This window comes from Nocardiopsis sp. CNS-639 (assembly GCF_000381685.1).
Lineage (GTDB): Bacteria > Actinomycetota > Actinomycetes > Streptosporangiales > Streptosporangiaceae > Nocardiopsis > Nocardiopsis dassonvillei.
This window is the reverse complement of the sequence record NZ_KB906862.1, coordinates 173015-229082: the sequence shown is the minus strand read 5'-3', so window position 1 is coordinate 229082 and position 56068 is coordinate 173015. Positions and strand designations below refer to the sequence as shown.

The 56068-nt window shown below is 73.7% G+C and carries 52 protein-coding genes (2 of these 52 cut by a window edge); 29 read left to right on the top strand and 23 right to left on the bottom strand.

Translation table 11 applies throughout. The features are described from left to right. A protein-coding gene (locus G011_RS0116080) for a ferric reductase-like transmembrane domain-containing protein (protein ID WP_019609379.1) crosses the window boundary here: on the bottom strand, positions 1-262 show its 5' portion. Its footprint begins 782 nt before the window's first position; the window shows 262 of its 1044 coding nt (coding positions 1-262); its start codon is at positions 260-262; its stop codon lies beyond the left edge, outside the window. 228 nt (positions 263-490) lie between these two features. Here G011_RS0116080 and G011_RS0116075 point away from each other — a divergent pair, with 228 nt between their 5' ends. Further along, positions 491-673, top strand: a complete 183-nt coding sequence (locus tag G011_RS0116075) for a hypothetical protein (protein ID WP_019609378.1) — start codon at positions 491-493, stop codon at positions 671-673. Positions 674-852: 179 nt separating this feature from the next. On the opposite strand, the gene G011_RS0116070 is transcribed toward G011_RS0116075, so the two are convergent. The 5 genes from G011_RS0116070 to G011_RS0116050 all read right to left on the bottom strand — a co-directional run bounded on the left by G011_RS0116070 (position 853) and on the right by G011_RS0116050 (position 9246). Then, positions 853-3894, bottom strand: coding sequence for a glycoside hydrolase family 2 TIM barrel-domain containing protein (locus G011_RS0116070; protein ID WP_019609377.1), 3042 nt, complete (start codon positions 3892-3894; stop codon positions 853-855). A 1-nt stretch (position 3895) separates the two neighbouring features. Then, on the bottom strand, positions 3896-6043 hold the full coding sequence (locus tag G011_RS0116065; protein WP_019609376.1) for an alpha-galactosidase: 2148 nt from the start codon (positions 6041-6043) through the stop codon (positions 3896-3898). Beyond that, positions 6040-6939: a carbohydrate ABC transporter permease gene (locus tag G011_RS0116060; RefSeq protein WP_019609375.1), complete on the bottom strand. Its 900-nt coding sequence runs from the start codon at positions 6937-6939 to the stop codon at positions 6040-6042. Before G011_RS0116060 ends, G011_RS0116065 begins: the two co-directional genes overlap by 4 nt. Next, positions 6936-7820, bottom strand: coding sequence for a carbohydrate ABC transporter permease (locus G011_RS0116055; RefSeq protein ID WP_019609374.1), 885 nt, complete (start codon positions 7818-7820; stop codon positions 6936-6938). The genes G011_RS0116060 and G011_RS0116055 overlap by 4 nt, the downstream gene beginning before the upstream one ends. Before the next feature lie 109 nt (positions 7821-7929). After that, complete coding sequence (locus G011_RS0116050) at positions 7930-9246, bottom strand: ABC transporter substrate-binding protein (protein ID WP_019609373.1); 1317 nt, start codon at positions 9244-9246, stop codon at positions 7930-7932. Positions 9247-9454: 208 nt separating this feature from the next. Here G011_RS0116050 and G011_RS0116045 point away from each other — a divergent pair, with 208 nt between their 5' ends. The 5 genes from G011_RS0116045 to G011_RS0116025 all read left to right on the top strand — a co-directional run bounded on the left by G011_RS0116045 (position 9455) and on the right by G011_RS0116025 (position 14479). Next, positions 9455-10252, top strand: coding sequence for a DeoR/GlpR family DNA-binding transcription regulator (locus G011_RS0116045; RefSeq protein WP_019609372.1), 798 nt, complete (start codon positions 9455-9457; stop codon positions 10250-10252). Further along, complete coding sequence (gene galT / locus G011_RS0116040) at positions 10249-11331, top strand: galactose-1-phosphate uridylyltransferase (protein ID WP_019609371.1); 1083 nt, start codon at positions 10249-10251, stop codon at positions 11329-11331. Before G011_RS0116045 ends, galT begins: the two co-directional genes overlap by 4 nt. Continuing rightward, on the top strand, positions 11328-12290 hold the full coding sequence (gene galE, locus G011_RS0116035; RefSeq protein ID WP_019609370.1) for a UDP-glucose 4-epimerase GalE: 963 nt from the start codon (positions 11328-11330) through the stop codon (positions 12288-12290). The genes galT and galE overlap by 4 nt, the downstream gene beginning before the upstream one ends. 31 nt (positions 12291-12321) lie before the next feature. Then, positions 12322-13461, top strand: a complete 1140-nt coding sequence (gene galK, locus G011_RS0116030; RefSeq protein WP_019609369.1) for a galactokinase — start codon at positions 12322-12324, stop codon at positions 13459-13461. 103 nt (positions 13462-13564) lie between these two features. Further along, the gene (locus G011_RS0116025; protein WP_019609368.1) at positions 13565-14479 is read left to right on the top strand and encodes a Gfo/Idh/MocA family protein; all 915 of its coding nucleotides are present in this window, start codon (positions 13565-13567) and stop codon (positions 14477-14479) included. A 90-nt stretch (positions 14480-14569) separates the two neighbouring features. On the opposite strand, the gene G011_RS0116020 is transcribed toward G011_RS0116025, so the two are convergent. Both G011_RS0116020 and G011_RS0116015 read right to left on the bottom strand, forming a co-directional pair. Further along, complete coding sequence (locus tag G011_RS0116020) at positions 14570-14839, bottom strand: GlsB/YeaQ/YmgE family stress response membrane protein (RefSeq protein ID WP_019609367.1); 270 nt, start codon at positions 14837-14839, stop codon at positions 14570-14572. A 120-nt stretch (positions 14840-14959) separates the two neighbouring features. After that, positions 14960-15559, bottom strand: coding sequence for a hypothetical protein (locus G011_RS0116015; protein ID WP_026338354.1), 600 nt, complete (start codon positions 15557-15559; stop codon positions 14960-14962). A 188-nt stretch (positions 15560-15747) separates the two neighbouring features. Between G011_RS0116015 and G011_RS0116010 the strand changes: the two genes are divergently transcribed. Beyond that, positions 15748-16131 (top strand): helix-turn-helix domain-containing protein, encoded by a 384-nt coding sequence (locus G011_RS0116010; RefSeq protein WP_013155888.1) that lies wholly within the window; start codon positions 15748-15750, stop codon positions 16129-16131. A 65-nt stretch (positions 16132-16196) separates the two neighbouring features. Here G011_RS0116010 and G011_RS0116005 read toward each other — a convergent pair whose 3' ends face one another. The 3 genes from G011_RS0116005 to G011_RS0115995 form a co-directional block, all read right to left on the bottom strand. Continuing rightward, complete coding sequence (locus tag G011_RS0116005) at positions 16197-16820, bottom strand: ATP-dependent Clp protease proteolytic subunit (protein ID WP_017563239.1); 624 nt, start codon at positions 16818-16820, stop codon at positions 16197-16199. Then, on the bottom strand, positions 16817-17476 hold the full coding sequence (locus G011_RS0116000; protein WP_013155886.1) for a ClpP family protease: 660 nt from the start codon (positions 17474-17476) through the stop codon (positions 16817-16819). The genes G011_RS0116005 and G011_RS0116000 overlap by 4 nt, the downstream gene beginning before the upstream one ends. Positions 17477-17638: 162 nt before the next feature. Next, positions 17639-18115 carry a MarR family winged helix-turn-helix transcriptional regulator gene (locus G011_RS0115995; protein ID WP_013155885.1) on the bottom strand — a complete coding sequence of 159 codons (477 nt, stop codon included), beginning with the start codon at positions 18113-18115 and terminating at the stop codon, positions 17639-17641. A 239-nt stretch (positions 18116-18354) separates the two neighbouring features. Here G011_RS0115995 and G011_RS0115990 point away from each other — a divergent pair, with 239 nt between their 5' ends. From G011_RS0115990 to mnhG, 6 genes are read left to right on the top strand one after another with little or no spacing between them, the layout of a single operon-like run. Next, positions 18355-21306, top strand: a complete 2952-nt coding sequence (locus tag G011_RS0115990) for a Na+/H+ antiporter subunit A (protein WP_019609364.1) — start codon at positions 18355-18357, stop codon at positions 21304-21306. Further along, positions 21303-22133, top strand: a complete 831-nt coding sequence (locus G011_RS0115985; protein ID WP_013155883.1) for a Na(+)/H(+) antiporter subunit C — start codon at positions 21303-21305, stop codon at positions 22131-22133. Before G011_RS0115990 ends, G011_RS0115985 begins: the two co-directional genes overlap by 4 nt. A 2-nt stretch (positions 22134-22135) precedes the next feature. After that, positions 22136-23794 carry a Na+/H+ antiporter subunit D gene (locus G011_RS0115980; protein WP_196808521.1) on the top strand — a complete coding sequence of 553 codons (1659 nt, stop codon included), beginning with the start codon at positions 22136-22138 and terminating at the stop codon, positions 23792-23794. Further along, a complete protein-coding gene (locus G011_RS0115975; RefSeq protein ID WP_019609362.1) occupies positions 23791-24405 on the top strand; it encodes a Na+/H+ antiporter subunit E in 615 nt (204 codons plus the stop codon). The genes G011_RS0115980 and G011_RS0115975 overlap by 4 nt, the downstream gene beginning before the upstream one ends. Then, positions 24402-24767, top strand: a complete 366-nt coding sequence (locus G011_RS0115970) for a monovalent cation/H+ antiporter complex subunit F (RefSeq protein WP_019609361.1) — start codon at positions 24402-24404, stop codon at positions 24765-24767. Before G011_RS0115975 ends, G011_RS0115970 begins: the two co-directional genes overlap by 4 nt. Continuing rightward, positions 24764-25168 carry a monovalent cation/H(+) antiporter subunit G gene (gene mnhG, locus G011_RS0115965; RefSeq protein ID WP_019609360.1) on the top strand — a complete coding sequence of 135 codons (405 nt, stop codon included), beginning with the start codon at positions 24764-24766 and terminating at the stop codon, positions 25166-25168. Before G011_RS0115970 ends, mnhG begins: the two co-directional genes overlap by 4 nt. A 107-nt stretch (positions 25169-25275) precedes the next feature. On the opposite strand, the gene G011_RS0115960 is transcribed toward mnhG, so the two are convergent. Further along, positions 25276-25560 (bottom strand): MerR family transcriptional regulator, encoded by a 285-nt coding sequence (locus tag G011_RS0115960; RefSeq protein ID WP_019609359.1) that lies wholly within the window; start codon positions 25558-25560, stop codon positions 25276-25278. Positions 25561-25705: 145 nt separating this feature from the next. Here G011_RS0115960 and G011_RS0115955 point away from each other — a divergent pair, with 145 nt between their 5' ends. The 3 genes from G011_RS0115955 (at position 25706) to G011_RS0115945 (ending at position 27483) form a co-directional block, all read left to right on the top strand. Beyond that, on the top strand, positions 25706-26134 hold the full coding sequence (locus G011_RS0115955) for an Hsp20/alpha crystallin family protein (protein ID WP_019609358.1): 429 nt from the start codon (positions 25706-25708) through the stop codon (positions 26132-26134). 83 nt (positions 26135-26217) lie between these two features. Beyond that, on the top strand, positions 26218-26541 hold the full coding sequence (locus G011_RS0115950) for a hypothetical protein (protein ID WP_019609357.1): 324 nt from the start codon (positions 26218-26220) through the stop codon (positions 26539-26541). 588 nt (positions 26542-27129) lie between these two features. Then, complete coding sequence (locus G011_RS0115945; RefSeq protein WP_019609356.1) at positions 27130-27483, top strand: MerR family transcriptional regulator; 354 nt, start codon at positions 27130-27132, stop codon at positions 27481-27483. A 120-nt stretch (positions 27484-27603) separates the two neighbouring features. Here G011_RS0115945 and G011_RS0115940 read toward each other — a convergent pair whose 3' ends face one another. The 5 genes from G011_RS0115940 to G011_RS0115920 form a co-directional block, all read right to left on the bottom strand. Beyond that, positions 27604-27993 carry a DUF779 domain-containing protein gene (locus G011_RS0115940; protein WP_019609355.1) on the bottom strand — a complete coding sequence of 130 codons (390 nt, stop codon included), beginning with the start codon at positions 27991-27993 and terminating at the stop codon, positions 27604-27606. Continuing rightward, positions 27993-29516 (bottom strand): aldehyde dehydrogenase family protein, encoded by a 1524-nt coding sequence (locus G011_RS0115935; protein ID WP_019609354.1) that lies wholly within the window; start codon positions 29514-29516, stop codon positions 27993-27995. Before G011_RS0115935 ends, G011_RS0115940 begins: the two co-directional genes overlap by 1 nt. A 110-nt stretch (positions 29517-29626) precedes the next feature. After that, on the bottom strand, positions 29627-30964 hold the full coding sequence (locus G011_RS0115930) for a GAF domain-containing protein (RefSeq protein ID WP_019609353.1): 1338 nt from the start codon (positions 30962-30964) through the stop codon (positions 29627-29629). Between the two features lie 421 nt (positions 30965-31385). Beyond that, on the bottom strand, positions 31386-31715 hold the full coding sequence (locus G011_RS0115925) for a hypothetical protein (protein WP_019609352.1): 330 nt from the start codon (positions 31713-31715) through the stop codon (positions 31386-31388). A 147-nt stretch (positions 31716-31862) separates the two neighbouring features. Next, positions 31863-33431, bottom strand: coding sequence for a CdaR family transcriptional regulator (locus tag G011_RS0115920; protein WP_013155870.1), 1569 nt, complete (start codon positions 33429-33431; stop codon positions 31863-31865). A gap of 197 nt (positions 33432-33628) precedes the next feature. Here G011_RS0115920 and G011_RS0115915 point away from each other — a divergent pair, with 197 nt between their 5' ends. Then, positions 33629-34117, top strand: coding sequence for a GreA/GreB family elongation factor (locus G011_RS0115915; RefSeq protein ID WP_019609351.1), 489 nt, complete (start codon positions 33629-33631; stop codon positions 34115-34117). An 840-nt stretch (positions 34118-34957) separates the two neighbouring features. Further along, on the top strand, positions 34958-35350 hold the full coding sequence (locus G011_RS0115910) for a nuclear transport factor 2 family protein (protein ID WP_155979787.1): 393 nt from the start codon (positions 34958-34960) through the stop codon (positions 35348-35350). 170 nt (positions 35351-35520) lie between these two features. Here the strand turns inward: G011_RS0115910 and G011_RS0115905 are convergent, their stop codons facing one another. After that, positions 35521-36126: a TetR/AcrR family transcriptional regulator gene (locus G011_RS0115905; protein WP_019609349.1), complete on the bottom strand. Its 606-nt coding sequence runs from the start codon at positions 36124-36126 to the stop codon at positions 35521-35523. 446 nt (positions 36127-36572) lie between these two features. On the opposite strand from G011_RS0115905, the gene G011_RS0115900 reads away from it, so the two are divergent. Continuing rightward, positions 36573-37676 carry a sialidase family protein gene (locus G011_RS0115900; RefSeq protein WP_019609348.1) on the top strand — a complete coding sequence of 368 codons (1104 nt, stop codon included), beginning with the start codon at positions 36573-36575 and terminating at the stop codon, positions 37674-37676. A gap of 1 nt (position 37677) precedes the next feature. Further along, positions 37678-37962: a MoaD/ThiS family protein gene (locus tag G011_RS0115895; protein WP_017563261.1), complete on the top strand. Its 285-nt coding sequence runs from the start codon at positions 37678-37680 to the stop codon at positions 37960-37962. 306 nt (positions 37963-38268) lie between these two features. Here the strand turns inward: G011_RS0115895 and G011_RS0115890 are convergent, their stop codons facing one another. Then, a complete protein-coding gene (locus G011_RS0115890) occupies positions 38269-39621 on the bottom strand; it encodes a DUF418 domain-containing protein (protein ID WP_026338352.1) in 1353 nt (450 codons plus the stop codon). 151 nt (positions 39622-39772) lie between these two features. On the opposite strand from G011_RS0115890, the gene G011_RS0115885 reads away from it, so the two are divergent. Beyond that, positions 39773-41029 carry a sensor histidine kinase gene (locus G011_RS0115885; RefSeq protein WP_019609346.1) on the top strand — a complete coding sequence of 419 codons (1257 nt, stop codon included), beginning with the start codon at positions 39773-39775 and terminating at the stop codon, positions 41027-41029. A 5-nt stretch (positions 41030-41034) separates the two neighbouring features. Beyond that, complete coding sequence (locus tag G011_RS0115880) at positions 41035-41733, top strand: response regulator transcription factor (RefSeq protein ID WP_051104375.1); 699 nt, start codon at positions 41035-41037, stop codon at positions 41731-41733. 245 nt (positions 41734-41978) lie between these two features. Here G011_RS0115880 and G011_RS0115875 read toward each other — a convergent pair whose 3' ends face one another. Continuing rightward, positions 41979-43466, bottom strand: coding sequence for an SDR family oxidoreductase (locus G011_RS0115875; RefSeq protein ID WP_019609344.1), 1488 nt, complete (start codon positions 43464-43466; stop codon positions 41979-41981). Positions 43467-43748: 282 nt separating this feature from the next. Here G011_RS0115875 and idi point away from each other — a divergent pair, with 282 nt between their 5' ends. Both idi and G011_RS0115865 read left to right on the top strand, forming a co-directional pair. After that, positions 43749-44306: an isopentenyl-diphosphate Delta-isomerase gene (gene idi / locus G011_RS0115870; protein ID WP_019609343.1), complete on the top strand. Its 558-nt coding sequence runs from the start codon at positions 43749-43751 to the stop codon at positions 44304-44306. A 193-nt stretch (positions 44307-44499) separates the two neighbouring features. Then, entirely contained in the window at positions 44500-45210 is a 711-nt protein-coding gene (locus tag G011_RS0115865) for an HAD family hydrolase (RefSeq protein WP_019609342.1), read from the top strand. A 191-nt stretch (positions 45211-45401) separates the two neighbouring features. Here G011_RS0115865 and G011_RS0115860 read toward each other — a convergent pair whose 3' ends face one another. Then, positions 45402-45872: an NUDIX domain-containing protein gene (locus G011_RS0115860; RefSeq protein ID WP_019609341.1), complete on the bottom strand. Its 471-nt coding sequence runs from the start codon at positions 45870-45872 to the stop codon at positions 45402-45404. Positions 45873-45949: 77 nt separating this feature from the next. Then, positions 45950-46537, bottom strand: a complete 588-nt coding sequence (locus G011_RS0115855; RefSeq protein WP_019609340.1) for a GNAT family N-acetyltransferase — start codon at positions 46535-46537, stop codon at positions 45950-45952. 312 nt (positions 46538-46849) lie between these two features. Between G011_RS0115855 and G011_RS0115850 the strand changes: the two genes are divergently transcribed. The 3 genes from G011_RS0115850 to G011_RS0115840 all read left to right on the top strand — a co-directional run bounded on the left by G011_RS0115850 (position 46850) and on the right by G011_RS0115840 (position 50077). After that, positions 46850-48208: an ROK family protein gene (locus G011_RS0115850; protein WP_019609339.1), complete on the top strand. Its 1359-nt coding sequence runs from the start codon at positions 46850-46852 to the stop codon at positions 48206-48208. Between the two features lie 286 nt (positions 48209-48494). After that, a complete protein-coding gene (locus G011_RS0115845) occupies positions 48495-49025 on the top strand; it encodes a PadR family transcriptional regulator (protein ID WP_019609338.1) in 531 nt (176 codons plus the stop codon). Beyond that, positions 49022-50077 (top strand): serine hydrolase, encoded by a 1056-nt coding sequence (locus G011_RS0115840; protein WP_019609337.1) that lies wholly within the window; start codon positions 49022-49024, stop codon positions 50075-50077. Before G011_RS0115845 ends, G011_RS0115840 begins: the two co-directional genes overlap by 4 nt. Before the next feature lie 180 nt (positions 50078-50257). Here the strand turns inward: G011_RS0115840 and G011_RS0115835 are convergent, their stop codons facing one another. Next, complete coding sequence (locus G011_RS0115835) at positions 50258-53242, bottom strand: glycoside hydrolase family 3 protein (RefSeq protein ID WP_019609336.1); 2985 nt, start codon at positions 53240-53242, stop codon at positions 50258-50260. Positions 53243-53441: 199 nt separating this feature from the next. On the opposite strand from G011_RS0115835, the gene G011_RS0115830 reads away from it, so the two are divergent. Continuing rightward, positions 53442-55100: an extracellular solute-binding protein gene (locus tag G011_RS0115830; protein WP_019609335.1), complete on the top strand. Its 1659-nt coding sequence runs from the start codon at positions 53442-53444 to the stop codon at positions 55098-55100. Next, positions 55093-56068, top strand: partial view of a sugar ABC transporter permease gene (locus tag G011_RS0115825; protein WP_026338350.1) — the 5' portion only. The gene runs 68 nt beyond the window's last position; the window shows 976 of its 1044 coding nt (coding positions 1-976); its start codon is at positions 55093-55095; its stop codon lies beyond the right edge, outside the window. The genes G011_RS0115830 and G011_RS0115825 overlap by 8 nt, the downstream gene beginning before the upstream one ends.

Below are 56068 nucleotides of genomic sequence, written 5' to 3'. Positions count from 1 at the left end.
ACAGCAGGCCGGACCAGCCGAAGGCCTGGCAGAGCCAGTACAGCCAGTACTCTCCGGCGTCGGCGAGGAAGGGCATGACCACGAGGGTCTGCGAGGTGCCCGCCTCGATGCGGGAGTAGAGGAGGACGAAGAGGGCGAAGGTGACGGCGAGGGCTGCGGCGGTGTCGGGTACCAGACGGCGCAGGTCGGCGCGTAGGGACCTGCGGTCGAGGCGGGGGGCTCCCCGGGCGGGGGAGGCGGCGGGTCCGGTCGGCTCTGCCATGGGCGGAACCCCTTTCGTTGTGGGGGTTCCATCGCAGCAGGGCCCCGGGGCCGCGGCCACCCCTCCTCCGCGGTTTCCCGGCCCCGGACGCGGTTCTCCGGGCCCGGCCGGGGAACAACGCCACCGCCCTGTACGGAATGTCAGTTTTTTGCCCCGTATGGGGTTCTTTGTAGTGGTGGAGCGGTGAGGCCTGGAAGGAGAACGGGAGAACCCCTACAGGAGGTGGGCATGTCCGCGTTCGACGAGTACAAGGGCAAGGCCGAGGACCTGAAGGACCAGGCCGGCGAGCACAAGGAGAAGGCCGAGGACCTCAAGGGCAAGGCCGAGGGGTACAAGGGCCAGGCCGAGGAGAAGCTCGGCGGACTCACCGGCGGCGACCGGGGCCGGGACGAGGGCCGGGAAGGCGGCTAGAGGCCGTGCCCGGCCCGTGTCGCGACGCAGGCCGGCGGGGGCGGGGGAGGCACCGGTCGCGGCGCCTCCCCCGCCCGCGTGCGGGCCCCGCGCCGAGGCCGCCTCTGAGGGCGGCGCCCCGCGGGGTGCGCGGCCCGGAGCCGGTCACCGCGCCGCCGCGGACCGGAAGCCCTCCCTGGTCATCCGGCCAGCGGGACCAGGGCGAGCCGGAGGCGGTGGCTCCCGGCCGCGAGGCGGTGGGCGGGGAGCACCCCGGGGCCGCACGAGGCCGAGCCCACGCCCTGGTGCGCCTGGTCCAGGTGCAGGTGGATCCGGTCGCCGGGGACCAGTTCGTGCGGGTGGTCGGCCGCGTCGAGCGCCGCCGTGTCCCAGCGGCGCGCGGTGAAGTCGAACACCGGGTCGCCCTCCACCCGCAGGCCCGTCCCGTCCGCCGCCCGCAGGGCGAGCCACCTGGCGTCCACGCGGTTGCCGTTCTCCTGGGGCCGCAGGTAGGGCGTCTGGAGGCCGTCGACCGTGCTGGAGAAGCGGCCGACCCGCGCGGCCTGGGACACGTCCCGGTAGGCCTCCCCTGGTCCGCGGCCGAACCACTCCGCCTCGCCCAGGGAGGCGGGCAGGCCGACGTGCACGCCGAAGCGCGGCAGCGGGCAGGGCCACTCCCCCTCCGCCTCGGCCTCCACGGTCAGGAGCAGGCGCTCCCCGTCGGTGCCCCACCGGTAGGCGGCGCGCATGCCGAACTCCTGGGCCGCCGGAGCCAGCCGTGTCCGGACGACGAACGCGCCGCCCTCCCAGCCGGTGGACAGCAGGCGCTCGGTGAGCCGGTGCAGCCCCGCCGCGCGCCAGGGGACGGCCACGGAGTCCCCGTGCCGGGCCACGTCGTTGTCGGTCGGAGCACGCCACAGGTCCACGACCGGCGCGTCCACGGGCAGGCCGCCGACGGAGAGCAGAGCGCCGGTCCCCGCGTCCAGCAGGCCGGGGCCGATCCGCACGGTGCCGTCCTGCCCGGCGGACGCCGGAGGCGGAGCGGAACCGTCCCCCGCGGCGGACGCCGGAAGCACGGCAGCCCCCTCCGCCCCCGTCCACGCACCCGGCGCCCGCGACTCTCGCAGCGCGCCCGACCTCTCCGACGCATTCGTCCCTTCCTGCCCACCCGGAACCCCCGGCGCTGCCGCGCCCCGCTCCCCGGGAGCGCCCACCTCGGCCTGCCCCCAGGCCAGCTCGTGCCCGGCCGGGGCCCAGGGCTGGTCCTCGGCCAGCCGGACGGACACGGTCAGCCAGGTCTCCCCGGACGGCTCGGGCAGCGCGGGCAGCACCGCCTCGGCGCTCTCCCCGGCGGCGAGCACCGGCACGTCCAGAGGGCCCTCCCCCAGGAGGGTCCCCTCCCCCTCGACCCGCCAGACGAAGGCCAGGCCCGCGGTGTCCCGGAAGTCCCAGGTGTTGGTGACGCGGACGGTCCCGGCGGCCGGGTCGGGGACCACGCGGACCGGTTCGACGGTCTTGGCGTAGGCCTCCAGCCCGGGGCTGGGCGTGCGGTCGGGCAGCAGCAGGCCGTCCGCGACGAAGTTGCCGTCGTGCAGCGCCTCGCCGAAGTCGCCGCCGTAGGCGAACCACGCGGTGCCGTCCGGCTCGCGGCGGCGGACCCCGTGGTCGATCCACTCCCAGACGAACCCGCCCTGGCAGCGCTCGTGCTCCTCGAAGAGCCGCTGGTACTCCTCCAGCCCGCCGGGGCCGGTGCCCATGGCGTGCCCGTACTCGCACAGGACGAACGGCAGCCCGCGCCGGTGCCCGTCGGCGGCCGGGTCGGCGGTCGGCGCCTCCTCCCGGCGGCCGATGGCGTCCACCTCCTCGTGCGGCGCGTACATGCGCGAGTACACGTCCACGTAGGCGCTGTCGCGGTCCCCCTCGTAGTGGAGCGGCCGGGAGGGGTCGTGTGCGCGGGTCCACTCCGCCATGGCCCGCAGGTTCTCCCCGGTCCCGGACTCGTTGCCCAGGGACCACAGGACGACGCTGGGGTGGTTGCGGTCGCGCGCGACGGTGCGGCGCATCCGGTCCAGGTAGGCCTCGCGCCAGCGCGGGTCGTCGGAGGGGTTGCCGCGCCAGCCGACCTCCTCGAACCCGTGGGTCTCCAGGTCGCACTCGTCCACGACCCACAGGCCCAGCTCGTCGCACAGGTCCAGGAAGTCCGGGTGGGGCGGGTAGTGGCTGGTGCGCACGGCGTTGACGTTGTGCCGCTTCATCAGCAGCACGTCCTCGCGCATGGTCTCCCGGGGCACGGCGCGGCCGTGGTCGGGGTGCCACTCGTGGCGGTTCACGCCCCGCAGCAGCAGGGGGCGGCCGTTGACCCGCAGGAGCCCGCCGGAGACCTGCACAGTCCGGAAGCCCGTCCGCGTCCGGACCCGCTCCCCCGGTGTGCGCACCTCCAGGTCGTACAGGCGGGGCGTCTCGGCCGTCCACGGCTCCACCGCGCCGACCTCGTGGTCCACACCGGCGGCGGCGTCCACCAGCCCCAGTTCGGGGACGCTGACCAGGGCGTCGGCGGATCCGGCCACGTCCACGCGCAGGGTCCCCGTGCCCGTGGTGTGGTCGTAGGCGGCGCTCACCGCGAGGTCGCCGACCCCGTCGGCGGGCCGGGCGAGGAGGGTGACGTCGCGGAAGATCCCCGACAGCCACCACATGTCCTGGTCCTCCAGGTAGCTGGCCGCCGACCACTGGTGGACGCGCACCGCCAGGGTGTTGCGCCCCGGGCGCAGCAGGTGGCCGACCTCGAACTCGGCGGCCAGGCGGCTCCCGGTGGAGAAGCCCAGCTCGGTGCCGTTCAGCCACGCCCGGAAGCAGGAGTCGACCCCGTCGAAGCGCAGGACCGCCGACCCCTCGGGCCACTCCCCGGGCAGGTCGAAGACGCGCCGGTGGTCGCCGGTCGGGTTGTCGTCGGGCACGTACGGGGGGTCGATCGGGAAGGGGTAGGAGATGTTGGTGTAGGCGGGGGCGCCGTGGCCGTGCATCTGCCAGTGGGCGGGCACCGGCAGTTCGGACCAGTCGGAGTCGTCGTGGTCGGGCTCCTCGAACCCGTCGGTGTCGGCCCGCGCGCGGTCGAGCAGCCGGAACCGCCACGTGCCGTTGAGGTCCAGGGACGGGGCGTCGGAGGAGAAGCGGGCGCGGGGCGCGAGGGCCCCCTCGGAGGGCGCGAAGTCCTCCAGGTAGGCGGGCTTGCGGATGGCGGGCACGTCAGGCCTCCCTCAGGTGCAGGAGCAGGGCTTGGGACGGGTTGAGGTTGGGCAGCTGCACGCCCGAGCGGGTGAGCACCGCTCCCGACACGGCGGCCCCGCCGCTGGCGAACCACTCCGGGAGCACGCGCTGCGTGGTCGAGGGTGTACCCGCCTCCGGCCGCCACGTCAGGCGGTAGAGGCGGTCCTCGCGCAGGCCGGGCAGCCGGACCCGCCCCGGCAGGGCGCGGACGGAGGTGGCAAGCCGGGCGTAGCGGAACACCGCCTCGCTCCCGTCCGGGGCGACCACCCCGTCGAGCTGCTCGGCGGGGTCGGGCGCGTCGGCGTGCACGGCCTCGCCCGAGTGCAGCAGCGGGCGCAGTTCCTTGTACAGAGCGGTCCACGAGGTCAGCGCGGCCAGCTCGTCGTCGGTGCAGCGGGTGATGTCCCACTCGATCCCGGCGTGGGACAGGAGGCTGCTCAGGCAGCGGAAGGACAGGTCGGCGTCGCGGCCGGTGGTGTGCGCGGTGCGTCCGCCGACGTGGCTGCCGACCAGTTCGGGCGGCAGCAGCAGGGAGGTCCAGCGCTGGATGGCCAGCCGCTCCAGGGGGTCGTTGGTGTCGGAGGCCCACACGCGGTCGGTGCGCTCCAGGATCCCCAGGTCCACGCGGCCCCCGCCGGAGGAGCACGACTCGATCTCCAGGCCGGGGTGCCCGGCGCGCAGCCGGTCGAGCAGCGCGTAGACGGCCAGGGTCTGGCGGTGCGTCCCGGCGGCGCCGGTGGGGGCGTGCACGGGTTCGAGCAGGTCGCGGTTGTGGTCCCACTTGAGGTAGTCGGGCCGGTACTCGGTGACCAGCGCGTCCAGGTGCTCGAACACGTACCGGAAGGCCTCGGGGCGGGACAGGTCCAGGAGCTGCTGGTGGCGGCTGGGCGGGGCCGGGCGCCCGTCGGCGGCCAGGAACCACTCGGGGTGGGCGCGGGCCAGGTCGGAGTCGGGGTTGACCATCTCCGGCTCCACCCACAGCCCGACCTGCATGCCCAGGGAGCGCACGTGGTCGAAGAGCGGGTGCAGGCCCTCGGGCCACACGCCGGTGTCCACGGTCCAGTCGCCGAGTCCGGCGGTGTCGTCGCGGCGGCCCCGGAACCATCCGTCGTCCAGCACGAACCGCTCCACGCCGATCCGCGCGGCGGTGTCGGCGAGCCGCCTGAGGGTGGCGAGGTCGTGGTCGAAGTAGACGGCCTCCCAGGTGTTGAGCACCACCGGGCGCGGGGCGCGGGGGTGGCCGGGCCGGGCGCGCAGCCAGCGGTGGATCCGCGCGGACAGCCCGTCCAGCCCCCGGTCGGACCAGGAGAGGAACACCCACGGGGTGGAGTAGGAGGCGCCCCGGTCCAGGCGCACCTCGCCGGGGTGGAGCAGTTCGCCGCCCGCGAGCACGGCGTCGGCCTGCCCGGCGCCCTCGGGCAGGCGTTCGGCCAGGTGGACGTGGTCGCCGCTCCAGGCGGTGTGCACACCCCACACCTCTCCGTGGCGGAACCCGAACCCGGGTGTCCCGGCGGCCAGGACCAGCGCGGCGTCGTGCCCGGTCCGGCCCCGGCGCGAGGCGCGCAGGCGGGTGCCCGTCGCCAGTTCCTGGCGCTGGGGGGAGCGCTCACGGCACCAGCGGCCGGTCAGGTCCAGGACCTCGCCCGCCTCGCGGGGCAGGGGCAGGGTGACCCGCAGGGCGTCCAGGGTCCACGGCGCGGCGTCGGTGTTGGTGACCGTGTTGCGGGCGCGGACCAGCCCGGAGGCCTCCATGCGCAGCTCGCAGCGCAGCGCGATCCCCTCGGCCTCGGCCAGGACCGTGAGGGCCCCGCCCACGTCGGGGTCGGCGTCCTCCAACGGGTCCACCAGGACCTCGCGCACGGTCCAGTCGGGGAAGGTGACCCGGCCCTCGTGGTGGCCGGAGATCCCGGGGTGGCCGCGCCAGCCCTCCCCCTGGACCGGCACCAGGGACAGCCGCTGGGGCTCGTCGACGTCGTTGTGCGCGGCGGAGGGCGCCGCGGCGGCGGCCAGCCCCTCGGCGTCGGGCAGGTCGGCGCCCCAGTGCAGGACGTGCGGGAGTCCGGCCTCGGGCACGGCGAGGACCAGGGCGGTCCCCGCCGCGCGCAGGCTGATGGTGCGGTGGGTCATCCCTTGCTCGCTCCCAGGGTGAGTCCGGCGACGAAGTGGCGTTGCAGCGCGAAGAACACGACGAGTGTGGGCAGGGCGACGATGATCGACCCGGCCGAGAGCAGGTTGTAGTCGACGAAGAAGGCGCTCTGGAGGTTCTGGAGCGCGGTGGTGATGGGCAGCTTGTCCCCGCTGGACAGCAGCGCCAGCGCCCAGAAGAAGTCGTTGTAGATCCAGGTGACCAGGAGGGTGGCCAGGGCCGCCAGGCTCGGGCGGCACAGCGGGAGCACCACCCTCCAGTACTGCTGGAAGACCGATGCCCCGTCCACCCTGGCCGCCTCCAGCAGGGAGGCGGGCATGGCCTTCATGAAGTTGCTCAGCACGAACGTGCAGAACCCGATCTGGAAGGCGGTGTGGATGAGGACCACGCCGATGTGGCTGTCGTAGAGGGAGCCGGACTCGCTGATCCAGTACGGCAGGGGGATGGAGGTGTAGAGCCGGAACAGCGGGACGAGCAGCGCCTGGGCCGGGAGCAGGTTCGCGGCCAGGAACACGGCGAGCATCGTCAGGTTGAACCCGCGCGAGTAGCTGGAGAGCACGAAGGCCGCGCAGGAGGACAGGAACAGGGTCAGCAGCACGGCCGGGACCGTGATGACCAGCGAGTTCCAGAAGTAGCCGGGCAGCTCGCCCTCGTTCCACGCCCGCGCGTAGTTGTCCAGGGTGAACCCGCCCAGGGACAGGTAGCCGTGCAGGGCGGTGTACTCGTAGTCGCGCAGCGAGTTGACCAGCGCCCACAGGATGGGGAAGAACCAGGCCAGCGCGGTGGCGCCGAGGAAGGCGTGCAGCACCAGCCGGGCCGGGCGGACCCCGGGGCGGCGGTGCCGCCGGGAGGCGTCGGGGAGGGTCGTGGCGGTCACCGGTAGGCCCCTCTCAGCATGGTGGACACGTAGACGACGATGAACACCAGCGAGATCACCAGCATGATCACGGCCAGCGCCGAGCCGAAGCCCACCCGGCTGGCCTCGCCGATGACGTTGGAGGTCACCAGCGCCGAGATCAGCTCCAGGCCGTTGCGGCCGCGGTTGATGATCCACACGATGTCGAAGGCGCGCAGCGCGTCGATGACGGTCACGACGAGCACGACCAGGTTGATGGGCAGCAGGGCGGGGAAGACGACCCTGGTGAACGTGCGCACCGGCCCGGCGCCGTCGATGGCGGCGGCCTCGCGCAGGGAGGGATCGACCGCCTTCAGCCCGGCCAGGTAGAGCAGCATGATGTAGCCGGTGTGCCGCCATCCGGCCGCGACCAGGACCGCGTACAGGTTGATCTCGGGGTCGCCGAACCAGTCCACGGGCGGAACGTCGGCGACCACGGCGAGGAAGGCGTTGAGCAGCCCCTGGTCGCGGGAGTAGACGAGCTGCCAGATGAACCCGACCAGGGCCAGCGACAGCACGACCGGCATGTAGAAGACGCTCCGGTAGACCGAACCGCCGCGCAGCTCGCGGTCGAGCAGCACGGCCAGGAACATCCCCAGGAGGGTGGGGACCGCGAACAGCGCCACCAGCCAGACCAGGTTGTTGCGCAGGGCCGGTGCGAAGGGCGGGTAGATCGTGAACGCGTCGGTGTAGTTGCGCGTCCCGATCCACTCGATGGTCTCCAGGCCGCCGATGCCGTCCCAGCGGGTGAAGGACAGGACGACCGTGGCCATCGCGGGCAGCCAGACCAGGCCCACCACGAGCAGGGCGGGCACGCCCAGCATCAGGCCGAGGGCGATCCGGTCCCCTCGGCTGTGGCGCATGCTCCCGCGTGCGCGCGGGGACCGGCCGGGCGGGGCCTGTGCGGACCCCGGGGTCGGGTTTCGAGGCGGTGAGGGGGCGTTCGACACCACACCTGCTCTCCCTTCTGGTTCAGCCGCCGAAGATGGAGACCTTCTGGCGCTGGATGCTGGCGGTCAGGTCGGCGATGTCGTCCGGCTGTTCGAGGAAGCGCTGGAGCGCGGGGATCATGACGACGGACGCGAAGTCGGGACGGGTGTCCCGGTCCATGTACTGGGTGAGCGCTCCCGCGTTGGCGACCATGTCGTTGACCTTGGCGTCGAGTGCGCTGAACCCGCTGGTGTCGGCGTCCAGGTGGGTGGGGAGCGCCTGCGGGTCGATGGCGGTGTAGATCTCCTGGGCCCGGAGGGTGCCCAGGTGCCCCACGAGTTCGCGGGCCCCGTCGGGGTTGCGCGGGTCCCCGGAGAGCATGAACCCGTCGATGGGCGCCTCGACGGCGTCGGCGCCGATCTCGGGGTCGAACTCGGGGAAGGCGAAGCAGTCCAGGTCGTCCAGGTCCTCCCCCTCGGGGAAGACGTGGGTGATGAACATGCCGCAGAGCATCATCCCGGCCTCGCGCCGGACCAGGGCGGTCTGCGCCTCGTTGATCCCCCGGCCCAGGGGGTCGGGCTGGTGGTGGGGCAGCAGCTCGGCCCAGGTGCCGAAGACGCTCCTGACCTCGGCGGAGTCCCAGGAGTGGTCGCCGTTGAGCAGCTCCAGGTGGAACTCGGGGCCGTTCAGCCGCAGGTTGAGGTGGTCGAACATGCCCATCGCGGGCCAGCCCTCGCGGATGCCCGAGGCGAGGGGTTCGAGCCCGTCCGCGCGCATGCGCACGCACAGCTCCTCGAACTCCGCGCGGGTGGCGGGGACCTCGTAGCCGTGCTCCTCGAACACGCTCCTGCGGTGGAAGACCGCCCAGGGCGCGGTGGAGTCGGGGACGATGTACTGCCTGCCGTCGTCGGCCGTGCACAGCCTGCGTACCTGGTCGGTGAAGACGTCCCCGAAGTGGCGGTCCCAGACCTCGGAGACGTCGCTGATGAGGCCGCGTTCGGCGAAGAAGCGCGTCCGGTAGCCCGCGAACCAGCCGATGACGTCGTCCGGGGTGCCCTGGAGGTAGTTGTTGATGCTCTCCTGGAAGGCGGTGGACTGGAAGGTGTTGACCTCCACGGTCAGCCCGGAGTCCGCCTCGAAGAGCCCGACGCTCTCGGCGACGGCCTCGCGCTGGGCGGGGTTGGCGCGGTTGGAGGCGAGGGTGACCAGGTCGGGGTCCCCGCGCCGGCCCGCGCCGCAGCCCGCCAGGGCGGGCAGGGTCAGCAGCGTTCCGGCGCCGGCCAGGCCGCGCAGCAGGGTGCGGCGCCCCAGGCCCGGCGGGCCGGGCGGTCCCGACGATCCCGGTGGTCCGTGGTGCATGGGGGCCTCCTTCGAAGGGGGTGAACTGATGTGAAGGCGGTCACACGAACGTTTTAATATGTTCGACACGCACCCCCGGCCCTGTCAACAGGTCCCAACGTTTTCCAACAGTTTTCCGGCGAGAGGGTGGGTACCATTGACACCGGAGGGGAACCTGGAACACTAGATCCAACACATTCCCACATTTTCGATCATGCCTGGGGGGCGGATGCTGGCTGCGCAACGGCAGGAGCTGATCCTCGAACAGGTGCGGCGCAGCGGGGCGGTGCGGGTGGCCGACCTGGTCGAGAGCCTCTCGGTGTCGGACATGACCGTGCGCCGCGACCTCGACGCCCTGGAGAGCCGGGGCGAGGTGCGCAAGGTGCACGGCGGGGCCGTCGCACCGGAGGGCGCGCGCACCGAGGAGCCCGGCTTCGAGGCCAAGTCCACCCGCCAGGAGGACGAGAAGCACGCCATCGCGCGGGCCGTGGCCGAACTGGTCGAGCCGCACAGCGCCGTGGGCCTGTCCGCGGGCACCACGACCGCCACCGTCGCCGAGTACCTCACCGACACGCCGGGGCTGACGGTCGTCACCAACTCGCTGCGCGTGGCCGAGGTGTTCCACCGGGCCGCGCGGCCCGACCAGACCGTGGCGCTCACCGGCGGCTTCCGCACGCCCTCCGACGCGCTCGTGGGCCCGCTCGCGCTCGCCTCCGTGCGCGGCCTCAACCTGGACGTTCTCGTCCTGGGCGTGCACGGCATGCAGGAGCGCGCCGGGTTCACCACGCCCAACCTCATGGAGTCCGAGACCAACCGCGCCCTGGTGGAGGCCGCCGCCTCCCTCGTGGTCGCCGCCGACCACAGCAAGTGGGGCACGGTCGGGATCAGCACCATCGCGCCGCTGGACCGCTGCGACGTGCTGGTGACCGACTCCGGAACCGACCCGGCCGTCCGGGCCGCGCTGACCGAGCACGTGGGCCGCCTGGTGGTCGCCGACGTGCGACCGAGGAAGAGGGAGGACGGATGAGGAGGACCTCGGCCCGGCTGGCCGACGGCCGCGAGATCGTCTACTTCGACGAGGGCGACACCGCCCGCGAACCCGCGCCCGACCTGCGCGAGCTGCCCCCGTCCGCGACGGGCGCGGAGATGCGCTTCGACCCCCTGCTGCGCGAGTGGGTGGTGGTGGCCTCCCACCGGCAGGGCCGCACCCACCTGCCTTCCAGCCGCGACTGCCCGCTGTGCCCCTCGGCGGAGGGGCGCCTGACCGAGGTCCCGGCCGCCTCCTACGACGTGGTCGCCTTCGAGAACCGCTTCCCCTCGCTGGTGCGCGACGACGGTCGCGCCCTGGAGGGGGTCGGGGAGCTGGAGCCGTCCCGGCGCGTGGCCGCGGGCCGCTGCGAGGTCCTCGTCTTCGGCTCCGACCACGACGCGTCCTTCGCCGACCTGGGCCCCGAGCGGGCCCGCACGGTCATGGCCGCCTGGATCGACCGGACCGAGGCGCTGTCGGCGATGCCGGGCGTGGAGCAGGTGTACTGCTTCGAGAACCGGGGGCCCGAGATCGGGGTGACCCTGCACCACCCGCACGGACAGATCTACGCGTTCCCCTTCGTCACCCCCCGGACCCGGCGGATGCTCGACTCCGCCGAGGAGTACCGCGAGCGCACCGGCGGCTCGCTGTTCGCCGACGTGCTGCGCGCCGAACAGGAGGCCGGAATCCGGGTGGTGGCCAGGACCGAGCACTGGACGGCCTTCGTCCCGGCCGCGGCCCGCTGGCCCGTGGAGGTGCACCTGTACCCGCACCGGCAGGTGCCCGACCTGCCCGCGCTGTCGGAGGAGGAGCGCGAGGACTTCGGCCGCCTCTACCTGGACGTGCTGCGCCGCTTCGACACGCTCTACGACGCGCCCCTGCCCTACATCTCCGCCTGGCACCAGGCGCCCGTGCGCGACCGGCGCGACCTGGCCCACCTGCACCTGGAGCTGTTCTCGGTGCGGCGCGCGCCGGGCAAGCTCAAGTACCTGGCCGGAACCGAGTCCGGCATGGGCGCGTTCATCAGCGACGTCGCGCCCGAGACCGTCGCCGAGCGGCTGCGGGAGGTCGCACCGTGAGGCTGCTCGTCACCGGGGGCGCCGGATACGTCGGGAGCGTGGTGACCGCCCTGCTGCTGCGGGCGGGCCACGCCGTGACCGTCCTGGACGACCTGTCCACCGGGCACGCGGACGCCGTCCCCGAGGGGGCCCGGCTGGTGGTGGCCGACGTGCGCGAGGCCGCCGACGTGCTGGACCCGTCCGTGGACGCCGTGCTGCACTTCGCCGCCAAGTCCCTGGTGGGCGAGTCGGTGGCGGACCCGGGCAAGTACTGGCACACCAACGTGTCGGGGACGCTGGGCCTGCTGGAGGCCGTGCGGCGCCACGGCGTGGGGCGCGTGGTGTTCTCCTCCAGCGCCGCCGTCTACGGCGACCCCGCGGGCGACGCGCCGATCCGCGAGACCGACCCGGCGGCGCCCACCAGCCCCTACGGCGCGAGCAAGCTCGCCGTCGACCACATGCTGGAGTCGTGGGCCGCGGCGCACGGTGTCGGCGCGGTGAGTCTGCGCTACTTCAACGTGGCGGGGGCGCACCTGGGCTTCGGGGAGCGGCACGAGACCGAGACGCACCTGGTGCCGAACCTGCTGCGGGTGGCCGCCGAGGGGGACGGGCACGCCAGCGTGTTCGGCACCGACTACCCGACCCGGGACGGGACGGCGGTGCGCGACTACCTGCACGTCGCCGACCTGGCCGACGCGCACCTGCGCGCCCTGGAGAGCGTGCGCCCGGGCGTCTTCCGCGTCCACAACCTGGGCACCGGCGGCGGGCACAGCGTGCGCGAGGTGATCGAGGCGGTCCGGCGGGTGACCGGCCGCCCGGTGCCCGTGGTGGACGGTCCGCGCCGCGCGGGCGACCCGGCCGTCCTGGTCGCGGCCAACGACCGGGCCCGTCAGGAGCTGGGCTGGACGCCGGGTCGCACGCTGGAGGAGACCGTCGCCGACGCCTGGGAGTTCGTCCTGGCACGGCGCGGCACGGCCTGACCCCCATCGCACAGCAGGAAGGCAGGACCTCGTGGACGACGTGACGACCGCGTTCCACTCGGCGTTCGGGTACGGGCCCGAGGGCGTGTGGACCGCGCCGGGGCGGATCAACCTCATCGGCGAGCACACCGACTACAACGACGGGTTCGTGCTCCCCTTCGCCCTGCCCCACGCGCTGACGGCCTCGGCCGCCCGGCGGACGGACGGGCGGGTGCGGCTGGTCTCCCGGCAGTCGCCGCAGGAGTACGCGGCCCCGGTGGGCGACCTGGTCCCCGGCGCGGTGGAGGGGTGGGCCGCCTACCCCGCCGGGGCGCTGTGGGTCCTGCGGGACGAGGGCCACCCGGTGGACGGGTTGGACCTGCTGGTGGACAGCACGGTCCCGAGCGGGGCGGGCCTGTCCTCGTCGGCCGCGCTGTCGTGCGCGGCCGTCATGGCCGCGGCCTCCCTGTACGGGGCCGACCTCGCGCCGGGCGAGGTGGCCCGGCTGGCCCAGCGGGTGGAGAACGACTTCGTGGGCATGCCCTGCGGGATCCTGGACCAGTCCGCGTCCATGCTCTCCACCGAGGGGCACGCCCTGTTCATGGACACGCGCACCCTGGAGACCGAGCAGGTGCCCTTCGACCCCTCCGCGGAGGGGCTGACCGTGCTGGTGGTGGACACCCGCGCCCCGCACCGGCACGTGGACGGCGCCTACGCCGAGCGCCGCCGCTCGTGCGAGGAGGCCGCGCGCGTCCTGGGGGTGGCGGCCCTGCGCGACGTCACCGACCTGCCGGGCGCCCTGGCCGCGCTGCCCGACGACGTGTCCCGCCGCCGGGTGCGCCACGTGGTGACCGAGAACGAGCGGGTGCTGCGGGCCGTGGACCTGCTCCGGTCCGGGCGCACACGGGAGGTGGGGCCGCTGCTCACCGCCTCCCACGCCTCGCTGCGCGACGACTACGAGGTGAGCGTGCCCGAGGTGGACACCGCGGTGGACGCGCTCCTGGCCGCGGGCGCGCTGGGGGCCAGGATCACCGGCGGCGGCTTCGGCGGGTGCGTGGTCGCCCTGGTGGAGACCGGGCGCGTGGAGGCCTGCGGGAAGGCGGTGCTGGAGGCCTACCGGGAACGGGGCTTCGAGGAGCCGGCCGCGTTCGGGGCCCTGCCGTCCGCGGGGGCGCGCCGCCTGCACCCCTGAGGCGCCGGTCGGGGAACCGCGAGCGGTCGGCCCCGCCCGGGGTTGTGGGAGCGCTTCCATGGACAATGGTGAGACGGTGGACACAAGGGACGAGGGAGCACGCATGGGACTCAGGTTCGGTCTGCTGGGCACCGGTTACTGGGCCGCGGAGACGCACGCGGCGGCGCTGGACGCCCACCCCGGCGCCACCCTGGCGGGGGTGTGGGGGCGCGACGCGGCCAAGGCGGCGGCCCTCGCCGAGCGCTACGGGACCCGGGCGTACGAGGACTTCGAGGCGCTGCTGGACGACGTGGACGCCGTGGCGATCGCGCTGCCGCCCCACATCCAGGGCGACCTGGCCCTGCGCGCCGCCCGGGCGGGCAAGCACCTGCTGCTGGACAAGCCGCTGGCGCTGTCGACCCTGGCGGCGGACGCGGTGGTCGCCGAGGCCGAGGCGCGCGGGCTGGCTTCCGTGGTCTTCTTCACCAGCCGCTTCTCGGACAACGTGGTGGAGTTCGTGGACTCGGCCGCGTCGGAGGGCGGCTGGCACGGCGTGCGGGCGACGCTGTTCGCCTCGATCTTCGAGCCCGGCAACCCCTACGGCGGCTCGCGCTGGCGTCAGCAGAAGGGCGGCCTGTGGGACGTGGGCCCGCACGTGCTGTCGCTGGTGCTGCCCGTGCTCGGCCCGGTCACGCAGGTGACGGCGATGGCGGGGCCGCGCGACACCGTGCACATGCTCACGCGGCACGAGAACGGAGCGGTCGGCTCGTTCGCGGTGACCGTGGACGCCGCACCCGAGGCCAAGGCCTTCGAGGTCGTGCTGCACGGCGAGCGGGGCTGGGTGCCGGTGCCCGGCGGCGACCGGAGTCCGGTGCAGGCGTTCGGCACGGCGGTCGACCGGCTGCTGGCACAGGTGGAAGGAGAGGTCGGCGACCCCTGCGACGTGCGCTTCGGCCGGGATGTGGTGGCCGTGCTGGAGGCCGCCGAGGCCTCCGTGCGCCTGGGCCGGGCCGTGGGCGTGGACGAGGCGCTCGGTTAGCGGCACGGGACGGCGCCGCCCGGAGGCGGACCTCGCGGGTCGGCCTCCGGTGCGGCGGCGGTGCCTCTCCGGACCTCGTCGGCCGCGGGGTCAGGCGGTGCGGCCCCTCGCTCCCCTGGAGTAGAAGCCGTCGGCGAGGTAGACGATCGCTGCGGCCACCAGCACCTGGATGATCAGCGTGATGATCCATCCGGCGCCGAAGAGCGCCGCGGCGATCCAGCCGCCGATGAAGGCGGCCACGATGCCCAGGACCAGGGTGAGCCAGATCGGCAGGTGCTGTTTGCCTGGGACGATGAGGCGTCCCAGTGCGCCGACGATCAGGCCGACGATGATCGCACTGATGATTCCGGTGATCTCCATCTGTTCCTCCCGGATGTTGACGCCCTCACCCCCTGCCCGCTCGGTGACGGCGAAAACACGCGGGACACGCGCCCGGCACCAAGGCTTTGCGCGTTCCGTGCCCGGCCGTGGCCTGGTCGGCTACCAGCTCGCGACCCCCTGGAGGGCCAGGGCGAGGAGGCCGCGCGTGATGGACTCGGGCATCGGCCGGTCCACGCGCAGGGCGGCGTAGAGGACGGTCATCGGCAGCGCCACCAGGGCGGCGACGGACAGGAGCGCCACGCCCTCGGCCAGCGGCGTGACGAGATCCCCCGCGGCGACCACGCCGAGCGCGGGGTCGGCCGTGAGCGCGGTCAGGGCGGCGACCCCGAGGGCCAGGGCCGCCACGACCAGCAGCGTCGTCCAGAGCACCCGGTGGCCGCCGAGCCAGCGGGTCAGCGCGCGGCCGAGCACGTGCAGCGGTTTGACCACGAGCCACAGCAGCACCGGTGCGAGCAGGAGGCTCACCAGCAGCACGGAGGCCATGCCGTCCTGGGAGACGGCGAGCGCGCCCATGGAGTGCGCGGTCGCCAGCACAACGAACACCAGGGCCCAGGTCAGTGCGTAGACGCCGAGCGCGATGAGGCTGCGCGTGCGCAGCACGCGCCTGCGCGCGGTCGAGAACTCCTCCCGGGGCGGGCTCCCTGTTCCGGCTGTCCTGGCGGTCGTGTCCACAACCCTGGCCTCTCTCCTCGGGGGCACCGGCTCTCCTCGGCCGAGGCGCCGGCCCCGCGGCGCGGGGGCGGGGGTGCCCGACAGCGGATGCGACGCACGCGCGGCCCGAACGGTTCTGCCCTTCGCAGAACGCCTGTGGACGCACTCCCCCGCGAGACCGAGGCGGCGTAGGCTCGTCGGGTGAGACCGTCGCGCACGACAACCGTGGAGGCCCGATGACCGACGTCCTGAGTTCCCTGGACGAGGCCCGCGCGGGCAGGCGCGCCGAGGAGCCTCCGGAACCCCTCATGCGCGACCTCATCGGCGACCTGCTGCGGCGCACCCGCAACGAACAGGGCCGCACGCTGCGCGAGGTGGCCGAGGACGCCCAGGTCTCGCTGCCCTACCTGTCCGAGATCGAGCGCGGGCGCAAGGAGGCCTCCTCCGAGGTGCTCGCCGCCGTCTACCGCTCCCTGGGGCTGAGCCTGTCCGACGTGCTGGGCGGGCTGTACGAGCGCACCGTGACAGCCCGGCTGACCCGGACGGGCACCGGTCTGGGCGACTACCGGCCCGCCACCGCGCCCGCCCATCAGGCCCGGGTCCTGTCGCTGGCCGCCTGAGGGCGGCGGCCCTCCCGGGGCCGGGGGCCTTCGCGCGTCCGCGTCCCCCGGCTCCGGACGGTCCCCTAGGCGGCGGTCCTCCCCGCCGCCGGGTGCGCCTGGCGGGTGGTGATGATCCCGTCCACCAGGCCGTACTCCTTCGCCTGCTGCGCGGTGAAGATCTTGTCCCGGTCGGTGTCGGCCCGCAGCCGCTCCTGCGTCTGCCCGGTGTGCCGGGCCAGGATCTCCTCCACCTGCGAGCGGACCCGCAGGATCTCCTCGGCCTGGATCTCCAGGTCGGCGGCCACGCCCTGGCCCTCCCCGGAGGGCTGGTGCAGCAGCACCCGCGCGTGCTCCAGGGCCGTGCGCTTGCCCGCCGTGCCCGCCGCCAGCAGCACCGCCGCGGCGGAGGCCGCCTGGCCCATGCACACCGTGGCCACGTCCGCGCGCACGAACCGCATGGTGTCGTAGATGGCGGTCAGCGCGGTGTTCGAGCCGCCCGGCGAGTTGATGTAGAGCTGGATGTCGGTCTCGCTCGACTCGTAGTCGAGGTGGAGCATCTGCGCCATCACCACGTTGGCGACGTCGTCGTCGATCGGCGTGCCCAGGAAGATGATCCGCTCCGACAGCAGTCGGCTGAACACGTCGAAGGACCTCTCGCCGTGGGGCGTACGCTCCACCACCATCGGCACCGTGTAACGTCCGCTCACCGGTCCTCCCCCTTCACGTACGTGGCGAACCCGGGCGCCCCGGCGCCCAGCCGGATACCGCCGCCGTCCATCTCCGCGACCGACGCGACCACGTGGTCGACGAACCCGTACTCCCTGGCCTCCTGCGCGGTGAACCAGGCGTCGCGGTGCTGGTCCCGGGAGATGGTCTCCTCGGTCTGGCCGGTGTGCTTGGCGATGAGCCGCACCATGGTCTGCTTGGTGTGCGCGAGGTTCTCGGCCTGGATGGCGATGTCGGCGGCCGTCCCGCCCAGGCCCCCGGAGGGCTGGTGCATCATGATCCGCGCGTGCGGCAGGCTGTAGCGCTTGCCCGGCGTGCCGACGCAGGCCAGGAACTGGCCCATGCTGGCCGCGAACCCCATGACCAGGGTGGACACGTCGTTGGGCACGAAGTTCATCACGTCGTAGATGGCCAGTCCGGCCGACACGGAGCCCCCGGGGCTGTTGACGGCCAGCGTGATGTCCCTGCGCGGGTCCTCGTCGGCGAGCAGCAGGATCTGCGCGCACACGCGGTTGGCGCTGGCCTCGTCGACCTGCGTGCCCAGCAGCACGATGCGGCTGCGCAGCAGGCGCGTGGCCAGCTGGTCGTCGAAGGCACCGCCGGAGGTCTCGTCCGAGGCGGCGACATGGGTCGGCATGGCACTCTCCCTTCCCCGGCCCCCGTGGGCCGGTGATCCCAGCCTGCGGCGGCGGGGAGGGAGACTTCCACCGTTTCGGCCCGGGGCAGATCTGCCGACGGCAGAGGCCCCGCGGGCGGGGGCTCCGGGCCCGTACCGGGGACCCCACCGGCCCCGGGCGCCTCAGGTCTCGTCGAGGGCCTCGCGCAGGTCGCGCAGCAGGGTGAGCACCATCGGGCGCAGCGACGGCCTTATGGCGTCGAACACCTGGCGCTGCTTGCGCTCCATGTCCCTGCGGCGGATCGCGAGCACCCGCTCGCCCTCCTCGGTGAGGGTCACCACCGTGCTGCGCTCGTCGCGCTCGGAGCGGCGGCGCGCCATCATGCCCTTGCGCTCCAGCTGTTGGATCATGCGGGTGGCGGAGGGGGACGAGACACCGACGATGTGCGCGACGGCGCCGACGCTGGGGCTGTCCATGCCGCGCACCGCCTCCATCAGGAGCGCCTGCGTCAGAGTGAGATCTTCGGCACCCCGGTGGCCGTGACCGCTGCGCGAGCGGGCGTGGAGAGCCGCGTTGATGAGTTCGGTCCAGGCGCGCTGGAACTCCTCGAGCTCGGAACCGTGCTGTTCGGCACGGGGTTCGTGGGTCTCGTCGGGCACGAAACGGTCCTCGCATGCTGGGCGGGCACCGCGGGTCCACAATCCGCGCGGTGGTTTGACGTTTGTGTAGTCTAGCTATTAAATAGCTAAGGCACGCAAGTTCACATACATCCATGCCCCCACAAACCGTAGCGACACCTCCCGTCCACTGACCGGTTGTGGACACGGTGCGGGGCAGTGGACGTCCGTCCGATACCAGGGCGGGCCCGGACAGGTCCGGGAGGGGCGCATTGACAACAGTGCTGATCGCGCATTTCATCGCAGCTGCGATCGCGCCGTTACTGGTGCGCCAGTGGGGCCGTAACGCCTTCCTCGCGCTCGCCGTCGTCCCGGGTGTGTCCACCCTCTGGGCCCTCTTCCAGATCCCCGCGATCATGCGCGGCGAGACCCTCGCCGTCTCCATCCCCTGGGCACCGGAGTTCTCCCTCCGGCTCGGCCTGTACATGGACGCCCTGGGCCTGGTGATGACGCTCATCGCCGCGGGCGTGGGCGCGCTGATCCTGGTCTACTGCGCCCGCTACTTCGACGACTCCGAGCCCGGTCTGGCCCGCTTCGCCGGGGTGTTCGTCGCCTTCGCCGGGGCCATGCTGGGCCTGGTGCTGGCCGACGACCTCATCCAGCTCTTCGTCTACTGGGAGCTGACCACGGTCTTCTCCTACCTGCTCATCGGGCACAGCACGGAGCTGAAGGAGAGCCGCCGGGCGGCGATGACGGCCCTGACCGTCACCACCTTCGGCGGACTGGCGATGCTCGTGGGCATGATCATGCTCGGCGAGACCGCCGGGACCTACGTGATCTCCGAGATCGTCGCCTCGCCGCCGGCCGGCGCCCTGGTCAACGTCGCGCTCGTGCTCATCATGGTCGGCGCGATGTCCAAGTCGGCCCTGCTGCCGTTCAGCCTGTGGCTCCCCGCCGCCATGCGCGCCCCCACGCCGGTCTCCGGCTACCTGCACGCCGCGGCGATGGTCAAGGCGGGCGTCTACCTGGTGGCCCGGCTCACCCCCGCCTTCCACGACGTCGCCGTGTGGAAGTACACGGCCCTGTTCTTCGGCACGCTCACCATGGTCCTCGCGGGCTGGAAGGCGCTGCGCCAGTACGACCTCAAGCTGGTCCTGGCCTACGGCACCATCAGCCAGCTGGGCTTCCTCATCACCCTGCTGGGCGCCGGAACCCAGGCCGGCGCCCTGGCCGGGATCTCGATGCTCATCGCGCACTCGCTGTTCAAGGCGCCGCTGTTCCTCGTGGTCGGCGTCATCGACCACAGCACCGGGACCCGCGACCTGCGCGAACTGTCCGGCCTGCGCTCCTCCATGCCCGTGACCTTCTGGACCTCGGTCGTGGCGCTGGCCTCCATGGCGGGTCTGCCGCCCACCCTCGGGTTCGCCGCCAAGGAACTGGCCTTCGGCGCCTTCGAGCACGGCGGAGGCGCCGACATCGCCGTCCTGGTGGGCATCGTGATCGGCTCCACCTTCACCGTCGCCTACAGCCTGCGCTTCCTGTGGGGCGCCTTCTGGGACAAGGAGAACGTCCCGGCCACCCCGCTGCACGCCCCCGGCCCGCTCCTCCAGGCGCCCGCCGCGGTCCTGGCCGGGCTCGGCCTGCTCGGCGGCCTGCTCTCCACCCTCGTGGACCCCTTCCTGGCCGTGTACGCCGACACCGTCCCCGTCGCCGAGGGCGACTACGCCAAGCACCTGGCCCTGTGGCACGGCCTGGGACTGCCCCTGCTGCTGTCGGCGGTGTGCGTCGCGGGCGGCCTGGCGCTGTTCCGGTTCCGCCACGAGATCGTGTGGGCGGGAACGCGGACCGCGCTGCCCGACGCCGACCGGGTCTACCGCCGGATGCTGGCCGCGCTGGAGAACCTGGCCCTCCAGGTCACCGGCGGCACCCAGCGCGGTTCGCTGCCGGTCTACCTCGGCACCATCCTGGTCACCCTGGTCGTCGCCGCCGGGTGGTGGATGGTCAGCGGCCGGATCTGGGAGGGGGACTACCCCGCGGTGCGCCTGTGGGACAGCCCGGTCCAGATCATCCCGGTCCTGATCATCGGCGCGTCCGCCCTGCTGACGCTGTTCGTGCGCCGCCGCCTGTTCGCGGTGATCCTCGTGGGCACCGGCGGCTACGGCGTCGCCGCCCTGTTCTACCTGATGGGCGCCCCCGACATCGCGCTCACCCAGTTCCTCGTGGAGACCGTCAGCCTGGTGGTCTTCGTGCTGGTGCTGCGCCGCTTCCCAGCCCGCTTCTCGGCGCCCGCGCTGCGCGGGCGCCGGGTGTGGAACCTGGCCCTGGGCTCGGCCACCGGAGTCCTGGTGGCCGCGATGACCTGGTTCGCCCTCGCGGGCCGCCAGGAGCCCTCCATCTCGGCGGGCTACCCGGCCGCGGCCGAGGAGGCGGGCGGCTACAACATCATCTCGGTCCTGCTGGTCGACGTCCGTGCCTGGGACACCATGGGCGAGATCTCGGTGCTCGCCGCCGCGGCCGCCGGCGTGGCCAGCCTGATGTTCGTGCGCCGCCGCGCCCAGCCGCGCAAGACGCCGGGCGGGGTGATGGCCCTGTCGGTCACCGAACCGCCGCCGCCCGCCGACGGCCAGCGCGGACTCGACCTCGGCGGCCTGCAGTTCGCCCCCCGCAGGATGCACGTCGAGCCCCGGTGGGCGCGCACCTGGCTGCCGGGCGCCGACGCCCTGCCCACCGAGCGCCGGTCGGTCATCTTCGAGGTCGTCTCGCGCTTCCTGTTCCCCGTGATCATGGTGATCTCGGTGTACCTGCTGCTCACCGGCCACACCGCCATCGGCGGGGGCTTCGCGGGCGGCATCGTCGCGGGCCTGGCGTTCATCGTCCGCTACCTGGCCGGAGGCCGGTTCGAGCTGTACGCCACCGCGTGGGTGCAGCCGGGCGCGCTGATCGGCGCGGGCCTGGCCGTGGCCACCGGCACCGCGCTGGGCGGGGCCGTCTTCGGCACCGACGTCCTCGCGGGAGGCGACACCTACATCGACTTCTGGATCCTGGGCGAGGCCCACGTCACGGTGTCCATGCTCTTCGACATCGGCGTGTACCTGCTGGTGATCGGGCTCATCCTCGACATCCTGCGCAGTCTCGGCGCCCGCATCGACGAGCAGATCGAGCGGGACGCCGCGCACTCGGAGGCCCAGGCCAGGACCGGGGGACCCGAACGCCCCGAGGAGGTCATCTCGTGAACGAGTCCCCCAGCCTGCTCCTGGTCGTCATCGTCGGCGTCCTGGTCGCGGTGGGCGTCGTGCTCCTGCTGGAGCGCAGCCTCACCCGCGTGCTGCTCGGCTTCATCGTCATGAGCAACGGGGTCAACCTGATGATCCTGTCCATGGCGGGCGAGCCCGGCGGGCCTCCGGTCCTGTGGTTCACCGAACCGGAGGAGATGACCGACCCGCTGCCGCAGGCGATGATCCTGACGGCGATCGTCATCACCCTCGGCATCACCGCGTTCCTGCTGGCCATGGCCTACCGGAACTGGCAGCTGGAGGGCAACGACGAGGTCCAGGACGACGCGGAGGACCTGCGCATCGTCCAGGGCGAGGGCCGCCGCGCGGTGCGCCAGCGCTTCCTCAAGGAGCGCCGCAGGCTCCAGGCCGACATCCGCCGCCAGCGGGCCGAACTCCAGGCGACCATCGCCACCGCCGACGCCCGCGAGCTGGCCGAGCAGGCCCGCATCAAGGCCGAGATCGCGCGGGCGCAGGCCGAACTGGCCCGCTACGAGCTGGAGGCGGAGGAGAACGATCCGGACGAGCAGTCCCGCGAGACCATGCGCCGCCTGAGCGACCGCGCGGAGTCGATGACCGCCCAGGTCCAGGAGCTGCGCGGGCGCATCCGCCAGGGGCGCAGGCGCCTGCGCGAGCACAGGCGGGCCGACCGCGCCGCCGAGCGCGAGCTGTGGCGCGAGCTGCGCCGCCGCATCCGCTCGCAGCGCAGGCAGGCGCGCCAGACCATGCGGGCCGAACGCGAGCGCCTGGCCCGCGCCGAGGACAGCGACCTGCAAGGGAGCGAGTGACCATGGGGACGGACTACTTCGTCGGTCTGCTGCACTACTTCATCCCGCTGCCGGTGGTGCTCCCGCTGTTCGCGGCCGGGGTGAAGCTGGCGCTCGGCATCCGCTGGCCCCGGCTCCAGCAGGCGCTCAGCGTCATCTCGCTGGCCCTGGTGCTGGTCATCGGCCTCGTGCTGATGCTCGGCTCCCACGCCTACGGCCCGCAGGTCGTGCAGGTGGGCGGCTGGGAGGCGCCGATCGGCATCACCCTGGTCGCCGACCGGCTCTCCGCGCTGATGGTGACGGTGTCGGCGGCGATCACGCTGGCCGTGCTGGTGTACTCCATCGGCCAGGGCATGGCGGGCAAGGCCGAGGTGGCGCCGCTGTCGGTGTACCAGCCGACCTACCTGATCCTGGTGGCGGGCGTCTCCAACGCCTTCCTGGCCGGTGACCTGTTCAACCTGTACGTCGGGTTCGAGATCCTGCTGACCGCCAGCTACGTGCTGCTGACCCTGGGCGGCACGCAGTCCAGGATGCGGGCGGGCGCCATCTACGTCGTGGTGTCCCTGGTGTCGTCGGTGCTGTTCCTCATCGCCATCGGGCTCGTCTTCGGCGCGACCGGCACGGTGAACATGGCCCAGCTCGGCGAGCGGCTGCCCGAGCTGTCCTCGGACCTGCGGGCGGTCCTCCAGGTCGTGCTGCTGTTCGCCTTCGGCATCAAGGCGGCGGTCTTCCCGCTGGCCGCGTGGCTGCCCGACTCCTATCCGACCGCGCCCGCGCCGGTCACGGCGGTGTTCGCGGGCCTGCTCACCAAGGTGGGCGTGTACGCGATCATCCGCACCCAGACCCTGCTGTTCCCGGGCGAGCAGCTCAACGACCTGCTGATGGTCGTCGCCCTGGCCACGATGATCATGGGCATCCTCGGCGCGGTCGCGCAGACCGACATCAAGCGTCTGCTGTCGTTCACGCTGATCAGCCACATCGGGTACATGGTGTTCGGCGTGGCCCTGGGCAGCGAGCAGGGCATGGCGGGCGCGGTGTTCTACGTCGCGCACCACATCACGGTGCAGACCACGCTGTTCCTCATCACGGGTCTGATCGAGCGCCGGGGCGGCTCCACCTCGCTGGACCAGCTGGGCGGGCTGGTGCGGATCGCGCCGATACTCGCGGTCCTGTTCTTCGTCCCGGCGATGAACCTGGGCGGCATCCCGCCGCTGTCGGGCTTCCTCGGCAAGCTCGGCCTGATCCAGGCCGGGGTGGAGGCGGGCACGCCGCTGGCCTACACCCTGGTGGGCGCGTCGGTCCTGACGAGCCTGCTGACCCTGTACGTCATCGCCCGGGTGTGGAACTACGCGTTCTGGCGCACGCCCTCCGAGGGCATGGTGGCAGAGCCCGGCACCGTGCTGGAGGACACCGAGACCGACGACCCCTCCACCGCGGCCCTGGGCCCCGGCGAGGCGGTCGGTCCGTCCTCCCGCCTGGGCGACACCTCGACCGCGGCCACGCCCGTGGTCACGTCCGTCGTCCTGCCCAGGAGTATGGTCGGCGCCACGGTGGCGCTGGTGGTGTTCAGCATCGCCCTGACGGTGCTGGCCGGGCCGCTGATCGAGTACTCCTCGGACGCGGCGGTCGAGCTCCAGGCGCGCGGCCCCTACATCGAGGCGGTTCTGGGAGGCGACCGGTGAACGGCCTGCAGGAGAAGAAGCGGATCGGCCTGACCGCGCTGCGCAGGCGCCTGGGCAAGGTGCAGATCCCGGTGGCGCTCGGCATGACCCTGGTGTGGATGCTGCTCTTCGACGCCTTCCATCTGCGGCCGGAGTCGCTGGGCCTGCTGGTCCTGGGCTTCCTGGTGTCGGTGGTGATCATGCTGCTGTTCCCGCTGCCGCCGATCTCCCCGGGGTTCCGGTTCCGGCCGCTGTACCTGGTCCGGCTGCTGGTGTACATGCTCGCCCGGATGGTCTGGGCCAGCTTCCGGGTGACCGTGCAGACCTTCACGCCCGGACGGGTGCACAGCTCGGTGGTGGAGGTGCGGCTGCGCACCGACTCCGACCTGATGCAGGTGTGCGTGTCGATCGCCAGCTCGATCATCCCGGGTTCGGTGATCGTCGAGGTCGGCCAGCCCGACCGGACCCTGTACGTGCACGTGCTGGGCGCCGACGACGACAGCTCGATCGAGCAGGGGCGCGAGGACGTCCTGCACCTGGAGGAGCGGATCGTGATGGCGCTGGGCACCCGTGAGGACATCGCCGCGCTGCGGACCGGGGAGTCCGTGCTGAGCGGAAGGGGGAGACCGTGAACGCCCTGTGGATCGCCATCGGCGTCATGCTCGGCCTGGCCGCGCTGCTGAGCGTGACCCGGATGCTCATCGGCCCGGGCATCCTGGACCGGGCCATCTCCGTGGACGTGCTGCTCGCCTCGGCGCTGACCGGCGTGGGCGCCTACGCGGCCTTCACCCGCGACCCCACGGTTCTGCCGACGCTGCTGGTCCTGTCCCTGCTGGGCTTCGTCAGCTCGGTCAGCATCGCCAAGTTCGTCGCGCGGCGGGCGCACGAGGACCAGGAGCACATCGCCACGCCGACCGAGACCCATCCGACCTCCGCGACACCCACCGACGCGGTCCCCGGCTCGGAGCGGCCGGAGAAGGGGGAGACCTCGTGAGCGACCAGCTGATCACCGTCCTGGACTGGGTGGCGATCCTGTGCGTCCTGGCCGGGGCCATGCTCTCGCTCGTGGCGGGCGTGGGCCTGCTGCGCTTCCCCGACCTGCTCTCGCGCATGCACACCGCCGCCAAGCCGCAGATCCTGGGACTGCTGCTGGTGCTGGTGGGGATCGGCATCCGGCTGATCCCCGAGGAGACCAACATCTTCAGTGCCGGAACGCTGCTGCTGGTGGCGCTGTTCCAGATCGTGACCGTCCCGGTGGCGGGCCACATCGCCGCCCGCGTGGGCTACCGGACCGGGCGCATCGACGAGGAGCTCATCACCCGTGACGAGCTGGCCGAGCGCCTGGAGGCCAAACACGGGAAGGGCGGCGGCGAGGCGGACGGCGCTTCCCGCTAGACGGCGGGCGAGAATCCCCGCGAGGGCCCCGGGAGGGCGGCTGAGCCCGCTCCCGGGGCCCTCGCCGTGTCCGGGCCGGGTCCGGGCGGAGCCGGTCCCCGCCCGCCTCACCCGCCCCCGGGGCCGCCGCGCAGCCGGGTGTTCTCCTCCTCCAGCTCCAGGATCCGGCCGATCCCCGCGAGGTTCACCCCCTGGGCGGCCAGCTCGGCCACCCGCCGCAGGCGGATGATGTCGTCGTCGCTGTACAGCCGCGTGCCGCCCTCGGTGCGCGCCGGAGCGACCAGGCCCCGCTCCTCGTAGGCGCGCAGGCTCCGCGGCGCGACGCCGGACAGCTCCGCGGCCACGGAGATCGTGTACAGGCCCCGGACAGGATCCGGCCCCGGTTCCCTCATCAGCGCATCCTTCCCGTCGGGACCGTCGTCTTACCCACGGATTGAGAAAATCTTTGTCGGACATAGTTGTTTACCTCTCCAGACTGGGGTATAAAACTTGCGTCACCTCGCATCAGGTTTTCTAGTAGAGCCAAGGGAGGTTTCCATGATGCTGATGCGTACCGACCCCTTCCGGGACATCGACCGCCTGACGCAGCGGATCCTGGGCGACGCGTCCCGACCGGCCGCGATGCCGATCGACGCCTACCGCGACGGTGATGTCTTCGTCGTCTGCTTCGACCTGCCGGGCGTGCGCGCCGACTCCATCGACCTGGAGGTCGAGCGCAACGTGCTCACGGTGACCGCCGAGCGCCCCGACACCGTGCGCGACCGCGAGTCGGTGGTGGTCGCCGAGCGGCCCACCGGCACCTTCTCCCGGCAGCTGTTCCTCGGCGAGACGCTGGAGACCGACGCCATCCAGGCCGACTACGCCGACGGCGTCCTGACCCTGCGCATCCCGGTCGCCGAGCAGGCCAAGCCGCGCAAGATCAGCGTCAGCACAGGCGAGGGCCAGCCCCGCAGCATCCGGGCCTGAACACCGGTGGCCCGGCTCCGGCCGGGCCGCCCGCCCACCCCTGAGCAGTGTCCGTGTCCCTCCCCTCAGGAAGCAGTGATCCGATGCCTTCCACACTCCGCAGGACCCGCGCGGTGGCCGAGCACATCCAGCGCCACGACCACCGGGAGACGACCCATTTCGCGTGCGTCCGCTTCTTCCGCGCCCTCCGGGCCTACGAGACCGCGTGGGGGAGCACTCCCGACCGCCTCCGTCAGGCGCTGGAGGACCTCAGGAACGCCACCGCGGAGCTGACCGGTGACCCCGACGCCTTCCGGCGGGCGTGCCGGGACCCCCGCCACGGGGGCCTGCCGCACAGCCTCGACGAACCGCTCGCCGAGCAGTTGAGGGCGTCCCTGGAGGCCCCGGTGTACGCCGAGGCGGGCTGAGGCGGCGCTTCCGGAAAACCTGCTCGCGGGACTCACCGAAATCTACATCGGCCAGAGTAGACATCCGTTGTAAGCGCTGATACATTTCCTGTCGTAGCCACAGAGATCCACGAGGTGGACCACCGGATGCGCCGGTGGGGAGCAGGACCGGCGTCCCGCCCGTACGGGGGACGCCGCGGCAACAGGGAGAACGCGGTAGGGCTCGACCGACGCAGAGGTTTCCGTACGGCGTCGGGAGCCGGTAGGACAGCGACACCGCAGTACAGAGGTAAGGCAGTACCGCAGGACCGGCGTCCCGCCCGTACGGGGGACGCCGCGGCAGGTGTGAAGTGTACGCAGTGAGATCGAGAGGAGTAGATGCCATCGAGGATCGCCCGGGTGCGGGGATGTCCCACTCGGGTACCGCAGGCCCCGGTTCGGAAGAAGGTGGTCCACGGTCACACAACCGCGATCCCCGCACTCCCGTCCCAGTTCGACCTCGGGAAGCGGAAGACCGGCAGCAGCCGGTAGATGGTGTTGAACTCTCGGGCCCCAGCGCTGTTCGGCGCTGGGGCCCTCGGCGTGCGATGAGGAGAGAAAGAGAAACGCTTGTCCCGTCCCGAAACCGAAGACCGGTTCGACGATGACGACTACCCCGCCTACACCATGGGCCGCGCGGCGGAGATGATCGGTGCCACACCGGCCTTCCTGCGCGCCCTGGGCGAGGCCCGGCTGATCGAGCCCCTGCGCTCGGCGGGCGGGCACCGCCGCTACTCCCGCTACCAGCTCAGGATCGCCTCCCGCGCCCGCGAACTCGTGGACGAGGGCACTCCGATCGAAGCCGCGTGCAGGATCATCATCCTGGAGGACCAGCTGGAGGAGGCCCAGCGGATCAACGAGGAACTCCGCGCCTCCGAAGCCGGCGCGCGGAACGACGAGCGTCCGGACCCCGGGAACGCCTGACGGAGGACGGGGTGGCCCGGACCGGAAGGCCGCTCCCCCGCGCTCCCCCGGGAGGCCGCCCCGTCCGACTCCGTCAGGGCGGCCCCACCGCGTTCTCCGCCCCGCCGCGTCCGCGCGGGCTCAGAGGCGTTCGGCCTCGTCGTCGCTCATCAGCCGGGAGCGGATGAGGAACCGGTTGCCCGTCGGCGCCTCCAGGGAGAAGCCCGCTCCCCTGCCCGGGACGACGTCGATGGTCAGGTGGGTGTGGCTCCACAGCTCGAACTGCGCCCGCGACATCCACACCGGCACCGGCTCGGGCGCGCCCACGTCGAGGTCGCCCAGGCGCACGTCCGAGGCCCCGGTGCGGAACTCCCCCGCCGGATAGCACATCGGCGAGCTGCCGTCGCAGCACCCGCCGGACTGGTGGAACATGAGCGGCCCGTGTTCGGCGCGCAGCTCGCGGAGCAGGGCGGCCGCCGCGTCGGTGACGGCCACCCTCTCCACGGCCGCGCCGTCGGCGCGGGGATCCATCAGAACAGCCCCATCGCCTTGTCGGAGTAGCTGACCAGCAGGTTCTTGGTCTGCTGGTAGTGGTCGAGCATCATCTTGTGGTTCTCGCGGCCGATGCCGGACTGCTTGTACCCGCCGAAGGCCGCGTGCGCCGGGTAGGAGTGGTAGTTGTTCACCCACACGCGGCCCGCCTGGATGTCGCGGCCCGCGCGGTAGGCGGTGTTGCCGTCGCGCGACCACACCCCCGCCCCCAGCCCGTAGAGGGTGTCGTTGGCGGTCTTGAGGGCGTCGTCGTAGTCGTCGAAGCGGGCCACCGACACCACCGGGCCGAAGATCTCCTCCTGGAAGATCCGCATGCCGTTGTGGCCCTCGAAGACGGTCGGCGCGACGTAGTAGCCGCCGGACAGGTCGCCGCCGGGATCGACCCGCTCCCCTCCGGCGAGCACCGCCGCCCCCTCCCGGCGGCCGATGTCGATGTAGGACAGGATCTTCTCCAGCTGGTCGTTGCTGGCCTGGGCGCCGACCATGGTGTCGGTGTCCAGCGGGTTCCCCTGCCGGATCCGGCCGACGCGGGCCAGGGCGTCGCCCATGAAGCGGTCGTAGACGGCGTCCTGCACCAGGGCCCGCGACGGGCAGGTGCACACCTCGCCCTGGTTGAGGGCGAAGAGGGTGAAGCCCTCCAGGGCCTTGTCGTAGAAGGCGTCGTCGGCCGCGGCCACGTCGGCGAAGAAGATGTTCGGGCTCTTGCCGCCCAGCTCCAGGGTGACCGGGATGAGGTTCTCCGACGCGTACTGCATGATGAGGCGGCCGGTGGTGGTCTCGCCGGTGAAGGCGACCTTGCTGACGCGGGGGCTGCTGGCCAGCGGCTTGCCCGCCTCCGCGCCGAAGCCGTTGACGACGTTGACCACGCCGGGCGGCAGCAGGTCGGCGACGAGCTCCATGAGCAGCAGGATCGAGGCGGGGGTCTGCTCGGCGGGCTTGAGCACGATCGCGTTCCCGGCGGCCAGCGCGGGCGCGAGCTTCCAGGTGGCCATGAGCAGCGGGAAGTTCCACGGGATGATCTGGCCGACCACGCCCAGGGGCTCCTGGAAGTGGTAGGCGACGGTGTCGCCGTCGATCTGGGAGGTGTGCCCCTCCTGCGCGCGGATCGCCCCGGCGAAGTAGCGGAAGTGGTCCACGGCCAGCGGCAGGTCGGCGGCCAGGCACTCGCGGACGGGCTTGCCGTTCTCCCAGGACTCGGCGACGGCGAGCCGTTCCAGGTTCTCCTCGACGCGGTCGGCGATCCGGTTGAGGACCAGGGCCCGCTCGGCGGCGGAGGTGCGGCCCCAGGCGGGGGCGGCGCCGTGGGCCGCGTCCAGGGCCAGTTCCACGTCCTCCGCGCCGCTGCGGGCGACCTCGGTGAAGACGCGGCCGTTGACGGGGCTGGGGTTCTCGAAGTAGCGGCCCCGGACCGGCCTGACCCACTCGCCCCCGATCCAGTTGTCGTAGCGGGCGGCGTACTCGACGACGCTTCCGGGCTGGCCCGGGGGTGCGTAGATCGCCATGGAGGTCTCCTTAGTTCACCGGGCTCCGGCCGTGGGACCGGCAGCCGCTTCCGGGGAGGTCGGGAGGGTGACGCTAGTCACCGCCACGTTGCGACCACGTTGCGGGCGGGTCAGCCGCCGAGCCAGCGCAGCCTGCCGCGCAGGGCGGCGTGGCGCGGGGAGGCGGGGTCGAGGGCGCGCAGCACGGCGGTCAGGACTCGGGGGTCGTCGCGCCACTCGGGGTGCTCGGCCCAGTCCAGGAGCACGTCCGGTGCGGCGTTGGCGCCCAGGGCCTCGCACGCCTCGGCCTGGAGGCCGTCGCGGACCTCGGCCACGCCGGGCGCCTCCGAGCGGGGCAGGACCGGCCCGGCGTAGGCGTCCAGGGCCCGCCGGTAGGCGCCCGCGGCCAGGTGGCGGCGCACCTCGTCCACGTCGGTGTCCAGTGGACGGCACAGCCGGTAGGGGCGGGAGGCGAGCAGGCCGGGGCCGAGGAGGCGGCGCAGGCGCGACACCTCGGCGCGGACGGTGACCGGGGAGGCGTCCCGCTCGTGCAGCCGGGCGCCGAGCTCGTCGCCGGTCAGTCCGCGCGGGTTGCGGGCGAGCAGGAGCAGGATCTCGGAGTGGCGGGCGCTCAGGTCCAGGCCGCGGCCGTCCAGGGTGAGCCGGGCGCCGTCGCGTCCCAGGACGCGGAGCCGGTCGTCCCCGGCGGGTCCGCGGGCTTCGGCGGAGGCGGCGCCTCCGCGTGGACCGGTCGGCGGGCGGGCGGTCCGGCCCGCCCGCCGCCGTCTCGGCTCGGGCACCCGGGCCCCGGCACGCAGGGCGCGCAGCTCCGCCTCCGCCGCGGTGGCGGCGGCGCGGACCAGAGCCAGGGCCTGCGGCGAGGCGAGGTGGCTGTCCCCGGTGAGGTCGAGGACGCCCAGGAGGGCACCGGTGCCGGGGTCGTGCAGGGGCGCCGCGGAGCAGCTCCAGTGCTGCACGCCCCGGGCGAAGTGCTCGCTGGCGAACACCTGGACCTCGTGGTCGAGGGCGAGGGCGACGCCGGGCGCGTTGGTGCCGACCGCGTGCTCGTGCCAGTTGGCGCCCTCGACGAAGCACATGTCCTCGGCGCGGCCGCGGAGCCGGTGGTCGCCCTCCACCCACAGCAGGCGGCCCGAGGCGTCGCCCACCGCGAGGATCTGGGGGCCGGGCGCGGTGTCGACGAGCAGGTGCCGCAGCAGCGGCATGACGGCGGCCAGCGGGTGCGCGTCGCGGTGGTCGCGCAGGTCGGGGCCGGTGAGCTCGATCCGGGGCAGGGTGGTGTCGGGGTCCACGCCGTGCTGGGCGCTGCGCCGCCAGGAGGCGCCGACGACGGGGCGGACCGGGCCGCTGACCCGGCCGGAGTCGGTGAAGCGCGCGTGCGCGACCGCCACGTCCCGGCGCACGGCCTCGGGGTCGGCCTCCCACGGCCACGCGTTCCACGGTCCCGGCATGCGCGCTTCCCTCCGCCGAGGCGACGGCGGGCCGTGCCGACGGACCGCCCGACACCCCGATTGAATCCGCGCCGGCCCCTTCTGACAAGGGGCCGGGGCGAACCGGCCGCTCCCTGTCCCGTGGGCGCGGACCCGGTGCCGCGTGAGCCGGGGCCGACCGCCTCCGTGGTCGCCCCGCGCGGGCCCGGTCCGTGTCGGCAGGGGCCTTCGAGGAGAAGGCACCGCCTGCTCCGCGTAACACTCGGACCCGTCCCGGACGGAAAGGCACCGCCTGCTCCGCGTGACGCTCGGACCCGTCCCGGACGGAAAGGCACCGCCTGCCCCGCATGACGCACGAACCCGCCCCGGACGGAAAGGCACCGCCTGTCCCGCGTGACGCACGAACCCGCCCCGGACGGACGGGTCCCCCGCGGTGCCCGCCTCAGCACTCCTCGCGGACGCGCTCCCTGCCGGGGCCGCAGAGCCAGTAGGCGGGGTAGGCCCGCACGTCCTCCACGGTCGGCGCGGCCGGGGGCGCGGCCGGATAGGGGTCACTGCCCCAGTCGAAGCGCGGGCGCAGCTCGCGCGCGGTGGCGCCGTCGGGGAGGGCGTCGCGCCCGGCGGGGGTCAGGTAGGTCCCGGCCGGGGTCCTGCGGGCCAGGCCCGCCTCCACCAGGGGCTGGGCCAGCTCCTCCTCCACTCGCCCGTCCCACCGGGTGGTCGCCGCCGCGGTCCCCAACAACGCTGTCAGGTCCTTGATCAGTGTGCTCATGCGCAAACGGTAGCGATCCGCGGACCCGCGCACCCGGGCATTGCCCGAACTCGGGAGAGTGCGCCGGAACACACCCGGCCGCCCGTCCGGAGCGGGTGCGCCGCCGGTCCGCGCGGCACGCGGACGCGGGCGGACGCGGGTATCGGTTCAGAGCGGGTGCGGCCCCTCCTCCCCGGGCGGATCCGCCACGAGCGCGGCGAGCGCGACCGTCATCGCCACCCGGGCCCGCGGGTCGTGCAGCGGCAGGTCCGCGACCCGGCCCATCCGGCGCAGCCGGTACCGCACCGTGTTGGGGTGCAGGCCCAGCAGCTCCGCCGCCCGCCCCAGGTCTCCGTGCACGTACAGCCAGGCGCGGAGCGTGCGCGCGTGGTCGGTGCCGTGCTCGGCGTCGTACCGGACCAGGTCCGCCACCGGGTTGCGGACGGGCATGCGCCCGGCCTCGGCCACCAGGCGCAGGCGGCGCAGCAGCACGGAGTCCCAGGCGTCGTCGTAGACGACCGCGTCGGCGCCCTCGGGCGCCTGTCCGTGCAGCGTCAGGCACTCGTCCGCCTCCTGCCTGCTGGCGGGCAGGCCCGCGGCGTCGGCGGTGCCGCCCACCCCGGCCACCACGCCCAGCCGGTCGGGCAGGCCGCGCAGCGTCGAGCGCACCCACTCCACCGCCGGAGCGGGGTCGTCCCCGCACGGCAGCACGGTGTACACGGTGGTTCCGAGCAGGGTGCTGCGTCCTGGACGCGACCAGCCGAAACCGGTGGTGACCTGCTCGAACAGGTGCAGGATCGCGGCCTCGGGCTCGGTGCGGGCGCGTGCCTGGAAGGCGATCACCCGCAGCCCCGCCCCGAGCAGGCCGATCCGCCCGGCGGTCTGCGCCGGGTCGGCCGAGCCCTCCAGCAGGTCGATCACCGACTCCGACTCCACCTGCCGCTCCAGGTCGCTGCTGACCCTGGCGCGCAGCATGTGCAGCCCGACCGTGTGCGCCCCCTCGCTCAGCGCCCGGGAGCGGTCCGCGTCCAGGGGTGCGTCGCACGCCACCCACAGCGTGCCCAGGAGTTCGCGGCCCACCCGGATCGGCGCGGCGGTGCGTCCGCCCATGTCGAGTTCGGGTATCCCCGGCACGAACCGGGGGCCGGTCGCCGCGGCCAGCCGGGTGAGCACCCCGTCGGCGTCGAGGCGTTCGCGGACCCGCTCGGGGACCCGCCGGTCGACGAGGGTGTCGCGCCGTACCCGATCGGTGCCGCCCTGGGAGGCCGAGTAGGCCACCACGCGCGAGGCGCGGTCCTCGATGGTGACGGGTCCGCCGACCTCGGCGGCGACGGTGTCGGCCAGGGTGAACAGGTCGCTGGGGCCGCGCCCGGCCTCGGTCTCGCGCCCCTCCAGGACCAGCCCGTAGACGACCCCGGAGACCTGGCTCCACGACACGGCGGGCTCCACGACCAGGAGGGCGGGGCCGCCCTCGCCCAGGCGTGCGCGTACGTCGTCGCCGGGTTCGGTCGCGGACCGGATGATGACGACGGTCGCGCGGGCCTGCTCGGCCAGGCGCACCGCCTCGGCGGCCGAGTCCACGCCGACCGCGAGGAAGGCGTCGCCCAGCTGCGGCACGTCGTCGGTGGGGTCGTGCATGGCGACGCTGCGCAGCTCCCTGCGGCGCAGCGGCTCGGGGCCGACGAGCCGGGCGCCGTAGCCGCCCAGGACGTTGACGAGACGGTCGAGGTGGATCACGCCCGCTCCTTTCCCCGGCGACGGAGTTGTTCCGCGGCCACAAAGGGGCCTCACCTGATTGTCGCCCGAGGATAACGCCCGCCCCCGTCCCCGTGGACACACTCGTGGTAGGTGACGGCCCCCGTGTCGGCCGCCGCTGTGCTCGCCCCGTCCGCGGACCCGGTCCGCGGCGCGGGCCCTGAAGACAAGGAACGTTCATGGCCAGGACCACCGACCGATGGATGACCCGGGAGGCCTACGAGCGGCTCCGGGAGGAGCTCCGGACGCTGCGCGCGCTCCCCGACGACGACCCCGGCACCGGGGCGGACCGGGGCGCGGGGGACGTACTCCCCGCGCCCCGCTACATTCACGACCCCGCCGTGCGGCAGGCGCGCGTGCACACCATCGAGCGGCTGCTCAGCGAGGCCGTCGTGGACGAGGCCGCGCCCGACGACGGGATCGCCGCTCCCGGCAAGGTGCTCACCATCCGCTACGACGGCGAGGAGGATGACGAGGTGTTCCTCCTCGGCGTCCGGGACGCGTCCGTGGCGGACCGGATGACGGTGTACTCCCCGGAGTCCCCGCTGGGCGCGGCGCTGGTGGGCGCCCGCCAGGGCGAGCGGCGCACGTTCACCGCGCCCCGGGGCACGGTCATCGGGGTCACCCTGCTCAGGGCCGAGCCGTACCGGGCCGCCGTCGTGCACTGACCCCGGCCGCGGGGAGCCGCCGGGGACGGAGCGGGGCCCGCCGCGGGAGGGCCGGGTCCGGCCCGGGCGGGCCCGCCCGGGCCGGGCGACCGGGGAGGCGCGGAGAGGACGGGGACCGGGGGGACGTTCGCTCCCGGCGGGCGCGCGGCGCCCCGGCCGAGGGGCCCCGCCTGGACGGGTGGCCGGAAAGCGCGGGGAGGGCGGGAAGGGGCTCCCCGCGCGCCTCTGCGCAGGGGATCTCGGAGAGGGGTTACGGCGCGGGAACGCGTCGCGGGGTTTCTCCGCCGCGTGTTCCAGGGCGTTTTCCCTCGGTTCGCCGCGCTCCTTCCGACGCGCTTTCCCGCGCGTCCTCTTCGTACCCGATTCCTCTCCGGGGAAAGGTCGTCGGCGGGGGAACACAGGGGAAATCACTTCTCACGGCCTCTCCGGGGGCGCCCCGGCCACGCGGAACACCAGGTCCGGGCGCGCCCTCCCCCGTCGTCGTCCGCGACCCGGCCGCCCGTGCGCGGCGGCGCCGGGGCGGCGCGCGCCCTCCCGCGACGGCGCCCGCGGAGAACGGATTCCGAACGGCGTTCCCGGCCTACCCGGACACCGGGGAAACCGTCAGACCGCGAATCGGGAAAACGTCCCCGCCGCCTTTTCCCGCAGGGAACGCCGTTTCCCTCCGGAGGGAAGAGCACACCGCCCCGAAGGCCCGGGGGGCTTCCTCCACGACCCGCGCGCACCCTGTTCCCGGAAGGGGAAGATCACGACCGCCCGGTTCCGGGTAGCGGGTTGGGGGAGCCCGCGGGAGCACGCGGGCCGAAGGAACGGACACCCGACGCAGAGAGGGCGATGCACATGAGCGCGGACACCGACGACGCGCGCTGGGCGCCGGTCAGGGACTGGCACGCGGCGGTGAGCGCACGGGACCTGATGGCGGCGAAGGCGGTCGCCGACCCCGACATCAGGGTCGGCGGACCCCAGGATTCCGCGCAGGGCGTGGACGCCTTCCTGGACTGGGTCCGCGACTCGGGCATCCGCATCGAACCGGTCGGCTGGCACACCGTGGACGAGCACCGCGTCGTGGTGGAGCAGGACGCCGCCTGGCCCGGCCGCGCCGATTCGGGGCCCGAGGCGGCCCCGGTGCGCACCGCGACCCTGTTCGAGGTGCGCCACGGCCTGATCACCGCCGCTCTCCGCTACGACGAGGGCGTGGAGGCGGCCCTCGACGCGGCCCGGCGCACGTCCTGACGCCGTGGACGTGCCGGGGCGCCGCGAGCGCGCCGGCCGCGCGTAGGCGCGCACGCTCCGGACCGCGCGGGTGTCCGGGACGCCGTGGGCGTACCGGCCGCGCGACACGGCCCGGGGCGGCCGGTACCGGTATCGGTGCGCCCCGGGTCGGTGCGGGGTGGGGGCCCGGGTCAGGGGGCCGCCGGTCTGTCGATGGTGTGGAGGAGGACGTGCGCCTCGTCGAGGCGGGCGGGGAAGGCCTCCGGGTTCTCCGCCAGCCGCATGGCGGTCAACTCGCAGGCCATGGCGGTGTGGGCGGCGAGCACGGCGACGTTCTCGGCCGCACCCGCCTCCACCAGGGCACCGGCGAACCGGTGGGCGCGCTGCTGACGGGTGAGCAGGTAGCGCGAGCGCAGCTCACCGCTCTCCCGGAGCAGGCGCGCCAGGACGGCGGAGTGGGCCGGGGAGAGCGCGGTGTGCGGTCTGACGGCGGCGTCGGCCTCCCTGAGCAGTTCGACGGCGGCGCCGAGGTCCTCGCCCAGCGGCCGGGGAGCCTTCTCCAGCACGTAGGCGCACATGCGGTCGGCCTCCGCCCCGTCGTCGGCGAACAGCACCTGTTGTTTGTCGCCGAAGTACCTGAAGAAGGTGGTCCGGCCGACTTCCGCGCGTTCGGCGATCGCGGCGACCGTGACGTTGTCGAATCCGTGCTCCGCGAAGAGCTGGAAGGCTGCTGACACGATCATGGCCCGGGCCTTACGCCGTTTGCGGGCGTGGAGCGTGTCGGGGGGGTGGTGCATGAGGCGACCCTATCGAGTGGGGATCCGGTTCTCTTTGGTACGCGGGACCATTGGGACGGTAGTCCTGAAACGCACCGAGAGACCGGGGAGCGGGAAGTCGTCTGTCCTGTTGTAGCGGGAACGCATCCGGTGGGCACAGTCCGAAACCCACGCGGGCGCACTGGTTGGCCCGGAATTTTATTGCAGAGCGGGGTTCGTCTGACAACCGCCTTCCGGACCGTGCGGAACATCTACCCGGAAAGCGGTTCGCCTCTCAGCGGATTTCGCCTTCCGCGCGGCCGGAGCGGGAGCCATTCCGGATCAGTCCCCATTGAACATCTTCCAGGAAAACGATCGGTTTCCTTACAGTTTCCCGGCCGGGGAACGCGGCCCGCCGGGGCGCGCGACCGCCGATTGTCAGTGACCTGTGCCACAGTGGAGACCTCGATCCCATTCTGGAGCTGGTCATGGCATATCTCCTGGTCATCGGCACACGCAAGGGGCTCTTCACCGCCCGCAGCGAGGATCGGCGCGCGTGGGAGGTGAGCGGCCCGCACCGGCTCGACTCCGCGGACTACGCCAGCATGAGCGCGGTGTACGCGGTCGGCGTCAACCCGCACAGCGGCCGCATCCTCGCCGGAGCGGAGAGCTCGCACTTCGGACCGAGCGTCTGGTACAGCGACGACGGGGGCGCCACCTGGCACGAGCCCGGGTCCGCGCCCATCGCCTTCCCCGAGGACACCGACGCCTCCCTCGTCCGGGCCTGGCAGTTCGCCTTCGGCGACGACGCCGACACCGTGTACGCGGGGGTGGAGCCGCACGCCCTGTTCCGGTCCTCCGACGGCGGGCTGCGCTTCGAACTCGTCCGCGCCCTGTGGGACCACCCGCACCACGCCGACTGGTTCCCCGGGGCGGGCGGCGGCGCGGTCCACACGATCCTGCCCGGGATCCTCGGCGCGGGCGGGCGCGTGCCCGGAGCCGTGACCGTGGCCATGTCCACCGGTGGTGTCTACCAGACCCGCGACGACGGTGCCAGTTGGGCTCCGGCCAACCGGGGGATCTCGGCGGTGTTCCTGCCCGACGAGGAGCCCGAGTACGGCCAGTGCGTGCACAAGGTGGCCGCCGGGCCGGGCGGCGTGCTCTACGCGCAGAACCACCACGGGGTGTACCGCAGCTCGGACCCCGCGGGGAAGGGGTGGACGGCCGTGGAGACCGGCCTTCCCACCGACTTCGGGTTCGCGGTGGTCGCCCACCCGCACCGGCCGGAGACCGCGCTCAACTTCCCCGTGGTCAGCCAGGAGGTGCACCTGCCGCCCGACCACCGGCTGGGCGTGTACCGGACCGACGACGGGGGCGGCAGCTGGCGGCCGTTCACGCAGGGCCTGCCGCGGGAGCCCTACTTCGGGATCGTGCTGCGCGACGGCGCCTGCACCGACGGGGCGGACGTGCCCGGGTTCTACTTCGGCACCCGGTCGGGCGACGTCTACGCCGCCACCGACGACGGTGACGGCTGGCACCCGGTGGTCCAGCACCTGCCCGACGTCCTGTGCGTACGCGCCGCGGAGGTGTGAGATGCGGGTGACGGTACACCTGCCGGGTCTGCTGAGGGCCGACGCCGACGGCGCGGCCCACGTCCCGGTGGAGGTCGAGGACGGGACCGCGCTGGGCGGGGTGCTGGACGCGCTCACCGCCCGGTACCCGGGGCTGGACAGGCGGATCCGCGACGAGCAGGGGCGGCTGCGCCGCTACGTCAACGTGTTCGTGGACGAGGACGAGTGCCGCGGGGTCGGCGGGCTGGCGGCGCCGGTTCGCGACGGCGCGGACGTGCGGGTGCTGCCCTCGGTCGCCGGAGGCTGAGAGGAACCCGCGCGAGGACATCGGCCGTGACGGGGTGCCGCCCCCGGCCACCGGGCGCTGGGAGGAACCCGCGCGATGTGCGGGCCGCCCGGGAGCACCCCGGGCGGCGGAGCGGGCGGGGCGCCGCGCGGCTTCCGCCGACACCGCCGTGGGGCGGCGCCCCGGACGAGCGTCCCCGGGCGGCTGGCGCGGTGACCGGAAGGGGCTCACCGGCCCGCCGCCCCATGGGCCTCTCCGGGTGGGACCCGGCTCCGCAACCGCCGACAGGTGAGCACCACCGCCGCCGGAAGCGGTCGGGTTCCGGTGTCAGGCCGGGTCCCCGCTGTCGGCCGGGAGGCCGGACCGCCGACCGGAGCGCTCGGCGCGCAGGGGCACCGGGCGCAGGTGGGTCAGGCTCCGCCACACCCACTCCAGAGGGCCGAGCCGGAACCGGCGCGCCCACAGGCGGGCGAGGACGGCGGTCGCGACGAAGTAGGCGGCGGCCAGGGCGTACTGGGCCAACTGGGGAACCGTCCCCTCGAACGGGCCCATGACCGCCAGGAACACCGCCGTGCTGCCCAGGTACACCGTGAGGGTCATCCGCCCGAGCGGGGCCAGGGTCCCCAGCACACGCGCCGCTCCCCGCCCCCTGAGCACCAGCCACCACACCAATCCCAGGTAGAGCAGGGCTCCGCCCAGGTTCAGCAAGGTGTTCCCCAGGAGGACGACCACGGTCTCGCCCACGGACCGCACCGGCGCGCCGTCGGCGCCGAACTCGGTCGGGAACACGACGCTGCCGACGAGCATGAGCGCCACGCTCAGGACCTGGACCGCCGCGCCGAACACGAGCATGCGCAGCGGCAGGCGGGAGGTCCCCTCCGCGCCGGTTCCGGGCTCGGCGGTGAGCTCCGGGCGGCGGGCCAGCCACACGCCCACGCAGAAGAACCCGAGGGTCTGCGGGACCAGCATCGCCGAGGCCCCCCAGGTGTGGTCCCCGAGGAACGGCGAGAGCAGCAGGTCCGACACCGGTACGGCGGCGAACAGCACGGCCGCCGCGACCAGCGGTCTGCGGCGGGACCCGCCGAGCAGCAGCGGCACCAGCGGGGTCAGCAGCAGCGCCGCGACCGAGTACTGGGTGAGGATGTCCCCGTCGAAGACCGCCAGGTGCGGAAGTCCGAACAGCAGACCCAGGACGGCGTAGCGGCGCAGCATCACCGCCGCCGGACTCCCGCCGCGCCGGGCGGCGGCCCGCCACGCCAGGACCACGCCCGCGCCCAGCAGCACCATGAGCATGGTCCTGGCCCTGCCCGACATGAGCAGGGTGAGCCCGCCGTCCACGAGTTCGCTCAGCACGCCCGGGACCCGGTCGCCCGACATCTCGACGGGATAGACCACCGAGGACGCGTTCATCATGACCACGCCGATCATCGCGAGCGCCCGTGCGACGTCCAGGAAGACCACGCGTCGCGCGGGGGACGGCAGGCCGGGGCCGGGACCGGCACCGTCGGACGCGGCTGTGTGCCGTGTCCCGGCCGTGTGCCGAGCCTCGGTCCCCGCCGTGCGCGGTTCCCCGCTCCCGGGCGTGTGGAGCGCCCCGCCCTCGTGCCGTGCCCCGGCCGGGTGGTGCGTCCCGTCCCCGTGCCGTTGCGCCCCTGTCGTGTCGTACCCCGCCTCGCTCATGCGGTGCCCTCTCCCCCTCCGACGTCGAACGGCTCCCAGCCTCGCCTCCGGGCCCGTGCGCGCGCATCGACCGAACGGCCGACGCCCGGACCCGCCCGCCTCGTACCTTCGGCCGAGGCCCGCCGCGTCCGCGCGGCCTACGCTGGTCGCCATGGCCATGAACAGGGTGTTCGCGACGCTCGGCGGCGACCGGACCAGCGGTGCGCTGTCCCGGCTCGCGCCGTGGGCCGTGGCGTGCGTGCTCGCGGTGGTGTGGGCGCTGGACCTGCTGCGCGTTCACGGCGACTTCTCCCGCCCGGACTGGATGGGGCCCCCGCACTCGGCCATGGACTACGTGCCGGTGGTCTCCGGCGGGGTGGTCTGCGTGCTCGCGCTGCTCACCCTGCGCCCGTCCTCGGGACCGGTGGTGACCGCGGTGTCCGGTGCGGCGGCCTCGGCCTCGGTGCTGGCGGCCTCCGCGGTGCTGTGGCCGCTGCCCATGGGGGAGGCGTTCGGGTACGCCCTGGCGGGCTCGGAGGTCAGCGGGCTGCTGGTGCTGCTCGCGCTGGCCGGGCTGCGGTGCCGCCCCTGGCAGATCGGCACGGTGGCCCTGTGCGCCTTCGCGGCCACCCTCTCGGACTACCTGCGAGAGCCCGTCCCCTACTACGCGAGCCTGGCCAACACGTCGCTGACGTTCGTGGCCGTGGGACTGGCCCCGGGGCTGTACCTGCGGTGGCGGGAGGCACAGCGGCGTTCCCACGCGGAGCAAGCCCGCTCCCAGGAGCGGCTGGCGATCGCCCGCGACCTGCACGACGTCGTGGCGCACGAGGTGACCGGCATCGTCGTCCAGGCGCAGGCGCTGCGCCACATCGCCGACCGCGACCCCGGCGCGGTGCGCAACGCGCTGCCCGAGATCGAGGCGGCGGGGGCGCGCGCCCTGGAGTCCATGCGCGGGATGGTCTCGCGGCTGCGGGAACCGGGCGACGTGCCGCTGGCCCCGGACACCGCCGCGGGGCTGGCCCGGCTGGCGACACCGGCGGCCGGGAGCCGACCGGAGGTGGCGGTACGGTGCCGGGGTCCCGTGGAGGCCCTGCCGCCGACCGCAGGAACGGCGGTGCTGCGGATCGCCCAGGAGTCGGTCACCAACGCGCTGCGGCACGCCCGGGGCGCCACCCGGGTGGAGGTGTCGGTGGAGGCCGGAGCGGAGGAGGTCGCGGTGCGGGTGGGTGACGACGGCCAGGGGGGCGCGGGACCGGCCGGGGGCGGGTTCGGCCTGGTCGGCATGGCGGAACGGGTGCGCCTGCTCGGCGGCGTGTTCTCCGCGGGCCCGCGTGACCGGGGCCGGGGCTGGGAGGTGGCGGCGCGGCTGCCGCTGGACCGGGCGGGCGAGGGCCCGGAGCGACGTTCGACTGTCGGGGAGCAGGGGTGAGGGTGATGCGGGGGTCCCAGGAGGCCGGAGGGGAGCGGGCGGTGCCCGGCGGCGGCGGGGCGCCGATCCGGGTGCTGCTGGCGGACGACCAGGCCATGGTGCGGACCGGGTTCCGGTACATGCTGGCGGCCGAGGACGGCGTCGAGGTGGTGGGCGAGGCCGGTGACGGTCTGGAGGCGGTCCGGCTGGCCCGGGAGCTGCGCCCGGACGTGGTGCTCATGGACATCCGGATGCCGGGGGTGGACGGCCTGGAGGCCACCCGGCGGTTGGCCGGTCCGGGAGTGGCCGACCCGCTCCGGGTGGTCGTGGTGACCACGTTCGACCTGGACGAGTACGTGCACGCGGCGATCACCGGAGGGGCGGTCGGGTTCCTGCTCAAGGACGCCGGACCGGCCCTGCTGGTGGAGGCGGTGCGGGCCGCCGCCAGGGGCGACGCCCTGGTCTCCCCGAGGGTCACCGTGCGGCTGCTGCGGCACTTCGCGGCGGCGCCCCGGTCCGCGCCGGGGGACGGCGGGCTGACCGTGCGGGAGCTGGACATCGTGCGCGCGGTGGCGCGGGGGCTGACCAACACCGAGGTGGCCGGGGAGCTGTTCGTCACCGTGAGCACGGTCAAGACGCACCTGGCGAGCGTGCAGGCCAAGCTGGGGGCGCGCAACCGCGTGGAGGTGGCGGCCTGGGCCTACCGCAACGGGCACGCGGAGTAGGCGGGGCCGGCTCCCGCCGACGGTGCCGGTGCGTCGCGTGGTGGCGCGACGGCGGGACCGGGAACCGTCCGGCGGCGGAACGCGTCCCCCGACCGCCGTGCCGCTCCCGGCAGGAGCGGCACGTCCTCCAGCCGCTCGCGGGCGGCGGTTGTCCACAGCCTCCCGCCGCCTCTACCGCCGCCGGGCCCGATGCGGTTTCCTGGAATACGGGGGGTCCCCGAGGGGGTCCGACTTCCGGCTGCCCTCTACCAGTTGGCGGGGGCGTAGTCCTTCAGGAAGCACCCGTGCAGGTCCTCGCCCAGCTCGCCCCGCACGATGGGGTCGTACACGCGCGCGGCCCCGTCCTCCAGGTCCAGGGGCGCGTGGAACCCGGCCTCGGCCAGCCGCTCCTTCTCCGGGTGCGGGCGCTCGTCCGTGATCCACCCGGTGTCCACGCTGGTCATCAGAATGCCGTCGGACTCCAGCATCTCCTGGGCGCTGGTGCGGGTGAGCATGTTGAGCGCGGCCTTGGCCATGTTGGTGTGGGGGTGCCCCGGCCCCTTGTAGCCGCGGCCGAACACCCCTTCCATCGCCGACACGTTGACGATGTAGGTGCGGCGCGCCGGGGAGGCCGCCAGGGCCGGGCGCAACCGGTCCACCAGCAGGAACGGCGCGCTCACGTTGCACAGCTGCACCTCCAGCATCTCGACGGGGTCGACCTCGCCGATCCGCCGCGTCCAGCTGTTCACCGGGGCCAGGTCGGGCACCAGCCCTCCGGCGTCGATCGCCGTCCCGGTGCGCACCCGCTCCATCGACGCGGAGCCCGTGGTCAGCGCCAGGGAGGTGAGCATGGCCGGGGTGAGCGCGTGGGTCGCCGGGGCGTCCCGCCCAGGGTCGGCGCGGTCCTCCAGGGCGCGCGGGCGCACGCCGCCCAGCACCAGCGGCTCGGGGAGGCCCTCGCCCGTGAGCGGTTCGGCCTCGGCCTCGACCAGCGGCCCGTAGGAGCCGGGCGAACGGCGCACCGTCTGGGCCGCGTTGTTGATGAGGATGTCCAGCGGTCCCTGTTCGGCCACCGCGTCGGCCAGCCGCAGCACCTGGGCGGGGTCGCGCAGGTCGACGCCCACCACCCGCAGCCGGTGCAGCCACTCGCCGCTGTCGGGCATCGCGGCGAACCGGCGCACCGCGTCGTTGGGGAAGCGCGTGGTGACGGTGGTGTGCGCGCCGTCCCTCAGCAGCCGCAGGGCGATGTACATGCCGATCTTGGCCCGGCCGCCGGTGAGCAGGGCCCGGCGCCCGCTCAGGTCGGTGCGGGCGTTGCGGCGCTCCCTGTTGAACGCGGCGCACGCGGGGCACAGCTGGTGGTAGAAGGAGTCGACCTCCCGGTACCTCTCCTTGCAGATGTAGCAGGGCCGGGGCCTGCTCAGCACGCCCGCGAGGGCGCCGCCGCTGCCGCTGGTGAGGGCGCGGCCGTTGGTCTCGTCGTCGATCCGGTCCGGTGCCGCGGTGGCGGTGGCCGCGAACACGGCCCTGTCGTGGGCCTGGCGGGCGGCCTGGCGCTCCTTGCGGCGCCGCTCCTTGACGTTCTTGAACAGGCGTGCGGTCGCGCGCTGGAGGGCGACCGAGTCCGGGTGGTCGCTGGGCAGCTCACCGGCGCGGGCGATCACGTCCAGGCACGCGGCCAACCGGTCGGGGTCGATCCGCTCCGCCGGGTGCTCCAACTCCTCCGGCAGCGTCCGGGTACCCGTGTCCGTCATCGTCTCTGTCACCGCTCCACCGCCGCGCCGCGGTCGTCGCGGCCGGCCTTGCGTTCCCTGTGTCCGGTGGCTCCCGACTCGGGGCCATCAGGAACTGTATGCGCACCCCGGGACCGCGCGGAGCACGGTCCGGTGGAGCCGGTGCGCATCGGGTGGGAGTGACGGGTGAGTATGGGAGGGGAGAACGTCGCCGCGTGGGGAGTACGGACCGTACGCGTGTGACGCAGGAACGAGGGCCGACCGGGCGGAGCGCGGCGGTCCCGGAAGCGGGGGGTAGGAGCCGTGACCCAGCACAGGGCCGCCGCGGGCGCGGAGGGCGGCGCCGAGCGCGAACTCGTGGTTCTGCTCGACGAGGAGCACCAGCGCGTGGGCGTCGCCGACAAGGCCACCGTGCACACCCGGGAGACACCGCTGCACCTGGCGTTCTCCTGCTACGTCCTGGACGCGGACGGGCGGGTGCTGATCACCCGCCGGGCCCTGGGCAAGACCACCTGGCCGGGGGTGTGGACGAACAGCTGCTGCGGCCACCCCGGCCCGGACGAGGACCTCGACGCGGCCGTGCGCCGCCGGGTCGGCCAGGAACTGGGGATGCGCGTCAGCGGGGTGCGGCCCGCGCTGCCCGACTTCCGGTACCGGGCGGTGTCGGCCGAGGGGATCGTGGAGAACGAGTTCTGCCCGGTCTTCTGGGCGCGCGCGGAGGAGGGCCCGGACCCCGACCCGTCGGAGGTGGCCGAGTACGCGTGGGCGGAGTGGGCGGACCTGGTGGCGGTGGCCGAGCGGACACCGTGGCTGCTGAGCCCGTGGGCGGTGGAGCAGATCCCCCGCCTGGACGCGCTCTGAGCCGAGCGGCGGCCCCGGGAACGGGAGTGGATCCGGGGTGCCGTTCGGCGGAGGCGGGAGGGGGCGCGCCGGGTGCCGGTCGCGGGGACGGTGGGTGTGAGGGCGGCGACCGGGTGTCCGGGAGGCGCGAAGGAGCCCGCGCCCGGGTAGGAACGGGGTGGCCGTTCCCGACCCCCTCCCTGGAGCCGCTCCCATGTCCGAACGCCCCGCCGGGCGACCGCTCCGCCCGGCCGCCCTCGTCCTTGACGTCCTCGACACCCTCTTCCCCCTCGCGCCCCTGGAGTGGCGGTTCCGGGAGGCCGGAATCCCCCGGGTGCTCATGACCCGCTGGTCGGACCACCTGCTGCGCGACTCGTTCGCCCTGGCCCTGGTGGGCGGCGACGGCGCCGACCGCTCCTTCGAGGACGTGGTCCGGGGAGCGCTGCGCGACATCACCGGCCACCAGATCGCCCCCTCCGCCGAGGACGCCATCGTCGAGGGGCTGGCCGAACTCGACCCCCGACCCGAGGCGGCCGCCGCGCTGCGCGCCGCGCGCGGGGCCGGGGTGCCCGTCGCGGTCCTGGGCGACCACGACGACGCGCTGGCCCGGAGACTGCTGGAGCGCGCCGGTCTGCCCGACCTGGTGGAGGACGTGCTGGCCGCCCGCCCCGCCGGGGAGTGGCGGCCCGCGCCGGGCGCCTACCGGGCCGCCGCGCGGTCCCTGGGAGTCGCCCCGGAGCGGCTGGCCCTGGTCACCGCGCACGGATGGGACGTCGCCGGGGCGCGGCACGCGGGGCTGGTGACCGGCTGGTCCTCCCACCTGGAGGGGCGCTTCCCCTCGGTCTTCGCCCCGCCGGACGTCTCGGACCGCGACCTGGCCCGGACGGTGGAGGGACTGCTCTCCCTGCCCGCCGGGCGGTCCTGACCGGGGTCACCGCGAAGCGGGGCGGCCCCGAGCCGCGCGGGGGCGGTCGCCCGCGCGGTCCGGAGCGGTCGCCGGAGGCTCCCGGGGCGCTCCCCGCGCCCGCCGGACCGCTGACGGCCAGCTCGGTGGCGGCACCCGGCTCGGTCCGGGTCCGGGAGGGCCGTACAGGCCGGGATCCGGGGAAGCCGGGCTCAGGTGACGTAGAACGGCCCCGGGCGGTCCTCGTGGGCGTGGTCGATCCGGTCCAGGATGCGCTGGGGCATGTCCGGCAGGGCCCCGGGCGGGAACCAGCGCACGTCCAGGCTCTCGTCGCCGCTGGCGTCGGGCGCCCCGCCCACGGGGCGGCAGCGGAAGGCCAGGTCGAGGATCTGCACGCGGTCGCCGTTGGGGTAGGTGAAGGGCTCCTGGGCGAGCACGCTGGTGAGCCGCTCCACCTCGACCTCCACCCCGGTCTCCTCGCGCACCTCGCGGACGACGGCCCGGGCGGGCTCCTCCTCCGGTTCCAGGATGCCGCCGGGCGTGGCCCAGCGGCCGTCGTCCGCGCGCCGGTGCAGGAGGACCTCGCCCTCCTCGTTGACCACCACCGCCGTCACCCCGACGAGGGGCAGGAGGCCGTGGCCGACGTGGCTGCGGAGGGCGAGGAGGAAGTCAGGAACGGGCATGGCCCGAGGGTAGCCCCGGGACGCGTTCCGCGGGTACGCACCCCGCTGCGCGACGGGCGGTGCCCACGGAACCCGCCTCAGCCCTTCTTCCGGGCGGCGCGGAGCTCGGCGTACTCCTCGGCCAGGATCGACATCAGCACGGCGTCGTGCCACTCGCCGTCCCAGCGCAGGGACTCGCGCCAGACGCCCTCCCGGACGAACCCCGACCGGGCGTAGGACCTCTGCGCGCGGGTGTTGAACGCGAACACCTCCAGGGCGACCCGGTGCAGCCCAGCCACGGTGAAGGCGTACTCCAGCACGAGGTCCGTGGCCTCGGTGCCGTAGCCCCTCCCGGTGACGGACATGCCGTTGAGCGCGATCCGGTAGCCGGCGCTGGCGTTGTCCGGGTCGAGGTCGATCAGCGCGCACTCGCCCACGGCCGCGCCGCCCTCCCTCTCGAAGACGACCCAGTCGGCCCGGTCGTGGTGGTCGGGCCGCGTCGCGGCCCAGCGCACCAGCTCCTCCCTGGTGAACTCCCGGTGGGTGCCGGTGAGGCGGCGCACCTCGGGGTCCATGCGCAGTACCGGTTCGATGAAGTGCTCACCGGTCCTGGCGTCGAGCGGTTCGAGGCGGACCCTCTCCCCGGTGAGGACGGGCTGGTCGCGGAAGACGTCGGGAGGCACCATGACCGGGATCCCACCAGAGGGGCCGGCCGGGCGCAACGGCTTTTCCGGTCCGGCCCCCGGCCGCGCCCCGACTCCGCCCTCCACCCCCGGTTCCACGGTTGCGGTCCTGCCTTCCGGTCCCGGATCCAGATCCGGATTCCCGCCCCGGCGTAGTCCCCCGATTCCACGATCACCTCCCCGGCCACAGCCGTCCCCTCCGCCGCGTCCGCCTCCGCAGCCACGCCCTGCCGGGGCAGCGCCCCCGCTCACGCCACCGGCTGCCTGTACGATCCGGGCACGGTGTGCCGTGTCGGACGGGACGAGGGGGACCAGGTGTCGGTCGGTTCGGGAACGGTGAGCTTCCAGACGGTCCGGGAGACCAACCTGGGCGTCGTGCTGCGCACGGTCCGCGAGCTGGCCCCCTGCTCGCGCGCGGCGGTGGCCGCGGCCACCGGGCTGAACAAGACCACGGTGTCCAGCCTGGTCGCCGACCTCATGGCGCGCAGGCTGGTCCGCGAGACCGGGCGCTCCTCCCGGCAGCGGGTGGGGCGTCCGGGGGTGCTGCTGGACCTGGACGACTCCTCGATCGCGGCGATCGGCCTGGAGGTCAACGTGGACTACCTGTCGGTGGTCGCCGTGGACCTGCTCCAGCGCGAACTGGTCAGCCGCCACGTCCCCTTCGACGCCCGGTCGGCCGGGGCGGAGGCGTGCGCGCGGCACATCGCGCGCACCCTGGGCGCGACGGCGGCCGACCCCGCGCTGCGCGGGCGCACCGTGGTGGGGGTGAGCGTGGCGGTCCCGGCGCTGATCGACGCCCCCTCGGGGACGGTCACGCACGCGCCCAACCTGGGCTGGCGCGACGTACCGCTGCGCGACCGGCTGTCGGAGCTGCTGCGCGAGGCCGGGGTGGAGGGCGTCCCGGTGCGGGTGGACAACGACGCGAACCTGGGCGCGGTGGCCGAGTACCGGGTGGGGTCGTTCGCGGGGACGGCCGACCTCGCGTACCTGACCGGTGAGGTCGGGATCGGCGCGGGCATCCTGACCGGGGGCGAACTGCTGCGCGGCGCCAGCGGGTTCGCGGGCGAGGTGGGCCACCTGTCGCTGTCCCCGGACGGCCCGGAGTGCGCGTGCGGGCGCCGCGGCTGCCTGGAGGCGCTGGCGGGGATCGGGGCCATCCTGCGCGGGGCCGTCCCCGACCGGTTCCCGGACCACCCGCTGTCGGGCAGCGACGTCGCCGGGCTGGTGGGGACGGCCGTGGAACGCGCCGAGGCGGGCGAGGACACCGCCGTCGGCGCGCTGGAGCGGGCGGGCACGTGGCTGGGCCGGGGCCTGGCCGTGCTGATCAACGTCACCAACCCGAGCCTGGTGGTGCTGGGCGGCTACTTCGTGCCCCTGGGCCCGTGGCTGCTGCCGAACTGCCGGGCGGAGGCGGCCGCGAGCGCGTTCGCACCGGAGGCGGGCGGCTGCCGGGTGGAGCTGTCGTCGCTGGGGCTGAGCGCGGCGGCCCGGGGCGGGGCCACCGCGATGATCCACTCGCTCGACGCGGGGCTGCTGCCCCTGCCCGAGCCCGTGACCCGGGCCCCCGGTCCCGCGTCCGGCGAGGAGTCCGCCGCGGAGCCCGCTGTGGAGCCCGCCGAACGCCCGGCGGCGGACGCGGCACGGCCGGACGGGGACACCGCGGACACCGCCTAGTGCCGTGACCGTGAGGGGCCGCCGGACCCGCCCCTCCGCCGGGGGCCTGTACTCCTAGCGCGCCTCGCCCACCCGACCTCGCCCAGAGTCAGGTCGGAACCCCTCGCGTCACACCGGTGACCTTTCCGGACAGTTACCAGGGGGCCGTACGGGGCGGCGTGCACTCCGCCCTGAGCAGGGGATTCACCTTCGTTCCGGCGTTCCGGCTCCGAAGTCCGCACCGACCTCCGGACTACATGCACTCTCCCATAGTGGACAACACATATATTGGCGCTATCCTCTACCCATGTCCCTACGGCACGCCATCCTCGGGCTCCTGTCCATCAAGCCGATGAGCGGCTACGACCTGAAGAAGGTGATCGACGAGAGCGTCGGGCACTTCTGGACGGCGGACCAGTCGCAGATCTACCGAACGCTCACCGGCCTGGTGGAGGAGGGCCTGGCCTCCCGCCGCACCGTGGTGCAGGAGGAGCGCCCCAACCTGCACCTGCACAGCGTGACCGCCCCCGGGCTGGCCGAACTGGACCGCTGGCTCACCTCCCCCCTGCGCACCCAGCCGACCCGGGACCCCTTCCTGGCACGGCTGTTCTTCGCGGACAGGATGCGCACGGAGGACATCCGGGAACTGCTGGACACCCGCAGGCGGGAGGTGGGCGGGGAGCTGGCCGCGCTGGAGGCGATCGCCGTCCCGGCGGAGGCCGCCGGGCTCGGGCAGGCGCTCCGCCTGGCCACGCTCTCCTACGGCATCACCCTGGCCAGGGCGGAGCTGGACTGGCTCGACGCCACCGAACGACTGCTGGAGGAGAACACCCCGTGAGTGAGCGGATCTCGGCCCAGCTCGACGGGATCGCGGCGCGCTACGCCGCCAAGCCGGGGGTGTCGCTGATGAGCCTCGCCGTGGAGCAGCCGTCCACCGGGTTCTCCTGGAGCCACGGCGACACCGGGCGGCCGTACTTCGTCGCCAGTATCACCAAGCTGTACACCGTCGCGATGGTCATGCAGCTGCGCGACGAGGGGACCCTGACCCTCGACACACCCGTCGCGGACCTGCTCGGCGCGGACACGATGCGCGGGCTCAACACGTACGGGGGCCGCGACCACGGTCCGGAGATCACGGTGCGCGAACTGCTGACGCAGACGTCCGGGATCCCCGACTACTTCGAGCAGAAGCGCCCCGACGGCACCACGTTCCTGGGCGACATGCTCCGCGAGGACGCCGCCTGGACCTTCGAGGACTTCCTCGGCATGGCCAGGGCCATGCCGAGCCGGTTCGCCCCCTCGACCCCGGGCAGGGCGCACTACTGCGACACCAACTACCAGCTGCTCGGACGCGTCATCGAGGTGGCCACGTCCGGCGGCTACGACCGGGCCCTGCGCGCCCGGGTCCTCGAACCGCTCGGGCTGCACGACACCTGGCTGTTCACCCCGCACACGCTGGACCGCTACGACGAGGTCGCCACGCTCCTGCACGGCCGCACCCGGCTGCGCGTGCCGAGGACGATCGCCTCGTTCCCGCCCGACGGAGCGGTGGTCTCGACCTCGGCCGACCAGCTGCGGCTCCTGCGCGCCTTCGTCGGGGGCGAACTGTTCCCCGCGCGGTACCTGGCGGAGATGACCGCGCGCTGGAACCCGGTGTTCTCACGTCTGGTCCCCATCGACTACGGGATCGGGGTCATGCGGTTCAGGCTCCCGCGCTGGATGACGCCGTTCGCACCCGCCCCGGAGATGATCGGCCACTCCGGGGCCTTCGGGAACGTGCTCTACCACGTCCCGGAACGCGACCTCCACGTCTCCGGCACCGTCAACCAGATGCTCCCCCGCAGCCTGCCGCACAACATCCTGGCCCAGCTGGTGGCCCAGTTCCGGTGAGCCCCTCCGGACCCCGCTGGCCCGGGAACGCACGGCGGCCCCCGGACCGGGGTGTCGCGACCGCCGCCGCAACCCGGGCGACCGGGGGCGGCCCGCCCGGAACTCGGGTGGGCCGCCCCCGACTCGCTGCCGGCCGCCCCGCGCCGGATCTCCCCCGGGGCGGCTCCGGCCCGCTGCCGCTCAGTCCGCCTCCGGTGCCGGAGCACCGCCGGTCAGGACCAGGTCGGCCACCGCCGTACCCGGCCGGTCGAAGACCAGGTACAGGTCACGGATCCCCCCGGCTCCCCCCGTGTCCTCGAAGGCCGCGCCGACCTCGGTGAAGTCGTAGCCGTCCTTGCCCGCCGGGACGTCGGCCACCGCGGCGGTCGGCCCGTCCTCGGGGTCGTCCAGGCGGACGCGGACCGTGCTGGCGTGTTCGGCGTTCACCGTGAGGCGGCACCCGGTGACCCCGTCGCCGAGGTCCACGTCGCGGAAGGCGGCCCACGCACCGCCCTCCCGGGAACGCACCGCGTCGCCCCGCTCGGGGGTGAGCGGGCACAGGGACGTGCCCCGGGCGTCGTCGTAGCCCGCGGCCGACCACGGCGTGCGCGCGTCGCGGGGCGGGATGGCCTCCCCCGGCACGTCCAGGGCCGCGGTGGCGCGGATGTCGGTCGCCGAACGCCCGACCAGCACCTGGCGCGGCGCGTCCTCCACCACGAAGCGGTCGCGGGTGGTGTCCCACAGCGCGAGCCGGTCCACGTCGAAGGAGACCGTGGCGAGCGCGCTGCGGCCCGGCTCCACGCGCACCCGGGCGAACCCGCGCAGCGCGCGCAGCGGGGTCCGCACCCGCGAGGCCAGCTGGCGGGTGTAGACCTGCACCACCTCGTCGGCGGGCCGCGTGCCCGTGTTGGCGACCATGACGGTGACGGTGACCCGGCCGCCGTCCACGCGGACCACCGGGGCCGCGTACTCCACCGACGTGTAGCCGAGGCCGTGCCCGAAGGGGTAGAGCGGCTCACCCTCGAAGTACAGGTAGGTGCCGCGCGCGCCGACGATGTCGTAGTCGAGCATGCCGGGCAGGTCGTCGGCGGAGCGGTACCAGGTCTGCGGAAGCCGCCCGGAGGGCTCGGCGTCGCCGAAGAGCACGTCCGCGAGCGCGTGGCCGTACTCCTGACCGCCGTGCGCCGACCACAGGACGGCCGGGACGTGCTCGTCGGCCCAGGTGATCCCGAACGGGCAGCCGCTGCTGAGCACCAGGACCGTGGCGGGGTTGGCCGCGCGCACGGCGCGCAGCATCCGCTCCTGGGCGGCGGGCAGGTCCAGGTCGGTCCGGTCCTCGGTCTCGCGCCCGTTGACCATGGGGTGGTCGCCCAGGACGACGACCGCGACGTCGGCGGAGGAGGCCACCCGCGCGGCCTCCTCGGCTCCCGTGCCGAGCCCGTCCACGATGAAGAACAGCTCCTCCTCCCCTTCGTCCGCCAGGCGCAGGACACGATCGTGACCCGCCGTGACGGGGCGGCCGCTTCGCACGTGGGTAAGGGTGTGCACGAACTTGTACTCCTCCAGGCGGAAGGTCTGGGTGACCTCCCAGGTACCGGGTCCCGGCGCGGTGAAGGCCAGGACGCCGTCGGGTCCCGCGTCGAGGTACCTCCCCGTCCGCGCCGAGCGCAGCACGCAGGCGCCGCCGCCCCAGTCCAGGAGGTCGAAGTCCGCGCCCTCGACCTCCTCATCCAGGGTCGGCGCGTGCCCGTCCGCGCCTCGGTGCCCGCCGCAGACGCCGTGGGGCTCCAACCGGGCGGGGCTCCCGTCACCGGGGTCCGTGACGATCATGTGGCCGAACATGCCCAGCCGGATCCGGTCCACGCCCTCGCAGAACACCGTCTCCACCCGCTCGGCGATCCCGGCGCGCGCGGTGACGGCGTAGGGCAGCGTCCCGCTGTACCAGTCCTCCAGCACGGTGTCGCCGAGCTGGCCGACGACGGCGACCCGGCGCACGTCGCGCAGCGGGAGCGTGCCCTCGTTGCGGAGCAGGACGATCGAGCGGGTGGCCGCCTCCCGGGCCAGCGCCCGGTGCTCGGGGGTGTCGAAGGCCCCGGCGTCCCCGCCGGTCCCGTGCCCGGCCTCCCCCGCGTCACCGATCCCGGTGTCCCCCGTGCCCCCGTCCCACACCTCACCGTTCGGGCCGTCCCCGGCCAGCAGGTCTCCGCCCACCCCGGCGACCCCGCCCATGACGGGGTCGAACTCGCCCAGCCGGATCCGGACCGAGAGCACGTTGCGCGCGGCGCGGTCGATGTCGGCCGCGGTGAGCAGCCCCCGGCGCAGCGCCTCGCGCACGTGCCCGAGGGTGGGCTCGGTGCGGTCGTCGTCCTGGGTGAAGCTGTCGAGCCCGGCCCGGATCGCGTGCGCGTAGGCCGTGGGCAGGTCGGGGTGGAAGTGCTGCGCCTCCACGAGGTTGGCGGGCGCGTAGGCGTCGCTGACCACCAGCAGGCGGTCGGGCGCGGCCGGGCGCAGCACGTCGCCGATCAGCGGGCTCAGGTGCGCGGGCCGCCCGTTGACCAGGTTGTAGGAGGGCATGACGGCCACGGCCGCCCCCTCGGCCAGGGCGGGCAGGAAGGCCTGGAGCTCGTACTCGCGCAGGACCCTCGGCGGCAGGTCGCTGGAGGTCTCGCAGCGGCCCTCCTCGTTGTTGTAGGCGAGGAAGTGCTTGAGGGTGGGCGCGAGGCGCAGCGTGTCGCCGTCACCGGCCAGTCCCCGGGCGTAGGCGGCGGCCAGGAGCCCGGTCAGCCACGCGTCCTCGGAGTAGCCCTCCTCGTTGCGGCCCCAGCGGGGGTCGCGCAGCGGGTTGACCACGGGCGCCCAGACGTTGGGCGACGCACCCGCGCCCCTGCGGGCGAGCACCTCGTCGCCGACGGCCCGGCCGACGAGGCGGAGCAGGCCGGGGTCCCAGGTGCTGGCCAGGCCGACGGCCTGCGGGTAGACGGTGGCCGGTCCGAGCCAGGCCAGTCCGTGCAGCGCCTCGGTCCCGGTCCGGAAGGGGCCGACGCCCAGGCGCTCGACGGGCGCCTGGTGCTGGTGGAGCAGGCCGATCCGCTCCTCCGGGGTGAGGCGGGCGAGCAGGTCGTCCACGCGCCGTTCGGGCGGCAGGGCGGGGTCCCGGTACGGCGGCAGGTGCGGCTGGAGGGTCATGGGGGGTGTTCGCCTCTCGTGCGCGAGGGTATTGTCCTTCGAAATCGAACCGCTTCGACTTCGATACCTGAAGACCTTGTGTGCCACATCACAGTGGAGTAATTTGTTTGTCTAAACGGCCAACTAATTCATAGCAAAATGGCCCTTCGTTTCCTACCCCCCTGGGCTCCCCGGCCTGCTCAACCGAAGGAACGACGCTATGCGCACCACCCCCCTGCGCCTGCCCCCCAGCCGACGCCGCTTCCTCGGCCTGGTGGGCGCCTCCACCGCCGCGGCGCTCACCGCCGGAACGCTCACCGGCTGCGGCTCGGAGACGTCCAGCGGCGGAGGGTCCGCCTCCTCCGCCAGCTCGCTGGACGACCTGATCCCCACGCACATCCCGTTCCAGGGGGTCACCCCCGACATCCCGGGACAGCACGGCGCCCCGGACGGGTTCACCGCCTACCCGCGGGAGTTCGTCCAGGCCGTGTCCGAGGCCCCCGGCAGGGGCGGAAGCTACACCGCGATGACCCCGCTGTGGGGGCCGATCCCGCCCGGCCTGGGCGACAACTCCTTCTTCGAGTACGTCAACGGGCGTCTGGGCGCCACGGTGGAGTTCAACTTCCAGGACGGCAACTCGGTCATCGACAAGATGAACGCGGTGATCGCCGGGCGCGACGTCGCCGACATCACGATGATCCCCGACTGGGTCATCAACCTGATCCCGCAGTTCAACCGGGCCGTCGGCGAGCTGTTCGAGGACCTGACGCCGCACCTGGCCGGCGACGCGGCGCAGGCCTACCCCCTGCTGGCCAACCTGGACAGCGACGCCTGGCGCTGGAACGTCTTCAACCAGCAGCTGCACGGGGTGCCCTGGCCCGCCGAGCCCTTCGGCAACTGGGTCCTGTACCGGCGCGACCTCCTGGAGGAGTACGGCCTGGAGGCCCCGACCAGCCCCGACGACCTGTTCGCGATCGGCGAGGAGGTCAACGACCCGGACAACAACCGCTGGGCCTTCGGCGACTTCAACCTCACCATGCGCCAGGTCTTCGGTGCGCCCAAGCAGTGGCGCTACGCGGGCGGCGAGCTCATCCACATGTTCGAGACCGAGGAGTGGAGGGCCAGCATCGAGTACATGCGCAGGGTGTTCGACGCGGGGCTCGTCCACCCCGACATCGTCGCCCTGGGGGACAACTCCAAGGAGCTGCTCAACTCCGGGCAGATCCTCTTCAACCAGGACGGCATCGGCGCCTGGCACGAGGCGTACATGCAGATGCTCGGCGACAACCCCGACTTCCGCCTGGACCTGATGCCGGCCTTCGGCAACGGCGGCGCCGACCCGGTGATGCACCGCAGCGACCCCTCCGCCCAGTCCGTGTTCGTGCGCAAGGGCATGGAGCCGGAGCAGGTCGAGGAGATCCTCGGCATCATCAACTACTGCGCCGCTCCGTTCGGCACGCGGGAGTACATGGACTACCGCTACGGCGAGGCGGGCGCGCACCACGAGCTCAACGACGACGGGGCCCCGCAGCTCACCGACACCGGCAACGGCGAGGTCAACGACGGCTACTACTTCATCAGCGGACGCCCCCAGGCGATCACCGAGAGCCAGTACCCGGACTTCGTGCCGTGGAAGTGCGACTGGTACAACCACGCCGCCCAGTTCACCGAGGACGACCCGTTCGCGGGCATCCGCATCCAGCGCCCCGAGCGCTTCTCGGGGGCCGAGACCCCGATGACCGACAGGGTCAACGACATCATCCGGGGCCGCGAGGACCTCAGCGCCCTGGACCAGGCCGTCGCGGACTGGCGCCGCGACGGCGGCGACGAGGGCCGCGAGTTCTACATGCGGGTCCTCCAGGAGCACGGCCGTGACTGAGCGGACCATGACCAAGGGCGAACCGCCCTCCCCGGCCGACGCGTCCCGCGGGCGCGGGGGCCGGGGGCGGCGGTCCCCGGCCGTCCCGGACCGCCGGGGCGGGTCCGCGCCCCCGAGGCGCAGGCGGGTCCCGTTCGGTGCGAGGCTGCGCCGCGACTGGCAGCTGCTGATGATGACGGTCCCGGCGATCGGCCTGCTGGCGGTGTTCCACTACACGCCGACCCTCGGCAACATCATCGCCTTCCAGGACTACAACCCCTGGGACGGGGTGTGGGGCAGCCCGTGGGTGGGGCTGGCGCACTTCGAGCGGCTGTTCACCGACCCCCGCTTCTGGTCCGCGGCGGGCAACACGCTGGTCATCGCCGCCGTCCAGCTGGTGTTCTTCTTCCCCATCCCGATCGCGCTGGCCATCCTGCTGGACAGCGTGCTCAGCCCCAGGCTGCGGATGGTGCTCCAGAGCATCGTGTACATGCCGCACTTCTTCTCGTGGGTCCTGGTCGTCACCCTGTTCCAGCAGATCCTGGGCGGCGCCGGACTGTTCTCGCAGCTCCTGCGGCAGAACGGGTACGCGCCGCTGGAGGTCATGTCCGACCCCGACGCGTTCCTGTTCGTGGTCACCTCCCAGATGGTCTGGAAGGACGCCGGGTGGGGCACGATCATCTTCCTGGCGGCGCTGGCGGCCGTGAACCAGAACCTCTACGAGTCCGCGGCCGTGGACGGCGCCGGACGCTGGCGGCGGATGTGGCACATCACCCTGCCGGGCCTGCGCCCGGTGATCATCCTGCTGCTCATCCTCAAGATCGGCGACATCCTCAACGTCGGCTTCGAGCAGTTCTACCTCCAGCGCGACGCGTTCGGATCGGGCGTGTCGGAGGTGCTGGACACCTTCATCTACCACCAGACCCTGGTGACGGGGAACTTCAGCGCGGGAGCGGTCGCGGGCCTGGTCAAGGGCGTGGTCGGACTGG

What these genes read in the sequence shown, in the direction of transcription:
- G011_RS0115855 (WP_019609340.1), bottom strand. Translation starts at nt 46,537, where the DNA reads ATGGTGCCTCCCGACGTCTTCCGCGACCAGCCCGTCCTCACCGGGGAG.
- G011_RS0115845 (WP_019609338.1), top strand. Translation starts at nt 48,495, where the DNA reads ATGTCCCTACGGCACGCCATCCTCGGGCTCCTGTCCATCAAGCCGATG.
- G011_RS0115915 (WP_019609351.1), top strand. Translation starts at nt 33,629, where the DNA reads ATGGCCAGGACCACCGACCGATGGATGACCCGGGAGGCCTACGAGCGG.
- G011_RS0115835 (WP_019609336.1), bottom strand. Translation starts at nt 53,242, where the DNA reads ATGACCCTCCAGCCGCACCTGCCGCCGTACCGGGACCCCGCCCTGCCG.
- G011_RS0115940 (WP_019609355.1), bottom strand. Translation starts at nt 27,993, where the DNA reads ATGGATCCCCGCGCCGACGGCGCGGCCGTGGAGAGGGTGGCCGTCACC.
- G011_RS0115890 (WP_026338352.1), bottom strand. Translation starts at nt 39,621, where the DNA reads ATGAGCGAGGCGGGGTACGACACGACAGGGGCGCAACGGCACGGGGAC.
- G011_RS0115905 (WP_019609349.1), bottom strand. Translation starts at nt 36,126, where the DNA reads ATGCACCACCCCCCCGACACGCTCCACGCCCGCAAACGGCGTAAGGCC.
- G011_RS0116075 (WP_019609378.1), top strand. Translation starts at nt 491, where the DNA reads ATGTCCGCGTTCGACGAGTACAAGGGCAAGGCCGAGGACCTGAAGGAC.
- galT (WP_019609371.1), top strand. Translation starts at nt 10,249, where the DNA reads ATGAGGAGGACCTCGGCCCGGCTGGCCGACGGCCGCGAGATCGTCTAC.
- G011_RS0116000 (WP_013155886.1), bottom strand. Translation starts at nt 17,476, where the DNA reads ATGCCGACCCATGTCGCCGCCTCGGACGAGACCTCCGGCGGTGCCTTC.
- G011_RS0116025 (WP_019609368.1), top strand. Translation starts at nt 13,565, where the DNA reads ATGGGACTCAGGTTCGGTCTGCTGGGCACCGGTTACTGGGCCGCGGAG.
- G011_RS0115865 (WP_019609342.1), top strand. Translation starts at nt 44,500, where the DNA reads ATGTCCGAACGCCCCGCCGGGCGACCGCTCCGCCCGGCCGCCCTCGTC.
- G011_RS0116050 (WP_019609373.1), bottom strand. Translation starts at nt 9,246, where the DNA reads ATGCACCACGGACCACCGGGATCGTCGGGACCGCCCGGCCCGCCGGGC.
- G011_RS0115935 (WP_019609354.1), bottom strand. Translation starts at nt 29,516, where the DNA reads ATGGCGATCTACGCACCCCCGGGCCAGCCCGGAAGCGTCGTCGAGTAC.
- G011_RS0116055 (WP_019609374.1), bottom strand. Translation starts at nt 7,820, where the DNA reads ATGCGCCACAGCCGAGGGGACCGGATCGCCCTCGGCCTGATGCTGGGC.
- G011_RS0115895 (WP_017563261.1), top strand. Translation starts at nt 37,678, where the DNA reads ATGCGGGTGACGGTACACCTGCCGGGTCTGCTGAGGGCCGACGCCGAC.
- G011_RS0116010 (WP_013155888.1), top strand. Translation starts at nt 15,748, where the DNA reads ATGACCGACGTCCTGAGTTCCCTGGACGAGGCCCGCGCGGGCAGGCGC.
- G011_RS0116065 (WP_019609376.1), bottom strand. Translation starts at nt 6,043, where the DNA reads ATGACCCACCGCACCATCAGCCTGCGCGCGGCGGGGACCGCCCTGGTC.
- G011_RS0115925 (WP_019609352.1), bottom strand. Translation starts at nt 31,715, where the DNA reads ATGAGCACACTGATCAAGGACCTGACAGCGTTGTTGGGGACCGCGGCG.
- G011_RS0115980 (WP_196808521.1), top strand. Translation starts at nt 22,136, where the DNA reads ATGGGGACGGACTACTTCGTCGGTCTGCTGCACTACTTCATCCCGCTG.
- G011_RS0115875 (WP_019609344.1), bottom strand. Translation starts at nt 43,466, where the DNA reads ATGACGGACACGGGTACCCGGACGCTGCCGGAGGAGTTGGAGCACCCG.
- G011_RS0115885 (WP_019609346.1), top strand. Translation starts at nt 39,773, where the DNA reads ATGGCCATGAACAGGGTGTTCGCGACGCTCGGCGGCGACCGGACCAGC.
- G011_RS0115830 (WP_019609335.1), top strand. Translation starts at nt 53,442, where the DNA reads ATGCGCACCACCCCCCTGCGCCTGCCCCCCAGCCGACGCCGCTTCCTC.
- G011_RS0115960 (WP_019609359.1), bottom strand. Translation starts at nt 25,560, where the DNA reads ATGAGGGAACCGGGGCCGGATCCTGTCCGGGGCCTGTACACGATCTCC.
- G011_RS0115900 (WP_019609348.1), top strand. Translation starts at nt 36,573, where the DNA reads ATGGCATATCTCCTGGTCATCGGCACACGCAAGGGGCTCTTCACCGCC.
- G011_RS0115910 (WP_155979787.1), top strand. Translation starts at nt 34,958, where the DNA reads ATGAGCGCGGACACCGACGACGCGCGCTGGGCGCCGGTCAGGGACTGG.
- G011_RS0115950 (WP_019609357.1), top strand. Translation starts at nt 26,218, where the DNA reads ATGCCTTCCACACTCCGCAGGACCCGCGCGGTGGCCGAGCACATCCAG.
- G011_RS0115860 (WP_019609341.1), bottom strand. Translation starts at nt 45,872, where the DNA reads ATGCCCGTTCCTGACTTCCTCCTCGCCCTCCGCAGCCACGTCGGCCAC.
- G011_RS0115930 (WP_019609353.1), bottom strand. Translation starts at nt 30,964, where the DNA reads ATGCCGGGACCGTGGAACGCGTGGCCGTGGGAGGCCGACCCCGAGGCC.
- G011_RS0116020 (WP_019609367.1), bottom strand. Translation starts at nt 14,839, where the DNA reads ATGGAGATCACCGGAATCATCAGTGCGATCATCGTCGGCCTGATCGTC.
- G011_RS0115955 (WP_019609358.1), top strand. Translation starts at nt 25,706, where the DNA reads ATGATGCTGATGCGTACCGACCCCTTCCGGGACATCGACCGCCTGACG.
- G011_RS0115880 (WP_051104375.1), top strand. Translation starts at nt 41,035, where the DNA reads ATGCGGGGGTCCCAGGAGGCCGGAGGGGAGCGGGCGGTGCCCGGCGGC.
- G011_RS0116045 (WP_019609372.1), top strand. Translation starts at nt 9,455, where the DNA reads ATGCTGGCTGCGCAACGGCAGGAGCTGATCCTCGAACAGGTGCGGCGC.